The sequence below is a fragment of the Streptosporangium sp. LJ11 genome, from assembly GCF_051918945.1.
In the GTDB taxonomy this organism is placed as follows: domain Bacteria; phylum Actinomycetota; class Actinomycetes; order Streptosporangiales; family Streptosporangiaceae; genus Streptosporangium.
The window spans coordinates 171288-228194 of sequence record NZ_JBPXMB010000010.1 but is presented as its reverse complement, the minus strand read 5'-3'; the positions used below and the strand labels follow the sequence as shown (position 1 = coordinate 228194).

Genomic DNA, 56907 nt, shown 5'->3' with positions numbered 1-56907 from the left:
TCGGGCACGCGTACCTCACCGGGGCCGCCGGGGAGGCGCTGGCCGCCGAGCTGGCCGGGGCGCACGCGCTGGGAGCGACGCTCCGGCTCGGCCTGGAGGTCGCCGAGGAGCTGGCGGACCTGCCGTGGGAGACGCTGACGGTGCCGGGGATGGTCGAGCCGCTGGCGCTGCATCCCCGGGTGCGGCTCTACCGGCACGTTCCGGCCGATACGACTCCCTCCATCACGATCTCGGGCCCGCTGCGGATCCTGGTCGTGATGGCCGCCCCCGAGGGGCCCGGCGGCGGGGCGGTGCTGGACCTGGAGGCGGAGCTCGCCAAGATCCTCGACTCGGTGGAACGTGCCCGCAGGGGTGGCCGGGACCGTCCCGGGGCGTACGTGCGCATCCTCAACCGGGGAACGCTCGCGGGCATCAGGGAGGCGCTGCTCCAGGAGCGCTTCCACGTGCTGCACATCTCCTGCCACGCCGAACCCGGGGTGCTGCTGCTGGAGGACACGGCCGGACGCGCCGACCGGGTGTCCACGAACCGCTTCGTCCGGGACGGGCTGCCTGCGGATCGCGGGGTGCCGCTGCTGGTGCTGTCCGGCTGCTCCACCGCCCTGGATTCTCCGGAGGGCCGTACGCCCACGGTCACGACCACCGAGACGCCGGAGAAGACCGCGCTGGGCGGGCTGGCGCGCGGGCTGACGGCGGCAGGGGTGCCCAGCGTGCTGGCGATGACCGCCTCGGTCACCGACCCGTACGCCACGGCCCTGGCCGGGCAGCTCTACTACGAGCTGGCGGTCCGGGACGTCCCCGAGGTGCTGCCCGCGTTCTGTGACGCGCGGCGGCGGCTGGAGGAGGAACGCCGGCGGCTGCCTCCGGGCAGCCTGGGCGCGTCACTCGTGGAGTGGGCCACCCCGGCACTGTTCCTGCGCGGCCCCTCGATGTCGCTGTACGACGCAGCCGGAGGGTTCGAGGAGATCCCCACCCCGGCCGAGCCTCGATTCGCCGACGGGGTGCCATTGCGCAAGGTCGGCGAGTTCGTCGGCCGCCGCTCGGAGATCCGCACGGCCCTGGACGCCCTGCGCGGCGACGGTCCCGGCGTACTGCTGCACGGCATCGGCGGGGTCGGCAAGAGCAGCCTGGCCGCCGAGCTGCTGCGCGACCTGGGGCCAGACGCGGGCCCGGTGGTCTCGGCGGTCGGCCAGACCGGTCCCGACCAGCTCCTTGAGGAGATCGGCAGCACCCTGCCGGCAGCCTTCACCGACGAGCGGACCCGTCACCTCGCGGGCCTGGTACGGCAGCCGCAGCACGAATGGAGCGACCGGCTCCAGGCACTCGGGCAGCTCCTCGTCCAGGTGCCGATGACCCTGTTGCTGGACAACTTCGAGGACAACCTGGCACACGACGGCACCGGGTGGAAGGTCGTCAACGAGGAGCTGGCCGGATTCCTGGCCGCCTGGATCCGTCTGCGTGGCAGGCACAAGCTGCTGATCACCAGCCGCTACCCCTTCCCCCTCCCCAAACGCGCCGAACGCCGTCTGCACACCCACCATCTCGGCCCGCTGTCCTGGGCCGAGGCCCGCAAGCTGATGTGGCGCCTACCAGGACTGGACGCGCTGCCGGTCGCCGACCGGCAACGGGCCTGGGCCAGCGTGGGCGGTCACCCTCGGACACTGGAATATCTGGACGCTCTGCTCCGAGGCGGGGAAGCCCGCTTCGACGACGTCCGCGAACGCCTGGAGGACCTCCTCGACCGGCGCGGCATCTCCCATCCTGGGGTGTGGTTGCGTGCCGCCGGGTCAGGCGACTTGGATGCGGCGTTGGCGGAGGCGGTGACGCTGGCGGTGGATGACACGTTGCTGGGTGAGCTGGTGGGGCTGCTGGACGATTTCTCGCGCGAGGTCCTGGTGGGGGCGTCGGTGTTCCGGGTGGCGGTGGATCGGGTGGGGGTGGCCTGGCCGGTCTCGACCCCGGTTGCGGGGGACCCGGAGCAGCCGGATCGACCGGATGAGCTGGTGCGGCGGGCACGGGAGAGGAATCCGCGGGCGGGGTTGGAGGATCCGGGGTCGGCGGAGGAGGAGGCGCGGCAGGACGTGGCGCACTCCCGGGTTCCACCGGTGATCGAGCCCGAGGGGGTGGAGGAGGCGTTGGAGGTGTTGGCGGGGTTGGGGTTGCTGGCGCCGGGTGCGGGGTCCGGTGACTCCGACGGGGAGCGGTCGTTCGTGGTGCACCGGTGGACGGCGACCACGCTGGCCGGGTTGGTGGCCGAGGTAGGGCAGGCGCACGAGGCAGCGGCCCGGTTCTGGCACTGGCGAACCCGGACCCGGCCGCAGAGCCCGCAGCAGGACCTGACGGACATGCTGGAGGCGCGCTTCCATTGGTATGCCGCGGGTGATCTGAACAGTGCCGCGGTGGTGACGGATTGGGTGTGTAAGCGGTTGCATACCTTGGGAGCGTGGAGCTGGGAGGAGCAGCTCCATCACGAGACCCTGTCGTGGTTCGCGGCCGAGAGCCGGCAGCAGGCCGTCGGCTTGCACCAGCTCGGCATCATCGCCCACAGGCGAGGAGACTATGAGCGGGCGTTGCGGCACTACCGCCGCTCCCTGACCCTCAACGAGAAACTCGGCGACCGCGCGGGCATGGCCCGTGGCTATCACCAGCTCGGCATCGTCGCCCAGGAGCGAGGAGAGCATGAGCGGGCACTGGAGCACTACCGCCGCTCCCTGTCCATCGACGAAGAGCTCGGCGACCGCGCGGGCATGGCGAGCGGCTACCACCAGCTTGGCATGATCGCCCAGGAGCGGAGGGAGTACGAGCGGGCACTGGAGCACTACCATCGCTCCCTCACCATCAAAGAGGAACTCGGCGACGAGGCAGGCATGGCCAACGGCTACCACCACCTCGGGATGATCGCTCAGGAGCGAGGAGATCGCGAGCGGGCACTGGAGCACTACCGCCGCTCCCTCACCATCCACGAGAAACTCGGCAACCGGGCAGGCATGGCGGGCGGCTACCACCACCTCGGCATCATCGCCCAGGAGCGAGGAGAGCATGAGCGGGCACTGGAGTACTACCGCCGCTCCCTCACCATCCACGAGGAGCTCGGCAACCGGGCAGGCATGGCCGGCAACTACAGCCAGATCGGTGCGCTGTACACCGAAACGGGCAGAGCCTCCGAGGCAGTGGCCCTCACTGTGCATAGCCTGCTCATCCGTGCCGAACTTCAGATACCCGGAATCAACATCAGCCTGCTCTGGCTCAGACAGCAGCGCGAGGCCCTCGGCGAGATCGAGTTCCGGCGCCTCCTCGCCGAACACCTGAGCGCCGAGGACGTCGACACCGTCACCGGCTGGCTCGGCCAGAACATCGTCGTCGGCTGGTCCGGCCGGTCCGACGAGTGATCCCCCACCGGGCGGCACGCGAACCGGGGCCCTCGCGGACGCGACCTCTTCCCCCTCAAACGACCACGCCGACCGAGGCGTACCTCGATCGGCGTGCTCATCACGGTCGCGGAACCGGGGACGCGGATCGGCGCGCCGTCAGTGGTACGAGTAGATGTTGGGCTCTGGGCTGTTCTCCTGGAGTTCCCGGTGGTTGCCCTCCGGGCCCCACAGTGACCTGTAGGACTGGATGTTGTCCTGGTGCGCCTTCGCGTGCTGGTCGAAGACGACCCAGTTGACCGGCTGGAAGTAGGAGCCGGTCTCGTCCGGCGTGGTGAGGGAGCCGGTGTAGCGGTAGGTGGCGTGCCTCTCGGGCAGCATGGCCCTGAGGTCGACGCCGTGGACGCTCCTGGACTCGCCGATGGCGGGGGGCGACGCGATCAGGCGGTCGTGCTGGGACAGGCCCTGGAAGGACTTGGCGTCGACGAGGACCGAGAAGACCACGTAGCCCTTCGGACCGGTCGCCCGCTCGTGGACGAAGTGGGCCTCGAGGGGGGCGAAGGGCTGGCCGGCGAACTTGTGCTCGGCGTGGCCGTGGAAGTGCACGTTGTTCAGGTTGTAGCGCTGGCCGCCGTAGGTGATGTACGGCCGGGAACCTCCGGCGCCGACGACGAACCTGACGTCGTCGTGCTCGCTCGCCTCCTCCAGCGGGGGCTTGTCCTGGAACAGGAGCGTCCCGTCGACGCTGTGCGGGTAATGGACGGCGAGCGCGGGCCGGGTGCCCGGGCACGCCGTCGAACGGTCGATCTCGACAGGACTCTGGACCGCGCCGTCCGTGCCGTGACCGTGGCACGGCTTGACCTGAGCCTGTACGGGAGTGGAAAGGGAAATGAACGGGAGGGAAAAAACAGTGGCCACCGCAATGGGGGCAAGACGGTACCGCACCAGTCGCCTTTCGTACGAGGGGATGCCAGATACGCCGCCTACGAAGTGCCAAATAGGGCGATGTCCGCATTAAAGGCGACATAAGGGCATTGGTGAGGCTAGTCGAAGAAAGTGAATCTGCACCCTGTTTTTTCGCGTCCAAAACGACCATAAGTAAACAAGCGATTACTTGCCATCGAGACACCGCGCCCCACGAGGACACGATGCGGCGGCCGGATCGGCCCGGCGTCGCCGGGGTGACCACGCCCATCGGACGAACATCCGGGGACCCGCCCCCGGGACGAGTCGTGGACCTGCCACGGGAGCCATCTGTCTCACAGAGCGTGTCGAGACAACCACAAAGGGTACAAGGAGAGCGAAAGGTGACGCCGTAACCGTCATCCAGGGGGGAAGATGCCTGTACGGAGTGCCCGATCCGTTGTCGTCCCGGCAGCGGCACTACTGGCCGTGACACTGATCGGCGGCTGCGGTGGCGACAGGCCGGCCGCGGTGAGACCCGAGGCCGTCGTGGTCGCGACATCGCCGCCCGTAGCCGTTCCGCCCGCCGCCGACCTCCCCGCGACGGATACCGCCCAGGAGTACACCGAGGACGAGTGCCCGGTCGGCGCCAACACCAAGAGGTTCGCCAAGACCCGCTTCGCGCTGCACGCGGGTCTCGCACTGGGGGCCTTCTATCGCTACATCTACAAACCGTTGCGGAGCGGTGGGTTCAAGGCCGGAGCGGAGAAGCGGAAGCGGACCTTCGCGAAGGCCGCCCTGGCCGGGCTCTTCACCGTTCACGAACTGAAGGTCGCCAGGCGCTTCGCCCTGGCCAACCCGACAATGTGCAAGGGCGTCAAAGCGGTCACCGACAGCTTCAGCAACCTGACCGACAAGTTGAAGAACGGCACCGCCACCGAGGCCGACCTCGAGGCCGGCAGGAAATCCTTCGACAGCCTGCGGCAGAACGCCGCGAAGAACGGCTACGACTTCAAGGAGAAGACCGCCGTCGTCCCCGGCGCGGGCTGAGCGCACGTCCGACCGGCAGGTCCCGGAGCGCGGGGCCTGCCGCGACCGACCGGCAGCCCGGCACACCGCCGATCGAAAGCCCTGCCGAGATCGCCCGCCCGGCCGCCCAGCGGCCCGACCGCCCGGCACGGCGCCGAGCGTCCGGAGACGATCATCCGGAGAACGGCGCCACCATCGCGCGTACGGCCTTCTCGAACCTCAGCGCCTGGTCGCGGTCGACGGTGAACGCGATGGGCCTACCCCTGCGGTAGGCGGCGAGCGGCCCGGCCGGGGGCCGGTCGACGAGCGCGGCGATCGGCGGCACGGCCCTGGCCACCGGCTGGGCGAACAACGCCGACATCACCCGCACGAGACCGCGTACCGGCTGGCGGAAGGGTTCGAACAGCCCGGTCGCCACGAACAGCGGGTTGTAGAGCACGTAGCTCGTCCGCTCGCCGTCGTAGGTCGAGGCCAGCAGCTCTCCGGCCCTGGCGCCCTGCATCGTCGCGGTGAAGGGCCGGTAGTCCCTGGTGAACTGCAGGTCGTCCCAGTGGATCCGTCCCGCGCGGATGCCCCCGACGCCGCACAGGTTGACGATCACGGGTGCCGGTGCCCCCTCCAGGGGTTCGCGCAGGCCCTCGGCCATCATCCAGCGGCTGATCACGGACAGGGCGAAGGTGTGCTCGAACCCCTCCTCGGTCTCGACCCTCGCCAGGTTGTACCTGAAGGCGCCGAGCACCAGCGCGTCGATCACCGGGTGCTCGTCGCGGAGTCGCTCGATCAGGTCGCGGGTCTGCCGGAGGGAGCTGAGGTCGGCCCGGACGAAGCGCGCCGCGGGCACGTCCTCGAGCAGGCGCCGGCCGCCCGCCTCGCCGCTGCCCACGGCGACGACCAGGTCGCCCCGTTCGGCGTGGTGCCGGGCGAGGGCCTTGCCGATGCCGCTCGTGCCGCCGGTGATCACGATGGTCCGTCGCATAAGTTGAGACCTTCCTCAAGTTGAGATTGACCTCAACTTAAGCCAGGATTCCCGGTATGCGCAAGGACGCCCTCCACAACCGCGAGCGCCTCCTCCTGGCGGCCAGGCGGCTCTTCGCCGACCGGGGGCTCGACGTGCCGCTCGAGGAGATCGCGCGTGCGGCGGGGGTGAGCATCGGGACGCTGTACAACCGCTTCCCCACGCGTGCCGAGCTGGTGGCGGCGGTGTTCGAGGACCGGGTGGCGACGGTCGCCGACCTGGCCACGCGCTCGCTCGCGACGGACGACGCGTGGGAGGGGTTCGTCGCGTTCATCACCGGCGTGTGCGAGCTGCAGGCCGCCGACCTCGGCTACAACGATCTCGCCGTACGCGGCGCCACGGCCGACACCGGCACGGGGTACGCGCTGATGCGGCGGATCATCGAGCGCGCCCAGGAGTCCGGCGACCTGCGAGACGACGTCGCGCTCGACGACATGGCGTTCGTGATCTGGGGGGTCGCGGCGACCGTGCGCGCGACGTTCCGCGTCGCTCCCGGTGTCTGGCGGCGGCACCTGGCCCTCACCCTCGACGGCCTGCGCGCCGGCGCGGCCCATCCCCTGCCCGTCCCGCCCATGTCACCGTCGCAGACGCGTGCCGCGATGGGCGAGTGCTGAGGGAGGTCTCTCTCGCGACAGCCGGCGAGCAGGACCGCCCGGTGCGGAGATGAGCCGGATGTTGCCGCCGTGGCCTCCACGGTCGCCGTTTCCACGTTCGTCGCTACAAACGATCATGATCCCGGTGGCCGTTCCCGTGCCCACGAGGGCCTCGCGGGTCATGCCCCTCGGAAATCCTGACCTACAGCCGCCGTATCAAATCGTCATCTTCCGGATATTTCATACCTCCGGCCTGGAGAACGGCACTCAGCCGTCGGCAGTCGTATCCCTTCGTGACATCCGCCCTTCAACTTCGGATGCCTAAACTTTGCCGGTGATCAGTAACAGAAGAGGGACTCGTTGCGACACCGGACCGAAACAGATGTTGTTTATCTTCGCCTAGACCGATGATTCCTAGGCAAAGACGTGAGGCGGTCATCGCCCGAATACATTCAGGACACATCTCTTCGGATGAGATTCGAGGCTCGTAAAAGCCGGCGGCACCCAGCCACCGGTTTCCGGCCCGACCCACCCGAACCCCGTTGACCTGGGCCGGGGTTCGGCAGTCGGACCAGCGGTTACCGGCCTCGCTCACCCTGTCGTCACCGCCGCCCACAGAGCCGGTCGAACACGGGACGGGACCCGAACTCATACGAACTCCATTCCTGGCCGAGTTTCACGGCTCAGTGACAAGGATCACATTCAGAACCGGTGCGGCCAGTCAAATCATGCTCACCGGCATACCGCCGAAGATCACTCCTGAAGTGGTGCCCGGAATTCCAGGAAACCTGTCATGGGAATCCACGGGCTCACGGCACGGTAAAGTACTGGAGGAAAATCCTTTGTTAGCATGTCTCAAGAAATTGACGTCCGTGCTGGTCGCGGTGCTGTTTGTCCTCCTGATGACAGATACGGCACACGCCGACTTCAATCCCATCGGCACCGAACCCGATGTCCCCTACGTGCAACCGGCGGACGCGGGCATTCCCAAGCGAGGCTGCGCCACCACACTGTCCGACCCCAAGAACGCCGCGGGAAGTGTCCCGGCGGTCCAGGTGATCTATGCCTGGCACGAGGAGTCCGGGAACCGCTACGACGACTTCGTCGAGAAGATCGCCAAGATCGTCGACCGGGTGGACTGGTCGCTGGACATGTCCACGAACTACGACCAGCATGTCAACCTGAGCTGCCGGACCGGCTACGACACCGGCGGCTACGCGGGCTACGCACGCGCCCTCGTGGTACCGGAGAAGATCGAGAACGGGGTGATCGGCGGCGAGACCGCCGCGGACGTCGTCGAGGACGATCTGGAGGCGGCGGGTTACGACCACACCAACCGTACCTACATGGTGTTCGAGGACTTCGACGGGACGGCGCAGGCCTTCTGCGAAATCCTCTGCGTCGCGGCGACCGACGAGTGGGACAGCGCGACCATGCTGCACGAGTTCATCCACCTGTTCGACGTCGACCACGCCAAGGTCACCGAGACGGTCCTCCATGAGGACGCCGACGTCATGTCCACCCAGTGGCACACCTGGCAGGTGGACCAGGAGTTCAACAACTACTACGACCCTAGCGAGACCACGGCCACGTTCTACACGAGCGCCTATCCGCACCCTCGCAAGGCCAACCTCGCCACCTGGTCGATGCTCACCCCGCCGGTCTGCTGCGACGTGGGGTACAGCAACGACCTGCTGACCGCGCAGGAACGCACGATCGAGGCGGACGCGCCCTACGGGTACCCCACGGGCTTCACCGTCTCCGGCGGCGGATGGCTGCAGGTCACCCCGCCTGGAACGGACAACCAGGTGTCGGCCCGCTACTACGACGGCCGGCGGTCCCTGACCGTGAACGTCCAGCCGTGGGCCGAGGGGATCCTGTCGGTCACTCGCAGGCCCCAGGTGACGCCGGGGCAACGGTACAAGTTCTTCGTCCGGCTGACGACCGCCACCTTCGGCGACGTCAAGCTGCGGCTCTCCTGGTACAACGCGTCGAACGCGCTGATCTCGAACAGTGACGGCTCGCTCCACGCCCTGACCTCTGATTGGGCGGAGCACGACGTCTCGGCGATCGCACCGGCCGGCGCGGCCACCGTGCAGCTGTCGGTGGTGAGCCCGAACGGCCAGTCCTTCGTCTACGTGGCGGACAGTCTCCAGCTCAACCGTTGTGACAACACGCGGACCACCGACGGATGCCGGCTGGACAGCGGCCTGCCCACCCCCTGACAAGGGCCACGGCGTTGATTCGCTCTCCCGGCGCCGTGGCTGTTCTGCGCGATCTCCGGCCCGCCGGTCCCGCTGATCGGGTCCGGCGGGCCGGGTTCGCGCTCCGGGCGGCACCGCTCGTCGCCGTCCTCTCCTCCGCCGGCTCGACGGTGACCGGGTACGGGCGCCTCAGCCTCAGATCAGGCCGAGGGCGAGCATCGCGTCGGCGACGCGCTTGAAGCCGTCGATGTTGGCACCGGCCACGTAGTTGCCCGGCATGCCGTACTCGGCGGCGCTCTGCAGGCAGCGGCCGTGGATGTCCTTCATGATCTCCTGAAGGCGGTGCTCGGAGAACTCGAAGGTCCAGGAGTCGCGGCTGGCGTTCTGCTGCATCTCCAGCGCGCTGGTGGCCACGCCGCCCGCGTTGGCGGCCTTGCCCGGGCCGAAGGCGACACCCGCCTCCTGGAAGATCCGGATGCCCTCCGGCGTGGTGGGCATGTTGGCGCCCTCGCCGACCGCGACACACCCGCCGCGCACCAGGGATTCGGCGTCCCTGCCGGTGATCTCGTTCTGGGTGGCCGACGGCATCGCCACCTCGCACGGCACCTCCCAGATGCTCCGCCCCGGCACGAAGGACACGACGCCGCCGCGGCGCTCGGCGTAGACGTCCATCCGCAGGCGCTCGACCTGCTTGACCTGCTTGAGCAGGTCGAGGTCGATGCCCTTCTCGTCGACGACGTACCCCGAGGAGTCGGAACAGGCGACCACGGTGCCACCGAGCTGCTGCATCTTCTCGATCGCGTAGACGGCGACGTTGCCCGAGCCGGAGACGACGACGCGCTTGCCCTCGAAGGAGGTGCCGCGCGCCTTCAGCATCTCGTCGACGAAGAACGCGCAGCCGTACCCGGTCGCCTCGGTGCGGACCTGGGCGCCGCCGTAGCCGATCCCCTTGCCGGTGATCACCGCGGACTCGTACCGGTTGGTGATGCGCTTGTACTGGCCGAACAGGTAGCCGATCTCGCGCTGGCCGACGCCGATGTCCCCGGCGGGGACGTCGGTGTACTCGCCGATGTGCCGGTAGAGCTCGGTCATGAAGCTCTGGCAGAAGCGCATGATCTCGCGCTGGGAGCGGCCCTTGGGGTCGAAGTCCGAGCCGCCCTTGCCCCCGCCGATCGGCAGGCCGGTCAGTCCGTTCTTGAAGATCTGCTCGAAGCCGAGGAACTTGACGATGCCCAGGTAGACCGAGGGATGGAAACGCAGTCCGCCCTTGTAGGGCCCGAGGGCGCTGTTGAACTCGACCCGGAAGCCGCGGTTGATGTGCACCTCGCCCTGGTCGTCCTCCCACGGCACCCGGAAGATGATCTGCCGCTCCGGCTCGCAGATTCGCTCGATGATCTTGGATTCGGCGTACTCGGGGTGCTTGCCGAGGACCGGCCCGATGCTCTCCAGAACCTCGCGGACGGCCTGGTGGAACTCGGCCTCCCCCGGGTTGCGGCGCAGGACGCTGTCGTAGATCGAATTCAGTTTCTCGTGCAACATCACGCGTCTTTCCGGTCGTGGGTTCACGAACTGCGATCCGGGCCTTCGAGGCGCGCAACTCACATCCTTGATCGACCCATGATGAGACCTTCTTACCCCAGCAGGGGGATCCCAGATCAACCCCGCGGTTGACGACGCCGCGGGTGCCCCACCCCTACCTTCCTGGCTGACAGGCCGTCACAGTCCCGCACAGGCAGGGAGAACCATGTTCAAGGACTCAGCCGACTTCCGGCGCGTCGCCTCCGGCGTGTTGCTGATCGCCGCCCCGCTGCTCCAGCTCGTCGCCCTCCTCGTCGACCCCGGAACCTGGGGCGACGAGCGCGAGGCGGTCAGCTACGGCGCCGACCCCGTGCTGTCCCAGGTGCAGTCGGTGCTCTACCACTGGTCCTACCTGCTGGCGGGCCTGTCGGTCTTCGGCCTGCTGCACGTGATGCGCCGCCGCGCCGTGGTCTTCGGGCACCTCGCGGGCACCCTGACCATCCTCGGCTACGTCAACGGGTCGGCCCTGCTGATGACCGACCCGGTGGAGTGGTGGCTCGGGCGGCACCACACCCCCGCGGAGAGCCAGAGGATCCTCGGCGAGATGCTGGACCTGCCCGGCGTCGTCTTCGGCTTCCAGATGCCGTGGCTGTTCTTCGCGATCTTCGGCCTGCCGGTCCTGCTGATCGGGGTCTGGCGGGCCGGGTTCGCGCACTGGGCGGTGCCGCTCGTCGCCGTACTGTCCTCCGCAGGCTCGATGGTGACCGAGTACGGGCCCGTGACGGTGCCGTTCTGGGCCGCGACGGCGGGCGCGGTCGGCTGGGTCGGGGTGAGGATGCTCCGGATGAGCCGCGAGGAGTGGATCTCGTACTACCCGACGGCCGCTCCCGGCCGGACCACACCCGACTCGTACGCGAACACCACCGCCTGAGCCCGGTCGCGCAGGTGGAGCTTCATCAGCACCCGCGCCACGTGGGTCTTGACCGTGGCCTCACCGACGAAGAGCTTTCCGGCGATCTCGGCGTTGGTCAGGCCGCGCGCCAGGGAGCGCAGCACCTCCAGCTCGCGCGGGGTGAGGTCGGCCAGCTGCGGCGGGGGCGCGGGGTCGTGGCGTCCGGCGAAGGAGGCGATGACGCGGGTGGTGACGGCCGGGTCGAGCAGGGCGTCCCCGGCCACGACGACCCGGATGGCCTCCACGAGCTGCTCGGGCGGCGAGACCTTGAGCAGGAACCCGCTGGTCCCGGCGCGGAGCGCGGCGTAGAGGTTCTCGTCGGTGTCGAAGGTCGTCAGCATCACGACCTTCGGCGGGTCGGGCCGGCCCAGCAGCTGCCTGGCGGCGGTGAGGCCGTCCATCCGCGGCATCGAGATGTCCATCAGCACGACGTCGGGCCTGGTGCGGCGGACCACGGCGAGGGCCTCGACCCCGTCGGGGGCCTCACCGACCACCTCCAGCCCTGGCTCGCTCTCCACGACGAGTTTCAGCCCGGCGCGGACCATCGCCTGGTCGTCGGCGATCACGACGCGGATGTTCACTGCTCCTCCTTGTCAGGCGGCTGGACACCTCGTTCCGGGGTCGGGCGACCGGCGACCGGCACCCGCGGGGGCCGGGGAAGGGGGAAGGAGAACCGCCATGCGGGGAGACTAAAGCCCGGTGACCGTCTTGCCCATAGGACAAAACGCCCGGACAAGCCGCTCACAAGTGGGACACAAGTCAGCGGGTCAGGACGCCGGGAACGAGACACTCCGCACGAACCGGTTGGCGACCGCGTTGTCACACCTGCCGGAGGAGCAGAAGTAGATCAGGAGAGCGGGCTCGTCCTGCCGTTCGACGACCCAGCCGGTGAACTCGAGCTGGCCGCCGCGCTGCGGGTCGGCGATCGTCCCCTGCAGGCGCGAGGCGTTTCGCCCGCCCACGCTCACCTGGACGACCTGGGAGAAGACGCTGACCGTCCCGGGAAGCGAGGACTGCAGCGTCTCCTGCAGCTGCTTGGCGCCGCTGAGCGGGTCGAGGGTGTCGAGCGTCTGCGCGTAGAAGCCGGTGGCGTCCTGGGGGGCGTCCTTGATGATCTCGTTCGCCGCGGCCCAGTCGGCGGTGACGGGCGTGGCGAACAGCGCGCGGAACTGCTCCACCTTCGGCGAGACCGCCACGAACACGTCGGCGTGCGGCTCGAGGGTCCAGGTCCCGGGGTACTGGAAGGCGACCGGCACCGCGGACGAGCCCTCGTACGCCACCCAGGTGTCGTCGCCGCGCAGGAACGTCGCGAGCACCGCCACCAGCGCGACGATCGCCGTGATCGCCACGGCCGCGCCGATGAGGATGCCCTTCCCCCCGGCCGCGGACTTCTTCTTCGGCGCCTTCCGCGTGCCGGACGCCTCGGTCGTCTCGGACGTCCTGGACGCCGCCGGTGCCGTCGGGGCGTAGGGAGCCTGCACGAGCTGGTACGGCTGGCCGCCGCCGCTGATCGCGTCGCGCAGGTCGGCGATGAACTGGCCGCAGGTGTCGTAGCGCTGCTCGGGCGACTTGGCCAGGGCCCGCATCATGACGCCGTCGACCTCGAGCGGCAGCTCGGGACGGAGCGTGGTGAGCGGCGTGGGGGTCTCGGCGAGATGCGCCCAGAGCAGGGCGATCTCGTTGTCACGCTGGAAGGGCAGCCGCCCGGACAGCGCCTCGTAGACCACGCAGGCCAGGCCGTACTGGTCGCAGCGGCCGTCGATGTGCTCCTTGTTGATCTGCTCGGGCGACATGTATCGGGGGGTGCCGATGAACTGGTTGGTCTGGGTCAGCCCGGAGATCGAGGTGCGGTGCTTGGTGATGCCGAAGTCGGTGAGATAGGCGTGGTCGCCCTCGGTGTGGGCGGCGATCAGGATGTTGGCGGGCTTGACGTCGCGGTGGACCAGGTCGTGGGCGTGCGCGGTGTCGAGCGCGGCGGCCACCTGGGCGAAGATCCGGCTGACCTGGCTGACCGGCATCGGCCCCCGGTCGTAGAAGAGTTTGCGCAGGTCGGGGCCGTCGACGTAACGCATCGCGATGTAGAGGGTGCCGTCGTCGGCGCTGTCGGCCTCGTAGATGGGGATGATGTTGGGGTGGTCGATGCTCGCGACCGTGCGCGACTCCAGCACGAAGCGCTGGCGGAACCGGTCGTCCTCGCCGAGAAGCGGATTGAGGATCTTCAGTGCCACCCGGCGGTTGAGCCTGGGGTCGATCGCGAGATAGACGACGGCCATGCCGCCCTTGCCGATGATGTCCTCGATCTGGTAGCCGGCCACTTCCCGGCCGATCAGCGCCCTGTCGTTCACGGACATCACGTCTTGGTCGGCTGGCCGCAGTAGGCGCAGAAGCTGTGGGCGGGGCCCAGCCGCATCCCGCAGCCCGTGCAGTATCTCTGCACCACCGTGTCGCCGGGTTTCGTTCCCGGCCCCGTGGCGGCACCCGGCCCCGTGTTGTGGCCGGGAGCCGTGTTGTGGCCCGGATCGCGTGCCACCAGCACCGGCTGGCCGGGCGTGGAGGAGATCTTGGGCAGCGCCGGGAAGGAGCGGCCGACGACGACCGTGGAGTCGGCCTGCTCGTCGAAGGCCGGTCGCGGCGGTGTCGGTATCGGTATCGGTGGCGAGGTCGGGACCGGGGGCCGGGTCTCCGCGGTCGGACCCGGCTCGGGCTCGGGGTCGGGGTCCTGCGACCCGCGACGCCAGAGCAGGATCGCGGTGGTCAGCACGGCCAGCACCAGCAGGCCGCCGCCGACGAGGAACGGCCACAGGGGCGGGCCCCCCCGGGGCAGGTCGGTGGAGGCGGCCGCCCTCTTGGTGCCCTCGTCCTCGGCGGTGCCGCGCTTGGCCTGCGACGTCTTCAGGTGCGCGGCCGCCACGGTGTGGCCCGGGTAGAGCTCGAGCACGCGCTGGAAGGCGGGGACGGCGTCGCCGTAGTAGTGGGTGTGGAAGCGGGTCAGCGCCTGCTCGAAGGCGGCGTCGATCGGACCTCTGGCGGGCGCGACGTCCGCCTCGGCCAGGGCCTTGGTGACCTCGCGGACGCCGATCATCCGGGCGTCCTTGCCGCCGCCGAGCAGCAGGCCGACGACCTCACCCTTCTTGTCCTCGATCACCGGGCCGCCGAGCAGGCCCTTGTCGACCAGGGCGCCCAGCTTCTCCGGCTCGTTGACCTTGTTCTCCGGGTCCTTGAACTCCCGGCCGCCCTCTCCGGCGCCGCCCGCCCGCAGGTGGGCGATGTCGACGGTCTCCGGCAGGTTCGCGGCGGGCCGCCCGGTGAATCCCGCGACCGCCACCGGCGACCCCTCCTTGGCGGGCACCGCGCCGGCGAGCGGGGCGGTGGGCAGGCCCGCGCTCCCGTCGGCGCGGCCGACGGGCCTCAGCACCGCGGGGCTGTCGGGCCTGTCGCCGGTACGGACGATCTCGGCCTTGAACCCCTCCTTGTCGGCGGAGGAGATGTTGGGGAAGACCGTGATCTCGGTGGTGACGTCGATGATGCAGGTGGCGGTGGGCTGCTTGGGCGGGTAACACTCCTGCAGGTGGTGGTTGAGCCGGTCGTCCTTGAGCTTGTGCCGCTCGAAGTCCTCGGGGATCTTGACCTTGTGGTGCGCGGCGAAGATCTTGTTGGCGGCGTAGACCCGGACGTCGCGGTCGCTCTTGACCACCCGGGTGAGGGTGACCATGCCACCGTCGGGGTTGATCACGGTGCCGGTGCCGCTGCCGATCGGCACCTCGTAGGAACGCTCCACGTGAACCAGCTCGCCGATGTGGTCGAGCAACGTGATGTCGACCTTCGCCGTCGCCTCGATCCTGACCACCGCGGGGGTCACCAGGTCGGTGATTCCACTGGGGTGCTCGTGAGCCAGGGCGGGAGTCACCCCGGCGATCGCCAAGGAGAGCCCTCCGAACACCACCAGCGCCGAACCGAACCGCCGCATCGCCACTCCCTACAGGGGATAGGACCAGGGTCGCAAACGAGGGTGAATAAGTGAACCGTCCAGCCCCGAGGGCTTGACTTTCTTTTCCGCCATCACCAGTGAAAGGCCATGAGCAGGGCATCGCCACCCCGTCTTGACCATCCCGTTTTACGCCTATCGTCACGCCCACGCCCCGTCGCGGACAGTTACGCAAAGTCTAATCCTGAGCGGACCCCCGGCGCGACAACGTATACCGTACGAAGATCGGTCCGCTGGAAAAACCCGTCCCCTCGGCTGAGAGGTCAGGCGGTCGGCACATCACGGTTCGCCCATCGGTGGGCGCCCTGGAGGACGGCGGTGTGCACGGCGCGGGCGATGCGGGCGCCCCAGGTGGAGCGGGGGCCGCCGAAGAGTTCCTCGGGGCCTCCGGGAACACGCTCGGGGGCGGCCACGCAGACGGCGTCGGAGGCGGTGCCGGTGCAGGGGAAACCGGCCTCCAGCAGTGCCTGGGTCTTGGCCTCGGTCACCGTCATGACCGCGTTGACCAGGGCGGCGTCGCTCATGGCGACCGGTACGGCGACCGCGATGTTGACCGTTCCCGGCAGGAACATGGGGGCCAGCTCGGGGTCGGCGGCGCCTTCCGGGGCGGCGGCCCAGGTGGGGACGCGCAGGCCGACGGTCGCCACGGCCTCCGCTCCCCCGTCGCGGGCCCGGGTGAAGTGGTCGACCGACGCCGCGGTGAGCATGCCGACCCCCGGACCCTGCGGGGCCAGCTCCAGCAGGTGGTCCACCGGGTCCATCCGTGAGTATCCGGCGACCACCTGCGCGTTGAGCATCCAGGCGGCCGGGCCGATGCCGCCGCCGACCATGGCCGAGGAGATCGCCCGCCAGCCGGGGCCGAACTCCCACAGCAGCGCGGCCAGCCGGGCGCCGTCCTCGTCGCGGTGGCTCAGCCTCAGGGACGCTCCGTGTGGCCCCCGGTGTGGCCGGCTCCGCTCGTCGACGTCCGGGCGGACCTCGAACCCGCTCACGAACGCCTCCGGCGCGTCACGGTCCCGCTCAAGGGCGCTCCAGGTGGACCTCGGGCCTGCCGCCGGGACCGGCCGCGACGCGGACGCGGGCGTCGAAGTGCTCACCGATCAGCTCCCCGGTGAGCACCTCGGCCGGGGTGCCGGAGGCGGCCACCCGGCCGCCCGAGAGCAGCATCATCGAGTCGGCGTACTGACCCGCGAGGCTCAGGTCGTGCAGGGTCGTGACGACGGTCAGCCCGTCGGCCAGCCGGAGCCGGTCCACGAGTTCCAGCACCTGCTGCTGGTGGCCGAGGTCGAGGGCCGTGGTGGGCTCGTCGAGCAGGAGCACCGGGGCCTGCTGGGCCAGCGCCCTGGCGAGCACGACGCGCTGGCGCTCGCCGCCGGACAGGTGGGCGAGCGGCCGCGCGGCGAGGGAGGACAGGTCCAGCCGCTCCAGCACCGACCCGGTCACCTCGCGGTCGTGGCGGCTCTCGCGGCCCAGATAGGGGATGTACGGGGTGCGGCCGAGCAGGGCGTAGTCGAACACGGTCATGTCGGCCGGCAGCGCCGGGGACTGCGGGGCGCAGGCCAGCAGCCTGGCTCGCTCCCTGGGCTTGAGACTCCTGAGCGGCACGTCGTCGACGAGCACCTCGCCCTCGAAGGGCAGCACTCCCGCCAGGGCGCGCAGCAGCGTGGACTTGCCCGCGCCGTTGGCGCCGATGACGGCGAGCCAGTCGCCGTCCCGTACGTCGAGGCCGACGCCGGACAGCACCGCGCGCCGGTCCAGCACGACCGACAGGTCCCTCACCACGAGGTGGCTCACCGGTCTCCCCTCCCCTTCTCCACTTCACGCGGCTTCTCCTCGCGCGGCGCGCGGGTCCCGGTGGCGCGCGCACCGTACGGGCGGGCCGGCGCCCTCCCCGCGCCGCTCGCGCGCGGCGTCACGTCTCCACCCGGCGGGTCACCCGCAGCACGGCCACGAAGAACGGCGCGCCGACGAAGGCGGTCACCACCCCGATGGGCAGCTCGGCGGGGGCGAGCACGGTCCTGGCGACCAGGTCGGCGAGGATCAGGAAGGCGGCCCCGCCGATCAGCGAGATCGGCAGCACGATCCGGTACGACGCCCCGGCCAGGCGGCGGACCACGTGCGGCACGACGAGGCCGACGAAGCCGATCAGCCCGCTGACCGCGACGGCCGCCGCGGTGGCCAGCGAGGCGGCGAGCAGGACGACGAGGCGGACGCGGGCGGCGTTCAGGCCGAGGGTGACCGCCTCGTCGTCGCCGACCGAGAGCACGTCGAGGAGCCTGCCGTGCAGCAGCATGACCACCACCGAGACGGCGGCGTACGGGGCGACGAGCGTGACCTGGGCCCAGCCTCCGCCGACGTCGCCGAGGATCCAGGCGTAGATGCGCTGGAGTTCCTCCACCCTGAGCTGCTGCAGGAACGTCTGGATCGCGGTGAGGAAGGACGTGACCGCGACGCCCGCGAGGACCAGCGTGGCGGTGCCGCCGCCCCGGCCCGCCGCGCTGCCCAGCGCGTAGGCGAGCAGCACGCCGCCGACGGCCCCGGCGAAGGCCGCGGCGGGAATGCCGATCGCCTCGATGTCGCCGCCGGTGAAGACGATCGCCGCCGTGGTCGTCAGACCCGCGCCCGCGGCGGCTCCCAGGAGGTAGGGATCCGCGAGCGGGTTGCGGAAGACGCCCTGGTAACCGGCTCCGGCGACGGCCAGCAGACCGCCGACGATCGCGGCGAGCAGGACCCGGGGCAGCCGCAGCTCGGTCAGCAGGCCCAGCTCGACCGGGGCCAGCCCCGAGTCCACCGAGACGAACGGCAGCCAGTCGAGCAACTGGAGCGCCACGCCGCGCGGCGCGATGCCCGCCGCGCCGACCAGCAGCCCGGCGAACATGCTCGCCAGGAGCACGACCACGGCCGAGAGCGTCACCAGCGGGCTCAGCCGTGCCGCCTGCCTGCCCTGGCCACCGGCCTCCCAGACCGCACCGGTACCGGTGTCCGTGCCGGTGCCGGTGCCGGTGTCCGTGCCGGTGCCGGTGTCCGTGCCGGGGGACGACGACCCGGAGGCCGCGTCGCCGGGACCCACCGGGTGCCCGGGACGGATGTCTCGTCCTTCGGGGCGGGGAGAGAGCATTTCTCGTTTCTTCTTGTCTTCTTGACGCCGGTCAGCCTGCCGCCACCTTCTGGACGGAGTCGCCGATCTGCCTGGCGAGGTCGATGACGCGCGGCCCCCAGCGGGAGGCGACGTCGTCGTCGAGGAGGACGACCCGGTCGTTCTTGACGGCGGAGAGCTTGGACCAGCCGGGACGCTTGGCGAGGGTGTCCCTGGACTGGCCGCAGCACTTGGTGTCGGCCAGGAAGACGAGGTCGGGGTCGGCCTTGGCGACGAACTCGGCGGAGAGCTTGGGGTAGCCGCCGGCCGCGTCGGGAGCCTCGTCGGCGATGTTGGTCATGCCGAACAGCCCGTAGATCTGTCCGATGAAGGTGGTGGAGGTGGCCGAATAGGGAGTGGTGTCCAGCTCGTGATAGTAGGTGAGCTTCGCGTCCTTCGGCGCGGCGGCGGTGATCTCGTCGAGCTGTTTCCTCATCCCGGCGACGAGCTCCGCGGCCCTGTCGCCGTTGCCGGTGGCGGCGCCGAGGTCGGTGATCTGGTCGTAGGCCTCGTCGAGCTTGGTGGCGGTGGGCTCCAGCAGCACGGGGACGCCGACCTTGCCCAGCGCGGCCACGACGCTGTCGGCGTCGTTGGCGACCACGACCAGGTCGGGCTTCCTGGCGATGATCGCCTCCACGTTCGGCTTGAAACCGGACAGGTCGCTCTTCGGCGCCTCCGCGGGATGGTTGGACTGGTCGTCCACCGCCACGACCTGCGGTCCGGCGCCGATCGCGAACAGGCTCTCGGTGGCGGTGGGCGAGAGCGAGACGATCCGCTCCGGCCTCCTGGCGACGGCGACGGGGCCGTTACCCGCCTCGACGGTGACGGGGAATCCCGCCGCCGAGGGGGTGGCCGCCGCGCTCGCGGAGGTGGCGGGGGGCGAGGCGGAGGTGCTCTGGCCGCATCCGGCGAGGGTCAGCGCGGCGAGCAGGGCACCGGCGAGGGCGGCGGGGGCAGCGGGGGCAGTAAGGGCAGCGAGGGCGCTGCGTACGGGCCTCACACGAGGTCCTTTCAGTTGCCGGAACCGAGGGACCCAAAGGAGACGGGTCACCCTTTTCCACGAGGGTCGTCGTCGACGCGGCGGAGGCGACCTGGCTCGACCCCCGAGGGGCCATGACAGTTGCGGGACAGCGCCGGGCTCACACCGGACTTCGCTCACGCTGCGCGTCAGACGAACGGTATCAATCCCCTCGGAGGTCCCCCCAGGGTCCCCGGGGTCAGGGGGTTCTCGGCCCGGGTCCTGCGGCGAACCGTCCTCGGCCCGAGCCGCTCCTCAACCGAGCCGCTCCTCAGCCGAGCTGTTCCTCGGCGGCGGCGATGATCTCCTGCAGGCGCAGGCCGTGCGCGGCGTCCAGCGGATGGCCGCCACCGCGCCGTACGGTCAGCGCGAACTCGGCGAGCATGAGGGAGAAGACGTCGGAGCCCAGCCGGGTGCCGTCCAGGGACTCCCTGCCGAGACGCCCGTAGATCTCGACGTCGGAGGGCGGGTTCTCCCCCGGCACGCTCATGCACAGCGACGCCTCGCTGACCGCGCCGGTCTCGTGCTCCAGCAGCAGGCCGACCCAGCCCAGCGGGTTGCCGTGCGCCCGGACCCCGACGACCCTGCCGAGCGCCACGTCCAGCATGTCGATCATGTGCGGGCCGACGTCGAGGATCGCGCCGCGCTCCAGCCGCCAGGAGGTGGCGAAGGCTCCGCCGAGCATCGCCCCTGAGATGTTGGCCGCCCTCCCGCCGAACGGCTCGATGGCCGAGACCCTGGCCAGGAAGGCACGGGTGGCGGGCGAGTAACGCCAGGTGAGGACCATCTGCGAGGCCACGCCCGCCTCGGCGACCGCCTCGGCCAGCCGCCGGGCTCCGTCCAGGTCGGCGGCGAGCGGCTTCTCCAGCAGCAGCGCCTTGCCCGCCTTGGCGGCACGCACCCCCAGCTCGGCCTGGACCGCGGGCGGCACCGAGAACGCGACCGCCTCGCAGTTGTCGAAGAGTTCCTCGATCCGCTCGAAGACCGGGGCGCCGAACCTGGCCGCGGCCTCGGGACGACGGGCCCACACGCCCGCCAGACGCGTGTTCGGACCAGCCGCCAGCATCGGCGCGTGCACCATCTCGGCCCACGGTCCGGCGCCTACCAGACCCACAGATAACGTCACCGATCCAGTTTCGCACGCTCTCCCACCGTGATCGTGTGCCCCGGAGGGTGTTCCGCACCCAGCCGCCGGCGCGCCACCGACACGCCACCGCCAGGCCACCGATATGCCACCGGCGGGTCACCGGCGAGCCATTCGTACCGGCATGATGGGAACCACGATGAACCAGATGACTCTGTTGCGGCACGGCGAGACCGAGTGGAGCCGGGACGGCCGGCACACCGGGCTCACCGACCTGCCGCTGACCGCCAAGGGCGAGGACCAGGCGCGGGCGCTGGCCCCGCTGATCGCGGGCCGGACGTTCGACCTGGCCCTGGTGAGCCCGGCCAGGCGCGCGAGGGACACCGCCGAACTGGCCGGGATCGGCAACCCCGAGACCGAGCCCGACCTGTGGGAATGGGACTACGGCGGCTACGAGGGCGTCACCACCGCCACGATCCGCGAGAGCCGTCCCGGCTGGTACCTGTGGCGCGACGGTGTCGTCCCCGGCGACTCCGGCCATCCCGGCGAGAGCGCGGAGCAGGTCGGCGCCCGCGCCGACCGGGTGATCGCCCGCGCCAGGGCGGTGGAGGGGGACGTGGTCGTGGTCGCCCACGGGCACTACCTGCGGGTGCTGTGCGCCCGCTGGCTCGGACTGCCCCCGCGGGACGGGCGTCTCTTCCGTCTGGACACGGGGACCTACTCCCGGCTCGGCTTCGAGCACGGCGAGCCGGTGGTCCTCGCCTGGAACGCCCCCGTCTGACCCAGGAGGGGCCGGGGAACGACCGGAGCCGGGCAGGGCGCCGAGAGGAGAGCCCCGCGCCCCGGGCCCGTGGGAAGCCTCCCGGCCCTCGCGTCCCGGCCGGGCGCGATCACGCCGTACGGAGGGAAGATCTCGTTCAGGCGGCGAGCTCGACGGGCTGGGGGCCCCGGCCGGTCAGCCATTCGAGGACCTTGCGATGCCCGTGGCAGGCGTCCTCGAAGTGACCCCAACGCCAGTAACGCGGCTGGTCGCGCACTCCGGTGACCCATGTGCGGTAGGACACCGGAGTGGGCGTACCCTCCCCGGTCGCCGCCGAGGCGACGCCGTAAGTGCGGATCACGACGCGCCCGCCTGGTGCGAACAACACGTCGTCGGCAACCGGATACAAGGTCATCTGGTCGAGCACGGTTTGAGCCCCCAATCACTGTGATCTCAAACTCTTCCGTGCCGATCCACTCCCCCGGTTACGTCACAGGCGCGCCACGGTTAACCTGGCGGCCCTGATGTAAAAACGGTGTTACACCGTTAAACCGTCGAACTCCCCATCCTTCACCCCGAGCACCAGGGCGCGAATCTCATCTCGCGTGTAGATCAGGGCAGGCCCCTCGGGGAAACGCGAATTACGGACCGCGATGCTGCCATCCGACAGTTCGGCCAGTTCGACGCAGTTACCCGTCGAGTTGCTGTAGCGGCTCTTGCGCCAGCTGGCCCCGGCAAGGTCAGTGGCGGGCATGCCGTTGTAGGTCTGCTTCATTTACATCTCTCTGAGAAGGTCGCCGAGGATCTCGGCGGTGCCCCCGGGCGTGGTGCTTTCCACGCACAACTGCTCCATGGCCGTGAGATATGGATCGATATCCTCACGTTTATCCAGGTAGAGGGCACCCCAGAGCTGCTCGACATAGACGACGTCCGACAGGTCGGACTCGGGAAACCGCAAGATGCTGAACGCACCACCCTCGGCCGCGTGCATGCCGAATCGGAAGGGCATCACCTGAAGGGTGATGTTGGGGAGCGAGGACACTTCCAGCAGGTGCTGGAGTTGTTCACGCATGATCTCCTTGCCTCCGATGGGACGCCTCAGGGCCGCCTCGTCGATAACCGCCCACAACCGGGGGCCGTCTTTCTTCGTCAGGCGATCCTGCCGCTGCATGCGCATATGCACACGACGCTCGATCTCCGCCTCCGGCACGTCCGGGTAGCCCAGCCGGATCACGGTGTGCGCGTAGGCGGACGTCTGCAGCAGGCCGGGAATGAACTGCACCTCGTAGGTGCGGATCATGTTCGTCGCCTCCTCCAGCCCCACGTAGGTGGTGAACCAGTGCGGCAACAGGTCGCCGTACTTGTGCCACCAGCCCGGGGTGTTCGCCTCGCGGACCATCTCCAGCAGGCCGCGCCGTTCTGCGTCGTCGAGCACGCCGTACAGGGTGAGCAGGTCTTCCACGTCACGTGTCTTGAAACCGACGCGGCCGAGTTCCATGCGGCTGATCTTGGACTCGGAGGCGCGGATGTGAAATCCCGCGGCCTCACGGGAGAGTCCCTTCTCCTCACGCAGCCGGCGCAGGCTCGCTCCGAGCATGATGCGCCGGACAGTGGAACCGGTACCGGGCGGATCCATGGACACGTAGTGCTCCTCGCTCGCTTTCCTGATCGACAGTCTGTCACTTCGTGACCTAAGAATCCTCGGCCACGACCAAGATCCCCTTTCGTCCGTAATCACCTAATCATGGGTAACGGTAGCGGTTGCACAGACCTTATGCACGTGCATTCGCTCTTGCACCTGCACGGGAGTTTGCAGCATGATGACGGCTGTGCAGTCCGCCCAAACCGCGCCCCCCCGAGCGTCAACGTCATGGACGGCGCTCGACTGGTGGCCCCCCGCCGGCTGGTGGCCCGATTCCGCGCGCGATCTCCTCTCCGGATCCCCGGCAGCCATGGCCAGCGCCACCTTCGTGCTCCCGCCCCACGCCGAGTCCGTCCACTCCGCCCGCAGCTTCGCGACGGGCACCCTCACCGGATGGAGCCTCGGTGAGCTGAGCGAGAACATGGAGCTGGTGGTCTCGGAGCTCGCCACCAACGCCTTCAGACACGGCCTGAGACTGGCCGAGTCACGCGCCAGGGAGCCGATCCGACTCTCCCTGCTCCGGCGCGGCGGGCTGGTCGCCTGCACGCTCAACGACCCGGGAGCCGGCTTCCCCGCGCTCCGCGACCCCTCCCCCCTCGACATCGGCGGTCTCGGGCTGCACATCGTCGAGTCGCTGAGCCTCCGCTGGGGCTGGGCACCGCTGGCCCCGTACGGCAAGATCGTGTGGGCCGTCCTCAGAACGGGCCTTCCCGAGGAGCCCGGCCCCCTCGACCGCCCGTAGTCCCCGTCCGTAGTTCCCTCACCGCCCGCGGTCCCCTCCCCGGGCGATCCGCCGAACCGGCCCCCTTCCCCCGGCCGGCCCGCGGAACGCCCTCCGGCCCGCCCGTACCCCCGGGTCCCCGGGTCTTCCCAGGGCCCGGCGACCTCTCCCGCTTTTCCAGGACCTCCACCGAACCCCTTCCGGACGGCGCCGCCCCTTCCCCTTCAGAGGCGCCGATCGGTCCCGGGGCCGCCATCCCTCCCGCCTCGCGGCCCCGGGACCGATCAGAACCGGACGTAGAGCTCTATAACGCATCGCATTCTGCGCGGTAGATGCCGTCAGAGATGCCCTCTGCATTACCGTGGATGTTTATGGCTCACGGAGAGTCCCCGCGCGAGATTCCTGAGAGAGCTGCGAGATGGACGATCACCTGCTCGGCTGGTTGAAAACCCTCGACGAAGAACGGCTCGCCCGAGTTCTGGCCAACCGGCTGGACGCCATCGCCCCACCGTGGCCGCGCCGCCTGGACACCCTGGCGCAGCGGCTGGGCAACGGGTTCGCGGTGATGGAGGTCATGCGCGGGTTGCCGCTGCCCTCGCTGGAGGTGGCGCAGGCGTCACTCGCCCTCGGCGAGCAGGCCGGGCCGGAGACGGTCGCCCGGTTCATGGGCGTGCCCGAGGCCGAGGTGTCGCCCTGGCTCGACCTGCTGTTCGACCACGCGCTGGCGTGGCCGGACGGCGAGGGCCGCATCCGGGTGGCGGAGGGGGTCGCCCGGTGGTGGGCGGCGCCCTGCGGGCTCGGTGAGCCGCTCCCCCACTATCTGAACTCCTGGACGGTCAGCGCCGACGCGCTGCGCGGGCTGGCCAGGACACTCGGCCTTCCGCACGGCCCCAAGCGGCGCACGGTCACCAGGGTCACCGAGATCCTCTCCGACCCGGCGCGGGTGACCGCGCTGCTGGAGAGGGCCCCGGAGGGCGCGCGGCGGCTGCTGGACGAGTTCGCCTGGGACGGCCCGGTCCGCGACGTCGACGGCGGCAGGTTCGTGGTGCCCGGCGCCCCCGAGAAGTGGGCGGCCGACCACGGGCTGCTCTTCCGTCCCAGCTGGAACGTGGCCGAGATGCCCCGCGAGGTGGCGCTCGCGCTGCGCGGCCCCGACTACCACCCGTCCTTCACCCCCGTCCCGCCCGACCTCGCCACCATGCCCGTCGACCCCGAGGCCGTCGACCACCTGATGACGCTGGCCGCCCCGCACGTGGTGGAGCGCTGCGCCGCCATGCTGGAGAACACCGCGAAGTTCCCGCTGCCGCTGCTCAAGGCGGGCGGGGTCGGGGTGCGCGAGGTCCGGCGGGTGGCCAAGGACACCGGCTGCGACGAGGACGAGACCCGGCTGCTGCTCGAGGTCTGCGCGGTGGCCCGGCTGCTGGCCTGGGACGAGTCCGCCGGCGGGCTGGTGCCCACCGAGAAGTTCGACCGCTGGCGGCTGGACGACGCCGCCGCCAGGCTCAGGGTGCTGCTGTCGGCGTGGTGGCGGATGGAGCGCTCGTCGCTGCGGAAGGTCGACGGCAAGTACGGCACGGTGCTCGGCGACGATCCGGCCGGAGCCATGGTCGCCCGCGCCCGGCGGGCGCTGCTCGGCGTGCTGGCCCGGCTGCCCGCCAGCACGGCGTGCACCGACCGGGCGGGGCTGGTCAGGTCCGCGCACTGGCACGCCCCGCTGCTGGACCAGTCGCTGCTGGCCGAGTGCGCCCCCGCGGTACTGGAGGAGGCCCGCATGCTCGGGCTGGTCGCCCTCGACACGATCACCGACCTCGGCCGGGCGATGGCCGGACTGGACGCCTTCCCGGGCGACGAGATCGACGACTCGTCGCCCATCGTGGAGAACGACCCCGTGCTGGTCGAGTGCTCCACCAGGGCGCTGGCCAGCGTGCGGCGGAGCGCGCTCTTCGGTGCCGACCTCACCGCCGTGGTGACCGGCCCGCCCGCCGGGGAGCTCGCCGAGCTGCTCGACCGGGCCGCGGAACGCGAGTCACGGGGCGCGGCCTCGGTGTGGCGGTTCACCCCGGCCAGCGTGCGCCGGGCCATGGACTCCGGCTACACCGCCGAGGGCCTGCTGGCCGACCTCGCGGAGGTGGGCACGGTGCCGCAGCCCCTCGACTACCTGATACACGACGTGGCCAGGCGGCACGGCGAGGTCACGGTGACCACGGTCGCCTGCATCGTGCAGGCCTCCGACCCGGCACTGCTCGCCGAGATCGCCGGGCACCGGCGGCTGGGCAGGCTGGGCCTGCGGCTGCTCGCCCCGACCGTGCTGGCCAGCTCGGTGCCCGCCGACAAGACCCTGGCGGCGCTGCGGGAGAACGGCTACGCGCCGGTGCCGATCGAGGACACCGGTGAGATCACCATCCGCAGGGCCCGCGTCGAGGAACCGCAGAACGGGCGGCTGATCCTGCTTCCCGGGGGCCGGGTGGCCGAGTTCGAGCAGCCTTCGTACCCGCTGGTGGAACCACCTCCCGACCCGCACGAGCACGCCCAGCGCCTGCTCGTCGCCGAGGGCGAGGCCTCCCAGTCCGCCGGCAGGACGTGGGCGGTCATCGGCCGGATGGCCTCCCGACTGCCGACCGCCCAGCAGTCGCTGCTCGGCTTCGTCGTCGACCGCGGCGTACGGGCGGCGATCACGCTGACCGACGGTCTGACCGCCACCATCAGCCACGGCGAGCTGCGCAGCGGCGTGCTCGACGCGTGGTGCGAGGAGGCGGGCGACTACCTGGAGTTCCCGCTGGCCGACATCGTCGAGGTCCGCGGCACCTACGCCTGATCCGGCTAGAGCTTCTTGGCCTTGGCGAGGTCGGCGTGGAGCTGCTCCAGCACGTCGGCGTAGCCCTGGTAGCTGTAGCGCTCCTCGGCGTGCCACTGGTAGACCTGCCCCGCCTTGACCGCGGGCAGCGCGGCGAAGGTCGGCTTCTTCTTCATCTCCTCGGGCCGCATCGACTGGGTGCGGGCGTCCACCAGGATCACGTCCGCGTCGTAGGTGTCCGCGTTCTCCCAGCTCAGGGTCTGCCAGAAGCCACCGTCGTCGACCTTCTCCGGCACCACCGGGTCCAGGCCGAGTTCCTTGAAGTAGCGCACGTCCGCGTGGTCGTCGGGGTTGGCCACCCACATCGCCTCCGGCCCGCCCGCCATGACCAGGATCTTCAGGCCCTTGGCCTCGGGGGTGGCGAGCGCGGCGGAGGCGGCGTCGAACCTGGCCTTGGCCGCGGTCACCTCGGGGGCGTCGAGGTCGGCGCCGAGAGCGGCCGCGACCTGCCCGTACCTCTCGATGAGCTTGGGCACCGACACCCCGATCAGGCTGACGCCGAGGGTGGGCGCGACCTGCTCGATGGTGGAGGTGGACTTCTGCGGCACGTACCAGAGGACGTCCTTGGTGTACATGCCGCTGACCAGCAGGTCCGGCTGGAGCGAGATGTACTTCTCGACGTTGAACTCGTCCCACGCGTTGCCGATGGACTCGACCTTGGTGATGTCGACGTCGCCGACCTGGGGGTCCTTCGTGCCGTCCTTGAGCTTGTGCGGCCCGAAGACGGCGACGGGGCGGATCCCGAAGTCCCAGAGGGCCGCGGCGGCGCCGACCTGGGCGACGACCCGGGCCGGGCGCCTGGGCGTGTCGATCTTCTTTCCACGGTCGTCGGTGAAAGTCCACGGGCCCGCCGCGGGGGAGGCGGCGGCCGGGGAGCCGCCCGGCGCCGCGGCCGTCTCCGCACCGCTGCCGCACGCGGCCAGGACGAACACGAGGCCGAGGCCCGCGGCCATGAATCCCCGCCGCGGCAGGACAGGTAGGGACATTTCCGACTCCAAAGGATAGGCTTACCTAAATGACTCATGCGTTAGATTAGCCTTGCCTAATCATTACCGACGAAGAGGGGTACCCGGTGAGCAGGGCCGCTGTGGCCACGGCCGCGTCCGACACGGTCGCGAAACCGGACGTGACGCGTCCGGAGCGAGCGGGAGGGACGAGACGCCGCTCGGTGGCGCTGGCGGCCGGGCTGGCGGCCGGGCTGGCCGCGCTGGTGCTGCTGGCGATGGTCAGCGTCGCGGTGGGCTCCCGCTCGGTCCCGCTGTCCACGGTGCTGGACGCGCTGCTCGCGCCCGACGGGTCCGCGGACCACACGGTCATCAGGGACCTGCGCGTACCGCGGACCCTGATCGGCATCGGCGTGGGCGCGGCGCTCGGACTGGCCGGCGCGCTGATGCAGAGCCTCACCCGCAACCCGCTCGCCGACCCCGGGCTGCTGGGCGTCAACCAGGGCGCCATGTTCGGCGTGACGGTCGCGATCGGGCTGCTCGGGGTGGGTGACCCCTCCCTCTACGTCTGGTTCGCGTTCGCCGGTGCGGCCGCCGCCGCCGCGCTGGCCTACGCGCTCGGCTCCGCCGGGCGGTCGGGCGGCGGGCCGGTGCGGCTCACGCTCGCCGGCGTCGCGCTGGGCATGGTCTTCAACGCCGCGGCCTCGGCGATCCTGCGGACCGACAACGCGACCTTCGACCGGATGCGGTTCTGGCTCACCGGCTCGCTCGCCGGGATCGGCGCCGACGTCGCGGTACGGCTCGCCCCGTTCCTCGCGGCTGGGCTGGTGCTCGGGCTGCTGCTCGCCAAGCCGCTCAACGCCCTCGCGCTCGGCGACGAGGCGGGGCGCGCGCTCGGCGTGAGCGTGGCCCGCACGCGCGGGCTGACCGCGATCGCCGTCACCCTGCTGTGCGGGGCCGCCACCGCCGCCGCCGGGCCCCTGTGGTTCATGGGGCTGGCCGTGCCGCACGCGGTTCGTGCCTTCACGGGGCCCGACCAGCGCTGGGTCCTGCCCTACACCGTCGTGCTCGCCCCCGTGGTGCTGCTCGGCTCGGACATCCTCGGCCGGGTGATCGCCGCCCCCGCCGAGGTGCAGGTGGGCATCATGTGCGCCGTCGTCGGCGCCCCGGTGTTCATCCTGCTCGCCCGCCGCCGGAGGCTCGCCGCCCTATGAGAACCATCCCGTCACCGGCGACCGCCCCGAAGGCCGCTCCCAAGGCCCTTCCCACCGCGCTGCGCCTGGGTTCCTGGTCGCTGCGGCTCTCGCCGCGCGGCCTCGCCGCCGGGACCGCCGTCACCGCCCTGGGAGTGCTCGTCAGCCTGGTCGCGCTGTCCGTCGGCGAGTTCACCGTTCCCATCCCCGACATCGTGGCCGCGCTGTTCGGCCAGGGGCCTCCGGCCGCCGAGCTCATCGTGGGCCGCCTGCGAGCGCCGCGTGTCGTGACCGGACTGCTGGTCGGCGCCGCGTTCGGGCTGAGCGGGGCCATCTTCCAGAGCCTGACCCGCAACCCGCTCGGCAGCCCCGACTTCATCGGCTTCACCGCCGGGGCCTCCACCGGGGGCATCGCCGCCGTCGTGCTGGGCGGCACCGCCTGGCAGATCGCCGGAGCCTCGCTCGCCGGGTGCGTCGCCTCCGCGCTGGTGGTGTACGCCCTGGCCTTCCGGCGCGGGGTGCAGGGCTACCGGCTGATCCTGGTCGGCATCGGGATCAGCGCGCTGCTGGTCTCCGCCGACTGGTACATGCTGACCCGCGCCAACATCAACGACGCCGCCACCGCCGGGGCGTGGATCACCGGCAGCCTCAGCGGGCGCGGCTGGGAGCACGCGATCCCGGTCGCGTACGCGCTGGTCCTGCTCCTGCCCGTCTGCGCCTGGCTGTCGCGCCCGCTGCGGATGATGGAGATGGGCGACGACGCGGCCAAGGCCGCGGGCATCCGCGTCGAACCGGTGCGCGCGATGGCCATCGTCGTCGGCGTGCTGCTGTGCGGAGTCGCCACCGCCGCCGCCGGACCCGTGATCTTCGTGGCGATGGCCGCGCCCCAGCTGGCCCGCCGGATCGCCCGCTCCCCCGGCGTCACCCTGGTCACCTCGGCGCTGACGGGCGCCACATTACTGGTGGGCGCCGACCTGGCCGCCCAGCGTGTCTTCGCGCCGGTGCAACTGCCGGTGGGAATCATGACCGCCGCGATCGGCGGCATATACCTGGTGTTTCTACTGCGAAGGGAACGACGTTGAGACTCTACGGCACCGGACTGACGCTCTCCTACGACAAGCGCGTGGTGGCGAGCGACCTGAACGTCACGATCCCCGACGGATCGTTCACCGTGATCATCGGCCCCAACGCCTGCGGCAAGTCCACCATGCTGCGCGCCCTGGCCCGCATGCTCAAACCCCGCACGGGGGCCGTCCACCTGGACGACGCCGTGATCACCTCACTGCCGTCCAAGGAGGTGGCGCGCAGGCTGGGCCTGCTGCCGCAGAGCTCGATCGTGCCCGACGGCATCACGGTCGCCGACCTGGTGGGCCGGGGCCGCTACCCGCACCAGCGGCTGATGCGGCAGTGGTCCCGCGAGGACGAGGTCGCGGTGGCGGCGGCCATGAGGTCGACCGACGTGACCGATCTGGCGGACCGCTGCGTGGACGAGCTCTCCGGCGGCCAGCGCCAGCGTGTCTGGCTGGCCATGGCGCTGGCCCAGGAGACCCCGATCCTGCTGCTCGACGAGCCGACGACCTTCCTGGACATCGCCCACCAGATCGAGGTGCTCGACCTCTGCGCCGACCTGCACGAGCGGGGCAGGACCCTGGTCGCCGTGCTGCACGACCTGAACCAGGCCTGCCGCTACGCCACCCACCTGATCGTGATGCGCGACGGCCGGATCGTCGCCGAGGGCGATCCCGCCTCGATCATCACGGCCGCGCTGGTGGAGGAGGTCTTCGAGCTGCGCTGCGAGATCATCGATGACCCGCAGAGCGGCACCCCGCTGATCGTCCCCGAGACCCGCCGCCGCACCCCCGTCCATACGTAGGCGCGACCGCGGGTCAGCCCTCCAGCGCGACCCGGCGGGCCAGTCCCAGGGGGAGCCCGCCGGAGCCGGCCAGCGTGTCGTGGAAGGCCCGCAGGTCGCCGCGGCCCGCGGCCAGGTAGTCGTCGCGGATGCGGTCGATCTCCAGAGCCCCGGTCAGGTAGGAGGGCGCCTGGGTGGGCCACGCGCAGTAGCGGTCGACCTCGCCCCTGGCCGTGCCGGGGGTGAGCGACGATTTCGTGGTCATGTACTCCTCGGCCTGCTCGATCGTCATGTCGCCGCAGTGCAGCGAGGTGTCGACGACGATGCGGGCCGCCCGGAAGAGCCGGAAGTCGAGGTGGGCGAGCTCCTGGGCCGGGGTGGTGAAGTAGCCCTGCTCGTGCATGAGCTTCTCGACGTACAGGCCCCAGCCCTCGGTGAGGTACGGGGTGCGGAACAGCTTGCGGGCGGGCCGGGGGTTGTCCGCCATCCACGACAGGTGCCAGTGGTGGCCGGGGTAGGCCTCGTGGACGGCGATGGAGGGCATCTGCGCCCTGGCGTTGGTACGCAGCCGCTGGCGGACCTGCTCCCCGGTGAACGAGGACGGGGTGAACGGGACGAAGAAGTGCCCGATCCTGGAGGTCGACAGGGGCGGGGGCGACATGTAGGAGGCGACGGCGACGATGGGCCGCTGGAACTCCGGCGACGGGACGACCCGGCACTCCTCTCCCCGCGCGAAGGTCACCAGGTCGCGCTCGCGGACGAACCTCCTGGCCCGCTCCGTCTCGGCCTCGTACTCGGCCCGCATGTCCTCCAGCGTCGGCGCGTGGTCGTCCTGGAGCTCGGTGACGGCCGCGTGCCAGTCGCCGGAGCCGCCGTCCAGCCTGGCGGCGACCTCGCGCATCCGCGCGTCCAGCTCGTCGTAGGCGGCCTGCCCCCGCTTGAGCAGCTCGTCGGCACCGTAGCCGAGCATCTCCCTCTCGCGCAGCAGGGTGGAGTAGAGCTCCTCCCCCATCCGCCAGGTGCCGGTCGCCCGGAACCCCTCGAGGAATCCCACCAGCTCGTCGAAGGCCGCCGCCGCGGGCTCGGCCGCTGCGGCCAGCCGGGCGCGCAGGGCCTCGTCGGCGACCTGGCCGGGGACCGTCTCGGTGAGGAAGCGCCGGGCGGTCCGCGACTGGCCCAGCCCTCGCGCGACCAGGAGCGGGGCCGCCAGGGCGGGATCGAGGTTGGCCCGGCAGGCGGCGATGACGTCCGGTACCTCGGCCAGCCGCGCGACGGCCGCGTCCACCAGCTCGACCTCGGTGGACAGCCGCTGCAGGAACGGCCCGAACATCGAGGAGAAGATCGGCCCCACGTAGGCGGCCGGGTCACGCCGCCAGACGGGCCACGCCTCGTACGCGAGCCCGCCGCGCAGCGTGGAGATGACCAGCTCCCGGTCGATCTCGTCCTCGAAGCTCTCGGACTCCTCGGAACCTCCGGGGGCCCCGGCGCTCTCGGGACTCTCGGGACTCTCGGTGCCCCCGGGTCTCCCGGGCGCCCGAACCTCCTGGAGCCGCTCCAGCCAGCGGCGCGCCTCCCGCTCCCTGGCGAGGATGCCGGACTCGGTGAAGTCGCCGAGAGTCCTGTCGTACCCCTGTGCGCCCGCGAGGTTGGCGTAGGCGGGATTCGCCGCCAGATACCAGTCGAGGAATCCGCTTACGAGCTCGGGAGACGTCATAACGCCGGATCCTACTCGGCGGGCGAATCCCCATCACCGGTGTTGTCGCCCGCCGATCTCCCGGTCCCCGGGTCCGCCCGGACCCCCCCTGGAGTCCCGCCGAAGACCCCCGCGCGGACCCGCTCGGTACCCCCGGACATATCCGAGTCCGCGGACGAGCGGGCTCGGCTCCGCGGTTCCCATAAACTTCATGCTGTGGGTGACCCGAAGTTCGAGATCCAGATGCTCCACGACCGTGTCATGGTCAAGATCGAGCAGGAGTCCGAGGAACGGCGCAGCACGGCGGGCATCGTCATCCCGGCGACGGTGAAGATGGCCAACCGCCTCGTCTGGGGTGAGGTCTGCGGCGCGGGCCAGAACGCCCGCGCGGTCAAGGTCGGCGACAAGGTCCTGTTCAACCCCGAGGAGCAGTACGAGGTCGAGGTCCACGGCCAGCTCTACCTGGTCATGCGCGAGCGTGACCTGCACGCCATCGCCACCCCGCAGACCGACAACGGCACCGGCCTGTATCTGTGAGGCCGGTGAGATCCGTGGGCCGCGCGGGTCATTTCCGGGTGTAGCCGAGATAGAGCTTGTTGGACCAGTCGGCGGCGGAGAAGGCGGCCAGGACCCGGGTGGTCTTGCCCTTGAGGGTGGACAGGACCACCTGGTAGTGGCCGGAGGCCGGGATGACGGCGATGAAGTGCTTCTCGTCCCACCAGCCCCACAGGGCCTTCGGCTTGATGCCGGGCACCTTGGCCGCGAGCTTGCCCGAGGTGCGGTCCCAGACGCAGACGTGCTCGGTGTGGCTGGACGGGCACCAGGTCATCAGGCCCCGCCCCGAGGGGGTGAAGGCGTCCTCCCCGCCGGCGGGCCTGCCGGTCTTGGCCAGGGTGCGGCGGATCGCGCCGTCCTGCCCGTAGAAGCGGGTGCCACCCGAGTGTTCGGCCACGACGTCGACGCCGTCGGAGCTCCACCGGAACCTCGCGGCCTTGTCGACATCGGCCACGGTCACCGTCCTGGCGGTCTTCGCGACCGCGTCGACGATCACGAACCCGGAGGTCACCCACGCGGATCCGCTCTTCCTCTCGACGGTCAGCACCGCCTTGCCGCCGTTGCGGTTCCAGTGAGCGTAGTGCGCGACGAGCGGCTTCCTCACCGTACGGATCCTGGTGCCCTTGGAGGTCGCCAGGTCGAGCAGGACGACCGAGTCGTAGCCGCTCTGGTAGGAGGTGGGCACCGCGAGGGCCTTCTTCCCCTTCGGCGCGACCGTGATCTCCTGGTAGGCGGTCTGCCGGGTGAACCCGGCCCCCCTGCGCAGGTAGGTCATCTTGCCGAAGGAGTAAGAGGTCACCCTGAGCGCGTCCTTGGAATCCTCCCGGACGGTGACCCGGGTGCCGGGCAGCACGATGTCGACGGGCGCGGCGGCGAACGCGACGGCTGCCGGCTCGGCGGCGTGCGCGGCGGCCGGAACCGGCACGATCACCGAGGCCAGGACGGCGAGGCAACCGAACAGCCGGTAGATCCCAGGAGTCACAGGCACGGCGGAATCCTAAGCCGGAAAGCCCTCAAGATCTTGATCTAGAACGAATCGGTTAGAACAGGTGTGAGAGAGACCGGCCGGGGTGAGGGGACACCGGAAGACGAGCGTTACGGGAGAACGGCGACACCGGGACGCGGAACCCGGAGTTCCCTTCGAGCCGGGGCCGACGCGGCGGGCAGACCGAAAACGAACGGCGATTTTACGGCGTCGGGCTCCAGCCCGTCCCCCGCCGTTTTCGCGGAGGGTCCGCGGCGCGCAAGGCAAAGTCACCGGCACCGGGCGGGGTGGATTGAGCCTCGGTGAGCCGTGTGGTCACGTTACGGCCCCTATCACCGATTAATGTCCTCCCATGAGGGATCGGTCAGGGGCACCCCGTTCCCGGGTGTCCACCGCGGCCGGTTACGCGGCGATGACGATCGGCATCCTGGACATCGTCAGGGCCGTGCTGCCCGCGTTCAGGAGGAGCCGGGTCGGCGAGATCGCCGGGTTCCTGCCCGGGACGTTCACCTCGCTCGCCCAGGCGGTCTCGCTCGTCCTGGGCGTCCTGACCGTCATGCTCGCCCACGGCCTGCGGCGCAGGAAGAAACGGGCCTGGCGGGCGGTGGTGGTGCTCCTGCCGCTGAGCGTCCTGGTGGAGCTCCTGCACGCGCACCGCCCCTTCACCGCCATCCTCAGCACGCTGGTCTTCGTCCTGCTTGTGATCAACCGGCACGAGTTCGACGCCCTCTCCGATCCCCGGACCCGCTGGCGGGCGCTGTGGAACCTCCTCGTCCTGGGCGTCCTGGACGTCGTCATCGGCTGGGCCGTGGTCAACGCCCACCCCCTGATGATCGTCGGCGACCCCGGTGCCGGAGAACGGCTCCAGCACGTGCTGCTCGGCCTCGTCGGGATGGAGGGCCCGGTCAGCTACTCCTTGGAGCGAACCGCCGACCTGGTCTACTACTCCCTCCTCGGTCTCGGCGCGCTCACCGCGGTGACGACCCTCTACCTCGTCCTGCGTCCGGAGCGGCCCGTCGCCGAACTGGACCCCGAGCAGGAGGAGGCGGTCCGCGAGCTGCTCGCCCGGCACGGCGCCCGTGACTCGCTCGGCTACTTCGCGCTGCGCCGCGACAAGAGCGTGGTGTTCTCCCCGACGGGCAAGGCGGTGATCGCCTACCGCGTGGTCTCGGGGGTCATGCTCGCCAGCGGCGACCCCATAGGGGACGTCGAGGCGTGGCCGGGCGCGATCAGGCGGTTCATGGAGGAGGCGGGGCGGCACGCCTGGGTGCCCGCCGTGATCGGCTGCAGCGAGACGGGCGGCGAGGTGTGGACCAGGGAGGGCCGCCTGTCCGCCCTGGAGATCGGCGACGAGGCCGTCATCGACGTCGCCGCCTTCACCCTCGAGGGAAGAAGCATGCGCAACGTCCGGCAGATGGTGAACCGGGTGGATCGCGCGGGCTACACCTGTCTCGTACGGCGGGTCGGGGACCTCACCGAGGCGGAGAAGGACCGGATCCGGCACGCCGCCGACTCCTGGCGCGGCACGGACACCGAGCGGGGCTTCTCCATGGCGCTCGGCCGTTTCGGCGACCCCGCCGACGCCGGATGCGTCGCCGTCACGGCGCACGGTCCCGCCGGGAGCACCTCGGAGGCCGAGACATCCGAGGGCGCGGTGGGTGGCGAGGACGGCGGGACCGGGCCGGGCGGGGACATCCGCGCCATCCTGCACTTCGTCCCCTGGGGAACGGACGGCATGTCCCTCGACCTGATGCGTCGCGACCACGCGGCCGACCCGGGCCTCAACGACCTGCTGATCGTCAAGGCCCTGCAGGCGGCCCCGGCCCTCGGTGTGAGCACGGTCTCGCTCAATTTCGCCTTGTTCCGCGCCGCGCTCGCCAGGGGCGAGCGGCTGGGCGCCGGCCCGATCCTCCGCCTCTGGTACGGCGTCCTGGTCTTCCTGTCCAGGTGGTTCCAGATCGAGTCGCTGTACCGGTTCAACGCGAAGTTCCAGCCGCTGTGGAAGCCCCGCTTCCTGGTCTATCCCGCGGCGCGGGACCTTCCGCGAATCGGCATGTCGGCACTCCAGGCGGAGGCCTTCATCTCCCTCCGCCTTCCCGCGACCGTCTCGCGCCGCGTCAGGAGCCTCCTCCCGGCATGCTTCCGCACCTCACGCATTCCATGATCATGGTGACGCGGTGCCGCCGGTGCTCGTAGAACCGGTGACCGAGCGCCGTCACGACGAGCACCCCGCCGAGCAGCAGAAGCATGAACGGCCCGTACTTCTCGTGTCCTATCAGGCCCATGACCAGATGGGCTATACCGGCGGCGACGATGATCGCGCCGACGTTGAGCAATTCCCTGTTGAGCGTCCACCCCGAGGCGGATCGTTCCCGTTCCGTCTCACTCATGCGTCCAGGCTCACCACCGTCGGTTACGGTCCGCCTCGGATCCCGTCACCACGATGTAAAACACCGGGCGTCCTCCCGCGCCGGCGAACGTGTGAACCCTGTGATCCAGCGGGAAACACGCTCCAGCCGGGACAGGCGACCGGCGAGGGCGCCCGTCAGCCACCGAGCCTGCGGAACGTACGCGTCGACAGGGGCAGGAAGACGGCGATCAGCAGCAGCGGCCAGACCACGGCCATGAGCGTGGCGTTCTGCGTGACCCAGGACCCACCGCCCCAGCCGGGGTTGTCGAAGAGCTGCCTGGCGGCCGTGGCGGTGGCCGAGAGCGGGTTCCACTCCGCGATCGCGCCGAGCCAGCCGGGCATGGTGCTGGGGTCGACGAACACGCTGGACAGGAAGCCGACGGGCCAGACCAGGATCTGCACGGACGTCACCACCTCCGGCCCTCCCGCGACGAGGCCGATGAAGATGCCCACCCAGATCAGGGCGAAGCGCAACAGCAGGAGCAGGCCCACGGCGGTCAGCGCCGCGGACGGTCCTCCTCCGGCGCGCCACCCGAGCAGCAGCCCGGTCACGATCATCACGGTCAGCCCGACGGCCGAGTTGAGCATGTCGGCGATCCCCCGGCCCATGACGACCGCGGAGGCGCTCATCGGCATCGACCGGAACCGGTCGGTCACCCCCTTGGCCGCGTCGGTGGTGACCGCCATCATCGTGCTCTCCAGGCCGAAGAGCATCGTCATGGCGAACATGCCGGGGATCAGGAAGTCGAAGTAGTCTCCGCCGGGGACGCCGATGGCGCCGCCGAACAGCCCCCCGAACATCAGCACCATCATGATCGGGAAGAACCATCCGAGGATGACCGGTCCCGGCCGGCGGACCCAGTGGTTCAGGTCGCGCAGGGTGATGGTCCAGGAGTCGGCCAGCGCCCAGCCGAACCGGGACATCGGGGATCCGGCGGGCAGGGTCGAGGTCGTCGTGCTCACGGGGATGCCTCCGTACCGGGGATCGGGGTCGTCGCGCTCACGGGAATGCCTCCCGTACCGGGGATCGGGGTCGTCGTGCCCGCGCGGGCGCCCGCGCGGAAGAGGGCGGCGCTCAAGCGGACGCCTCCGTACGGGTGGCCGGGAGCCGCCGGGCCCCTTCTCCGCCGCCCGTCAGGTGGAGGAACACCTCGTCGAGCGTGGGGCGGCGCAGCGTGACGTCGAGCGGTTCGATCCCGGCGTCACCGAGCGCGGTGGCCATCGTGACGAGGGCCCGGGTGCGCTCGGCGACCGGGACGCTGACCCGGCGCGCCTCGGCGTCCACGTGGACCTCGCCGGACGCGACCCGTGCCGCGAGCGCCTCCGTCGCGGCCACGTCCGCCTGGTCGGCGAGGACGAGGTCGAGCCAGTCGCCGCCGATGGCGGCCTTCAGCTCCTCGGGGGTGCCCTCGGTGACGACCCGGCCCGCCCCCAGCATGGTGATCCGGTCGGCCAGCCGATCCGCCTCCTCCAGGTACTGGGTGGTGAGCAGCACGGTCGTGCCGGAGCCGACCAGGTCGCGGACGGCCGCCCACACCTCCTGGCGGGCGGCCGGGTCGAGGCCGGTCGTGGGCTCGTCCACGAAGAGCACCGGGGGCGCCACGATGAGGCTCGCCGCCAGGTCGAGCCGCCTGCGCATGCCGCCGGAGTACTTGCCGACCGGCCTGCCCCCGGTGCCGGCCAGCGAGAAGCGCTCCAGCAGCTCGTCGGCCCGCCTGCGCGCCCTGGCGGCGGAGAAGTGGTTCAGCCTGCCGAACATCACCAGGTTCTGCCGCCCGCTGAGGACCTCGTCGACCGCGGCGTACTGGCCGACCAGCCCGATCCGCTCGCGTACCTGCCGCGCCTGCGTCCGGACGTCGAACCCCGCGACACTCGCCCGGCCCGAGTCGGGGCGCAGGAGCGTGGACAGGATCCGGATCGCCGTCGTCTTGCCCGCGCCGTTGGGCCCGAGCAGGCCGCAGACCGTTCCGGCCGCCACCCGCAGGTCGAACCCGTTGAGACCCGTCCCCTCGACGGCACCGGCGTAGTTCTTGCGCACCTCGTGCGCGGCGATCGCGAACTCCGTCGCTCTCACAGCCACCCGTTTCACCCCTGCTTTCGCCTGTCTTCCCGCCCGGCGCCGTCGCGCCTCCATCGCGTATAGCGTACCGTACATCGTACGGCTCAGTTACGGTGGTCCCAACGACGAAAATCTGGAGACCGTTCCTGTGAGTGCGAAGAAAGCTTCCGACGCCGACCCGGCACGCAGCCTGGCGCTCCTGTGGGGATCACACAGCAAGCCGGGGCGTTCCGGGCTGACGGTGCGCTCGATCGTCCTGGCGGCCATCGAACTGGCCAACGACGAAGGGCTCGACGCGGTCTCCATGCGGCACGTCGCCGAGCGGCTGGAGGTCGGGACCATGTCCCTCTACACCCACGTCCCCGGCAAGGGGGAGCTGGTGGACCTCATGATCGACACCGCGTACGGGGAGCTCTACGACGACGTGGACGCCCCGTCCCGGCAGCCCGGCGGGTGGCGGGGCGGGCTGGAGTTCATCGCGGCCCGCAACTGGGACCTCTACCGGCGCAACCCGTGGTTGCTGCAGATCATCGACGTCCGCTCCACCCTGGGGCCGAACGCGTCACTCAAGTACGAGGCCGAGCTGCGCCCGCTGGAGGGCACCGGCCTGTCGGACGTCGAGATGGACTCCGTCCTGGCCCTGGTGCTCAGCCACGTGGAGAGCACCGCCAGGGCCAAGGCCAACCAGGCCCGCATCCAGGAGGAGAGCGGGATCACCGACGTCGAGTGGTGGCTGTCCAACGCCCCGATCCTCGACAAGATCATGGACACCGCCCGGTTCCCCCTCGCCTCCCGCGTGGGCCGGGCGGCCGGAGAGGCCTACCAGTCCGTCGCCGACCCCGTCCACGCCCTCACCTTCGGCCTGGAACGCATCCTGGACGGAATCGCCGGTCTGATCGCGGGCCGGGATCGCCCGTGACACCGAAGGGTCTCCGGCCGGAGACGCGGTCATCGGAGACAAGTGGCCGGAAACAGAAAAACCGGGGTGCGCGGGACGGGAACGCCCTCGGTAGCCGTTCCCGTCCCGCACACCCCGGCGGGCCGGTCTAGTAGTAACCGGTGCCCGTGATGGCGGCGGTCTGGTTGCCCATGTTCTTCACCCGGTAACGGATGCACGGGGCGGGCGGGGAGGTGCTGGCGGCGACGTACGCGGCGTGGTCGTTTGCGGCGATCGGCACCGTCCCGATGTACCTGCCACGGCAGTTAGCGATCTTGACCTTGACGGGCACGCTGTTGGTGTCGAGCTTGACCAGCACGTTTCCGTTGTACTGGGCCGCGGGAACGAGCTCGGGCGTGAGGAACACCTCCTCGCCGGGCTGGACCCTCGCGGCCAGGTTGACGTCGTCGGCGTGGGCGGGGGTGCCGGTCAGTGCGACGGCTCCGGCGGCCGCCAGGACCAACATCGAGGACAGGGCGCGCATAGAACGTCACTCTCCTTATTCGTCTCTGCCGATCCGTCCCTGCGGATCGGACGTGGAGACACTACGGAGAGTCACATCCGGGAAAGATAACGAGGTGGGCGGACCTGGGTAAAACTCCGGGGAGCGCCGGTTTCCCTCCCGGACACACGGCGACATCGGCGGCCGAAGTATCGCCATCGCCATCGCCGATGGGCAATCACCCTGAATCAGGTACGAGGCGAAGCCGCCGGGACCGGAACCGGCCTACCGGGTGAGGAGCTTCTGGGCCTCGACGACCAGGTCGAGGTCGAAGCTGAGTTTGAGGCCGTAGTAGACGATGGCGGTGGCGGTCGCCGCGGCGGCGAGGACGACCAGGATCTTGACCGTCCAGCCCCGGCGGCCCAGCCAGGCCGTCCAGGCCGACAGGGTCCGCTTGCCGAACTCCAGCAGCCGGTGGGCCCAGTGGAACTCGGTGGCCAGCACCGCCAGTCCCGCGAAGACGACGAGCCAGCCGGGACCGGGGAAGGGCACCATGATCAGACCGCCGATGACCAGCACGGCGCCGATGGCACCGATGACGATCTTCAGGGTGAGGCGGCCCGCGCGGGTGGACCTGATCCCGTCGAGCCGGCCGTGGATGCCGGACCGCTCGGCCGCGACGTCTTTCAGCGCGTCGGCGTCGCCCGTCTCGATCCCGCCGTCACCTCGGCCGCCCGTCTCGCCCCGCACGCCGGCGGTGCCGTCCTCGCCCCGCACGCCGGCGGTGCCGTCCTCGCCCCGCACGCCGGTGGTGCCGGTCTCAGACAGCCGCCCGGCTGAGCCGTGAGGCTCGCGCACCCCATCTGAGATCGTCATGTTCTCCCCAGGACAGTCGTTTCTTCCACAATAGGCTCTGCTGGGCGGACCGGACCCGCTGACGTACTCAGATCATCCTCAAGGGGGAGGGCAGGGGGTCCTCCGGGCGGAGAAACCACGAGATCATCGCGACGGCCCCGCCACGCCCGTTCGGGGCGCGGCGGGGCCGTGCGGGCCGTCGAGGCCGGGGTACCCGGCCGCTGTCAGGCCACTGTTCAGGTAGCGGTGCAGGTGACGGTGGACGGAACGCCGTTGGTGCCGGTCCAGGAGGCGTTGAAGCCGAACACCGTGGAGGCACTGGCGGCCAGGTTGCCGTTCCAGTTCACGTTCCGCACGGTGACGTCGGCACCGGTCTGGGTGTGGACGCCGCTCCAGAGCTGGCTGATCGTCTGGCCGTTCGGGAACGACCACCTGACCGTCCAGCCGGTGATCGCCGAGGTTCCGGTGTTCCGCACCGTCACCTCACCCTGGAAGCCGGTCGGCCAGGAGTTGGCCACCCGATAGGTCGCGGTGCAACCGCCGGTGACGGGTCCGGTGAGGGTCTTGAAGGTCACCGGGACCGAGGCGGTGGAGCTGTTGCCCGCCGCGTCGCGGGCGATCACATAGAAGGTGTACGAGGTGTCGGCGGCCAGCCCGGTCAGCGCGAACGACGCCGAGGTCGGCGAACCGACCTTCACATCCGTCGCCCCCGCCTCACGGTAGACGTCGTAGCCGCTCACCCCGACGACGTCCGTCGAAGCCGTCCAGGTCAGCGTCGCCCCCGACGAGGTGATCGCCGAGGCCACCGGAGTGCCGGGCCTGGTCGGCGGAACGGTGTCGACGGGCGGGACGGTCCCGCCGGTGTCGGCGTACACGATGCCGCGGCCGTTGGTGCCGAGGTAGACGCGGCCGTAGACGCGCGGGTCGCCGGTGAGAGCCTCCCCCGCGTTGCCGTACTGGTGCTCGTCGTCGTTGATCCTCACCCAGCTCGCGCCGGTGTCGTCGGAGCGGAAGACGCCGGTCACGCCGCCGATCGTGGCGACGGCGTACAGCGCCTGGTAGCCCCCGGCGGAGGCGGACTTGCCGAAGCCGATGTTGACGGCGCTCGTGACGCCGGACAGCTTGGTGAACGACGCGCCGCCGTTGGTGGAGTGCCACAGGCCCGAGGCGGCGCCGGTCTCACTGGGGGGGCCGGCCAGCCAGATGTCACCCTCGCGGCCGGGTACGGCCTTGAACTTGACGTTGCCCTCGGCGGGCAGCCCGGTGGCGGCGGTGGCCGTGAAGGAGGCGCCGCCGTTGGTGCTGGCGTAGAACCTTCCGCCGCTGAAACCGTAGAACTTACTGGAGTTCACCCGGTCGGACTCGACGACGGCTCCCGTCGGCAGTCCGGTGGAGGCGGTCCAGGTGTTGCCGAAGCCGACCGAGTGGTGCACGCCCACGCCCTTGGGCGCCCAGACGAACCGGGAGCCGTCGGCCGCCGCGGCGATCGTGCCGCCCTCGTTGATCCCGCCGGGTTCCGTGCCCTGGAACCAGGTGGCGCCGCCGTCGGTGGAGAACGCGGCGTGGCTGTCGTTCGGCCGGTCGGCGTCGGTGAAGTTGCCCGCCCTGACCATGACGGCCGGGTTGGTCTCGGCGTAGTCGAGGCTGGTCGTCGAGGTGAAGACCGGCGAGGTGAACAGCATGGGCGGCACGGCGTCGAGGTCGGTGTGCCGGAAGCCGCCGAGGTCGCCCAGGGCGCTGACCAGCGGCGCGCCGGACGGCGGGCTGATCAGGTCGAGGACGGCGGTCTCCTCGAGCCCCTTGACCATGGGCTTGATGGTGAGCTTGCCACCGGTGTCCCACTTCTTGAGATCCTCGGTCCCGTAGATGGTGGCGCCGGTGCCGTACATCATCCGGTTGCCGTCGAACGGGTCGATCTCCAGCGACTCCGTCATCCAGCCGAGCTTGGGCGTCGTCTCCGGTGGCTGCGGGTTGGTCCCGAAGGTCAGCCACGGCGAGGAGGAGATGTCCATCGTGTAGCGGAAACTGCGTTCCGGGTAGGAGGTGAAGTCCCAGATGCGGGTCCAGGTCACGCCGGAGTCGGTGGACCTGAAGAAGATCACGTCCGGCCACCAGGAGATCTGGGTGGCGACCATGATCGTGCCGGGGTTCTGCCGGTCGATCGTGAGGCCGCTGTAGCCGAAGTAGTCGTCGGCCGAACTGGACGGGACCGGGCTGATCCGGGTCCAGGCCCCGGTGACGGTGTCGAGCTTCCACACGTCGCCCTTGGCGCCGTCATAGGGGCCCGCGGTGTCGCTGGTCGCGATGTAGAGGGTGTGGTTGACGTGGTCGAGCACGCCTTTGTGCGCGATGTAGCCGGTGGGCTGCCCGGCCACCCTGCTCCAGGTGGTCCCGCCGTCGGAGGAGCTGTAGACGGTGTTCTGCTTGTCGGCGACGCCGACGTAGATCTTCTGCGTGGTGTTGCCGGCGGTTGCCGAGCTGGGGTCGAAGGTCACCCAGACCACGCCCGGACGGTGGCTGGTATAGCCGTTGGGGTCGGAGGGGTTGTCGGCGTAGTTCCCCGGGTTGGGGAAGCTCGCGACCTTGGCCCAGGTCACGCCCTTGTCGGTGCTGCGCCACAGGCCGTTGCCCTCGGGCGCGCCGAGGTAGACGACGCTGTTCCTGTTGGGGTCGACGGCCAGCCGCTCGCCCATCCCCCGGCCGGGCATGTTGCCGCCGAGCTTGAACGGCAGCGGCGTGGCCTGCCAGGTCGCGCCCCTGTCCGCGGAGCGCAGGATGGCCCCGTTGTTGGGGTCCCAGCTGTTGGTGTACATCCCGGCGGCGACGTAGACCCGGTTGGTCTCCACCGGGTCGGTGGCCAGGCTGACCACGCCGTTGTATCCCCACTTGTCCCAGCCCACCCAGTCGAGCAGCGGGGTCCAGCTCTTGCTCGACTGCTCCCATCGATACGCGCCGCCGATGTCGGTGCGGGCGTAGATCAGGTCCTTCTCCTTCTGGTTGAAGATGATCCCCGGCACGAACCCGCCGCCGTCGATCCTGACGTTCTTCCACTCGTACGGTTCGGCGGCGGCCGCCGAACCGGCCCCGGTCACCACGGTTCCCGTCCCGGTCACGGCACCGGACGCGGCACCGGACGCGGACGCCTGGGCGCTCCCGCCCCCGACGGCCGCGCCGACCGACGCGCACGCCACCGCCACGGCGGCGAGCATGCTGAACAGCCTTCTTCGCATGTACGGCTTCCCTTCGCAATGCAACAGACAAACCGCCATGCACGATCAGGTGACGGGACCCTGACCTTCGACCGCCCACGATGTGCGTGCATGAACGCCCAGAGGTTCACATGCCGGACCCCGGGTCGTCAATAGTTTGAACAGACAACTAACAAACCTGTCGCGGGCCACGGTGAAACCCTCGGCCACCGGCACGGAAGGCCCGGAGTTCCGGCCCCTCCCGCGTCCCGCGGCCCGGCCTACTGCGCCCCGCAGGAAGCGCCGCCTTCCCGGGGAGGGAGCATCAACCGCGAGCCGGGCCCCCGCGCGGCGGCCACGTCGCCGGGGTTGGCCAGCGCGCAGCGGTCCAGCGAGAGGCAGCCGCAGGCGATGCAGTCGGTCAGGCCGTGCCGGAGCCGTTCGAGCTGCTTGATGCGGTCGTCGAGCTCGTACTGCCACATCGTCGAGAGTCTCGCCCAGTCATCCCTGGTGGGGGTGCGCTCGTCAGGGAGGGCGGACAGCGCCTCCTGGATCGTCTTGAGGGGGATCCCGACCCGCTGGGAGACCCTGATGAAGGCGATCCTGCGGAGCGTGTCGCGAGGGAAACGACGCTGGTTGCCCGCGGTGCGGCGGCTGCGGATCAAGCCCTTGGCCTCGTAGAAGTGGAGGGCGGAGACCGCGACCCCGCTGCGAGAGGAGAGCTGGCCGACGGTCATCTCCGGATTGTTGGGCATGCGCCAGTCTAACTTGACCTCAATCAATATTGAGGTTGCAGGGTGGGGGCATGACATTCGCGGAGACGGAAAGAGGGGGAGCATGACATTCACGAAGGCGGAACTCGCCTATCTCGCGGAGCAGCGCCTGGGCCGCCTGGCCACGACGGGCCCCGGCGGCTCCCTGCAGAACAGCCCGACCGGGTTCCGCGTCGACATCGAGACCGGCGTCGTCGACATCTACGGCCGCGCGATGGGCACCACCAGGAAGTTCCACAACGTCCGGACGAACCCGCAGGTGGCCTTCGTGGTGGACGACGTCGCCTCCACCGACCCCTGGCGGGTCAGGGGCGTGGAGATCCGCGGCGAGGCCGAGGCCGTCGAGGACCACGATCCGCCCTCCCCGTACTTCAGCCGGGAGATCATCCGCATCCACCCCAGGCGGATCATCTCCTGGGGCGTCGACCCCGCCCAGGAGGGCATGAAGGGCCGCGACGTCTGAATCCCCGCACCCGGGGGCGCTTCCCCTGCGGGGCGGGCGAATCAGGTAAGAATGGCGCATGACGAGAGCACTGGTGCTGGGTGGCGGAGGCGTGGCGGGCATCGCCTGGGAGGCCGGGATCATCACCGGTCTGCGCCGGGCGGGCATAGAGCTGGGAGGGGCGGACCTGGTCGTCGGCACCTCCGCCGGATCGGTGGTCGGGACGCTCGTCGCCACCGAGGCCGACCTGGAGAGCTCGGTCGGCGTCCAGGCGGACACGGAGGTCGCGACCGTCTCCGCCGTCGACATGGAGGCGGTCATGACCGCCTTCAGCCTGCTCTACGACCCGTCCCTGGACCCCCAGGAGGCCCGGCGCCGGGTCGGCGAGATGGCCCTCGCGGTGAAGGACACCGGCGCCAGGATCGAGACGATCGGTAACCGGCTGCCCGTCAAGGAGTGGCCGGAGCGCCGACTGCTGATCACCGCCGTCGACGCGGGGACCGGCGAGTTCGTGGTCTGGGAGCGCGGCTCGGGGGCGCCGCTGGTGTCGGCGGTCGCGTCCAGCTGCGCGGTCCCGTGCGTGTTCCCGCCGGTGGAGATCGGCGGGCGCCGCTACATGGACGGCGGGGTCCGCTCGGCCACGAACGCCGATCTGGCGGCGGGCAGTTCCGCCGTGGTCCTCCTGGAACCGCTGGCGCACGCCTCGCCGAGGGCGCGGCTCAAGGCCGAGCTCGCCGAACTGGGTGACGCCGCGATCGCCCACGTCGTCCCCGACGAGGCGTCGGTCACCGTGTTCGGCGCCAACGTCCTCGACCCGGGCCTGTGGCGCCCCGCCTTCGAGGCCGGTCTCGCCCAGGCGCCCGCCGTCGAGGAGAGCGTGGCCAGGGTCTGGAAGGACTGAGATCGGCGTGAGCGGGGTGGCACCACTGTGGGTGGTGAGCGGGCCGCCGGGAGGTGGGAAGTCGACCGTCGCGGCGGCGCTGCTGGCGCTGCTCGACCCGGTTCCCGCGCTGCTCGACAAGGACACCGTCTACGGCGGCTTCGTCGCCGCCACCCTTCGCGCCCACGGCCGCGACGACGGGGAACGCGAGGGCCCCTGGTACGACGAGCACGTCAAGCGTCACGAGTACGAGGGGCTGACCGAGGTCGCCCGGCAGATCCGTTCGCACGGCTGCCCGGTGATGCTGGAAGGTCCCTTCACCACCCAGGTGCACGACGCGGCGGCGTGGGAACGCTGGGCCGGACGGCTGGGCGGGCCGCCCATACGTCTCCTCTGGATCCGCTCGGACGGTCCGACGCTGCGTTCCCGGCTGGAGGCCAGAGGTCTCGCCAGGGACGCGGGCAAGCTCGACCGCTTCGAGGACTACCTGCGGGCCATCAGGGTCGACGAACCACCCGTCGTGCCCCACGACGAGATCGACAACCGGCCCGGCGCCCCCGCGCTCACGTCACAGCTGGACAGGCTCGTCACCTCCTGGGAGACCGCCCGCCCCTAGCCTCGTGCCCCGGACCTCACGTCCCGGACCCGGCACGTCTCCCGCGCGTGACCTCACGGCCGGTCGCCGCGCGGGTACGCCCCGCCGAGCCGAGCCGAGCCGAGCCGAGGCGTCCGGCTCCGCGCACGGCGTCACGGACGGCCGCGCGACGACGGGAGACGGGCTTCGGGGAGCGGGATCACGGAACCTGGAAGCGGTCGTCCCTGGCGTCGGTGATCGCCATGTGGCCGGGCAGGTGACCGATGGCGAAGGACACCCCGCTCGCCATGACGGCCGCCTGCGGCGTCACCCCGCAGGCCCAGAAGACCGGCGTCTCCCCCGCCCGCACCTCGACGGGGTCGCCGAAGTCGGGCACGCCCAGATCGGCGATCCCGATCTCGCCCGGGTCGCCGACGTGGATCGGCGCCCCGTGCACGGCCGGATACCTCGCGGTCACCCGTACGGCGGCCGAGACCAGGGAGGCGGGGACCGGGCGCATCGAGACGACCAGCGGGCCGCTCAACGATCCCGCGGGACGGCAGGCGATCGAAGTGAGGTACATGGGCACGTTCGTCCCCGCCTCGATGTGCCGCACCGGCACCCCGGCCCTCAGCAGGGCGTCCTCGAAGGTGAAGCTGCAGCCCAGCAGGAAGGCGACCAGGTCGTCCCGCCAGACGTCGCGAGCGTCGTCGACGTCGGCCACGGCCCTGCCGTCCTCGTAGACGCGGTAGGCGGGCAGGTCGGTGCGGAGGTCGCCGCCGAACAGGCCGGTGCTCACCGCGCCGGGGTCGCCGACGTCCAGGACGGGGCAGGCGACGGGGTTGCGCTGGGCGAACAGGAGCAGGTCGTAGGCGAGCTCGCGGGGCACGGCGAGCAGGTTGGCCTGGGTCCAGCCCCGGCACCACCCCGCGGTGGGTGCCCGCAGCCCCTCCCTGAAGTGCTTACGGGCCTGCGCGGGGGTGAGCGCCGCTACGTCCATCAGCGGATCATAGCCTCGGCCCCGCCCCCCGGCCAGAGTCCCTCACCCGCGCGGGAAACGCGCGACCGGCCTCCGCCGGTACGCGACCGGGCGACGCGTCCCTCACCCGCGCGGGGAGTGCGCGAGCGACCTCCGCCGGTACATGATCAGGCGACGGCGTCCCCGCCCGCACGGGGAACACGGGTGCCGGACACCGGCGGCTCCGGCGGCTCCGGCGGCTCCGGCGGCTCCGGCGGCTCCGGCGGCTCCGGCGGCCGGAATATCGGCGAAGCCCGAATCCCAGGAATCTCGGATATCGGACACCACCGTCAGACCGAGGCCAGGTGCAGTGGGAGTTCTCTAGACGAGACGGCCGGGAAAGCGCTAAAGGATGTCCATAAACATCCCGATCAAAGAGCCAAAATCCCTTTTGGAACGATTCGACAAAATTGAGTTACATTTCATGACATGTTTGCATTGCAGCTATAACGTCCCGGCCTTACGTTCCCGGTATGGATCTCGAGCTCCGACACCTCAAGATCGTGCGCGCGGTGGCACAGGCCGGTAGCGTCACCAAGGCCGCCACCCACCTCGGATTGGCCCAACCCGCTCTGACGGCGCAGCTCAAACGGATAGAGCGGGTTCTCGGGGGAGCTCTTTTCGAACGCGACCACAACGGCGCCAGGCCCACGCCTCTGGGGCAGCTGGTCCTGTCACGCGCGATGGTGCTGCTGCCCGCGGCCCGCGAGCTCCAGGAGGAGGCACTTCGATTCGCCAACGCGAACGCCGACATCCCCAGCTACCGGCTGGGCGCCACCCACGGACCGATACTCGGCGGTCTGATGGACCGCCTCGCCACCGCCTGGCCGTCCACCCCGGTGAGCACCCACACCTCCTGGTCCGCGAGAGAGCTCACCGCCATGGTGATGCTGGGCCGGATCGACTTCGCGTTCATCGGCGCCTGCGGGGAGAGCCCTCCGCCGGTGGAGGGGCCGGTGGTGTGGTCGACCGTGGGCACCGACCCGGTCTTCGTACTGCTCAACGAGGACCATCCGCTGGTGGACAGGGAGGAGGTGGAGCTCGCGGAGCTGGCCGACGAGCAGTGGACGGTCACCCCCGGCGACAGCTGCTTCGGCGACTGCTTCGCCACGGCCTGCGCGCGCGCCGGCTTCACTCCCAAGACCATCTACGAGACCGACGTGGCCACCTGCATGCACCTGGCCAAGGTCGGCCGTGCCGCCGCGCTGTGCCAGGCGACCTTCCAGCCCGCCGAAGGGCTGAAGCTGGTACCGCTCGCGGGAGCTCCGCTGCGCTGGCGGCAGCTGCTCGGCTGGCACCCGGAGGCGTCCAGCGCCGCGATCGCGACGTCCATCCTCGAACACGCGAAGGCCGCGCATTCCGACGCGATCGGGCGGAGCAGACGATACGCCGCGTGGCTGGCCGGGAACCCCGGGCTGGGCACCTCTCCATAACGTGACGATAGGAGACATCTGGTAGAGGCGCGCCTCATGTGTACGCCGTTACTTTGGCGGCACCCCCCCACATGAGGAGAGAACCCATGCTCCGCAGAAGTGCCGTGACAGCGGGCTTCGCGCTCGCTGTCGCGATGGTGGCCACCCCCGCCACCGCCACTCACCAGGGACCCGGCGAGCCCGCCGCCCCGTACACCCTCGCCGAGGCCCGGACACTGGTGCAGGCCACCGCCAAGCCGTCACCGGGCCTGGTCGACGCCGTCCGGCGCGACCTCGGAGGCACCGCCGAGCAGGCCGCGGCCAGGCTGATCAACGAGGCGGCCGCCGCCAAGATCGAGCCCGCCCTCCGCGGGCGGCTCGGCGCCTCCTTCGCCGGATCCTGGGTGACCGGTCCCACCTCCGACCTGGTGATCGCCACCAGCGACTCCACCAAGGTCGCCTCGCTCGCGAAGTCGGGCGCGGAGGTCAAACTCGTCAAGAACTCCCTGGCCACGCTCGACACGGCCAAGGAGCGGCTCGACCAGCTCGTGGCCACCGCGCCGAAGTCGATCCCGTCCTGGTACGTCGACCTGCCGAGCAACAGCGTCGTCGTGCTGGCCGGTGACGTCGCCGAGGCGCAGGCGTTCGTGGACGGCAGCGGCGTGGACAGGGCGCTGGTCCGCGTCGAGGCCTCGCAGGAGAGGCCCAGGCCCCTCTACGACGTCCGCGGCGGCGACGCCTTCTACATGGGCGGCCGCTGCTCGGTCGGCTTCTCGGTCACCCGCGGCAGCCAGGGCGGTTTCGCCACCGCCGGCCACTGCGGCACGCCGGGCACCGCCACCCAGGGCTACAACCGGGTCGCCCAGGGCACCTTCCAGGGCTCGTCCTTCCCCGGCAACGACTACGCGTGGGTCGCGGTCAACACCAACTGGACCCCGACCGGCGTGGTGAACGGCTACAGCGCGGGCATCCTTCCGGTGACCGGCTCCACCCAGCAGGTCGTGGGCAGCTCCATCTGCCGCTCCGGCTCCACCACCCAGTACCGCTGCGGCACCATCAGCCAGCACAACACGAGCGTCACCTACCCCGAGGGCACCATCACCGGCCTGACCCGCACCACCGTGTGCGCCGAGCCCGGCGACTCCGGCGGCTCCTACATCTCCGGCAGCCAGGCCCAGGGCGTCACCTCCGGCGGCTCGGGCAACTGCACCTCCGGCGGCACCACCTACCACCAGCCGATCAACGAGATCCTCTCGGTGTACGGGCTCACCCTGGTGACCAACGGGACCCCGCCGCCCACCGGCTGCAGCGGCTACCAGAACTCCTACACCGGCTCGCTGACGTCCAACGCCAACGCCTACCAGCCCGGCACCTCCGGCTACAGCGCCGGCGCGGGCGTCCACCGCGTCTGCCTGGACGGCCCCAACGGCACCGACTACGACGCCTACCTGCAGAAGCTGAGCGGCTCCACCTGGACGACCGTGGCCAGCGGGACCACCCCCAACCCGGATGAGGCCTTCACCTACAGCGGCACCGCGGGCACCTACCGCGTACGGGTGCACGCCTACAGCGGCTCCGGCTCCTACACCCTCGGCCTGACCAGGCCGTAAGGTTCTCCCCTCCCGGCCCGACCAGGCCGCAGGACTCCTTGGCCGGACTCGACCGGGTCCGGCCGAGGACGCTCCGTGCGGCCCGGGACACGCCGGAAGGGCGAGCCCCGGACGGCCGCCCGTCCCCGGCGGCCCCGGGAGAGCGGTCCGAGACCTGGCCGGTCCGCCGCCCCCGCGGACCGGCCGTTCCCGCCGCCCTCCCCCGCGAGCCCGTGCGACCTCGTGGGGGAGGGCGGCATCGCCATGCCCGGACGTCGAGAACAATGGGACGATGAGCGACCTTCTGATGCTGAGCGAGGGCGCGGTGCTGACGCATCTCGCCACCCGGGCCGAGCTGGCGAGCGGGGTGCTGCCCGCCTCCGACGACCTGCGGCTGTGGGCCCGGCTGGCCGACGGCGAGGGGGTGCCGCTGGCGGGCGGTGGCCGGATACGCACCTCGCTCGACACCGGCGAGCCCGTCCTGACCGGACCCGACGGCTGGCTCGACGGGGTGGAGCCCGAGCAGGTGGTCGCGCTGCGCCTGCGCGGCGGCACCCTGGAGCTGTCGGTCACCGAGCTGGACGACGTCCCCGCCGAGCGGGCGGTGCGGGTCGTCCAGGAGTTCGGGGAGCAGGCGCTCGACGCGCTGCGCGCCTTCGCCGAGGGGCTGGAGCCCAGTCCCGGCGTGCCGGTCGACGTCGTGGTCCTGGAGCTGCTGATGAAGGCCCCCGAGACCTTCGCCGATCCGCTGCCCCCGCTGTCGCCGCTGCTGCGCAACGCCTCGCTGGAGCTGCGCGAGGGCCGGGTGGGCATCGTGGGCGCGCCGTGGGACACCGCGTCGGTCGCCGACCTGGCGCCGCTGGACATCATCAGGCTGGCCCTGGTGCGCAGCGCGCTGCGGACGTACGGCGAGGGCGCCGACCTCTCCAAGGCCGTCACCTACCTGTCGCGGTCGGAGGTGGTGCTCGAGAGGATCGCCGACGAGGTGGAACGCGAGCCGCTCGGCCCGGCGCTGGTCGAGGCCCTGCCCCGCACCGAGCCGGCCGCGCTGCTGCTGATCGCGAGGTCGGCCGAGGGTGAGGGCCGCTCGTTCGAGGCGTCGGGGCTGATCTCCGAGGTGCTCTCCCTCTCCCCCGGCATGGCACCGGCCGTGCGCGACGCCGCCGAGTACGCCGCATGCCGCACCGACCCCGGCGCTCCGCTGCCCGAACGGGCCGCGCACCTGTTCCGGCAGCTGCTCGCGTACGCCTACCGCCCGGCCCGTCACCGGCTGATCGAGGATCTGATCGCGCTGAGCGTCCGGGTGGCCGAGCCCGCCCTGGCCGACCTGGCGCTGTTCGAGAACGACGTCGTCGGCGAGTTCCTGGACGCGCGGGCCGAGTGGCTGCGCGACGACGAGGTGGAGCTGCTGGAGTCCTGGCGGCGGACGCCGCTGCGGCTGTGGGAGGTCCTCGGCGTGTCCGGGGAGGAGATCACCGTGGCCGCCGCCGGTGACGGGGGCGAGGGCGGGGAGCGGGTGACGCTGACCGACGAGCTGCTGTCCGGGCAGGCGCTGCCCGGGGACCTGATGCTGACCAGGGTGCTGAGCGACGGGACGGGGCCGCACGTGTTCGGCCACCCGTTCAAGGTCGATCCTGAGCGCGGGGAGGAGATGCTCGCCCTGCTCGCCGACCCGGTCGACCCCTACGCGGTGGCCGCCTTCTTCAGGCGCCCCCGGCGGGTGCCCGGCGCTCCTGGCACACCCGGCGGGGACGCCGGCCGCTGAACGGCTCCGGCGACGACGGGGCCCGAGCCCGTCAGAGGGTGCGCAGGAAGGCCAGGCCCTCCGTGGCGAGCGCGTCCTGGGTGTCGGCGAGGGGACGCCAGATCGAGGCGGCGGTGGCGATCGTCCGGTTGTGCGCGGTGAACGACTCGATGCAGAGCGGGCCCCGGTAGTCCACGGCGCGCAGGGCGTCGGCGAGGGCGGGCCAGTCCATGTGGTCGGCGCCGGGCGCGCCCCGGTCATTGGCGCAGACCTGCACGTGCGCGACCAGGTCACCGGCCCGCCGCACGGCCGCCGCCGGGTCCCGCTCCTCGATGTTCATGTGGTAGACGTCCAGCGCGAGGCCGACGCCCGGGATCCCGCCGACCGCCTCGACGGCCTGCTCGACGGTGTTGATCAGACTGGTCTCGTAGCGGTTGAGCGGTTCGACGGCGACCGTCACCCCGCGCTCGGCCGCGTACTCGCCGACCGGGGTCAGGTTCTCCCGCAGCTCGGCGTAGCAGGTCTTGCGCTCCTCGTCCGACATCCGCCAGGTCCGCCCCACCGAGGCGTAGGCGGGTCCCCCGATCACCGGGCTGCCCACCGCCACCGCGGCGTCCACGCACCCGCGCAGGTAGTGCTGGGTGGCGGCGACCGTTCCCGCGTCGGTGCCGACCAGCTCCCTGCCCGGCGGCATGACGAGGACCACCGAGGCCTTCAGCCCGAGGTTCCCCAGCAGTTCGGCCGCCCGCGCGGGATCCCAGTCGTCGGCCTGCTCCACCGGCAGCTCGATCGTGTCGAACCCCCAGGCGGACACCTTCGGCGCCAGCCGGGCGAGATCCTCGTCCGTCAGCGGCGAGACCCACACCCACGTGTTGACCCCGATGGGGAACATCGGCAACCCCTTCCCTGAGTTCGGCGCGGGCTCGTCGTGAGCCCGCGCACATGGCGGGTTCCGGGCACCGCCGCCCGGTGGTGCCCGGAACCCGGTGGATCTGTCTTACTTACCGCCCCAGTTGGCGGGGAAGTCGGGCAGCTTCTCGCAGCCGCAGAGCGCGTAGTGCAGCGGCGGCATGTTGGGCTGCAGGTAGCTGTCCAGGTTCTCGGAAGTGATCTTGGGCTGGGGCAGCTTCCAGGTCTTGGGCACCTCCTCGCCCTTGAGGATCTTCAGTGCGGCGATGATCGGGGTGCGCCACTGGTAGGTGGGGTAGGTCGGCGCGATGGCCGTGAGGCCGCCGCTCTTCCACTTCTGCAGGAAGTCCTGCTGGTCCTCGCCGACGATCGCCGGCACCGGGACCCCGGCGTCCTCGAACGCCTCGACGGCCGCCACAGCGGTGGCGCCCGCGTCCATCCACACCCCGTCGATCTTGCCGTGCCGCTGGATGTAGTCGCTCACGATGCTCTTGGTCTTGGCGGCGTCGCCGTCGGTGAACTCCACCCCGACCACGTCGAGCTGGCTCTTGTCGAAGGTGACCTTCGCCGCCGACCAGCGGGTCTCCAGCACGTCGACACCCGGCAGGATCCGCAGCGCGAGGACCTTGCCCCCGGCGGGCACCTTCTCCACCAGGAACTCGGCGCCGTCGGCGCCGAAGGCGTAGCCGCCGATGGGGTTGATGAACGTCACCGGGCAGTCGGTGTCCACGCCGCGGTCGAACACGATCACCGGGACCTTGGGACAGGCGCCTTCGACGGCCGGGGTCAAGGTGGCGGTGGTGTTGGGCGAGACGATCAGCGCGTCACAGCCCTTGCCGACCAGCTCGGCGATGTCGGAGATCTGCTTGTCGTCCTTGCCCTCCGCGTCGAGGGCGGTGAACTTCTTGATCTCCTTGTGCAGCGCCACCTCGGCCTGCATGGTCTTCCAGCCCACCTGCCGCCACGGGTTGTTCACGGCGGCGTTGGAGAAGCACAGGTTGTAGGGCCCGTCCTTCTTGTACTTGGCCGTGTCCACCATCTCCGGGGCGATGGCCTGCTCCCACGGCTTGTCCGCGGGCCCCTCCGCGGTCTGGGTCCGCATGGCCAGCTGGGCGTCGTAGTCGGCCTGGACGAAGAACTTCGACTGCTCGCCGGTGTTGGGGGACGCGGCCGTCCCGGCGGACGAGGCCGCCGCGGACGTCTCGGGGGCGGCACTGGAAGTCACCGGCTTGTCACTGGCACATCCCGCGGCGAGCAGCATCGCGGAGACACCCGCGACGAGCACCGATATAGGCCTGTTCAATGAAGGTCTCCTTCTTTTCTCTGGGGTGCGTTCAGACGCGTACTGCGCGCCTGAACGGAAGCCGTACGGCGCTCGCCGCGACCGCGGCGATGATGATCACGCCCTGGACGGCGAATTCCAGGGCCCCCGAGATCCCGTACAGGTTGAGCAGGGTGAACAGCGCCTCAAGGGTGAAGGCGCCGGCCATCGCGGCGACCACGGAGCCGCGTCCGCCGCCGAGCGCCACGCCGCCGAGGACGACGGCCGTGATGGCCTGGAACTCCAGGCCCTGCCCGACCTGGGCCGAGACTCCCGCGAAGCCGCCGAGCAGGATGCCCGCGACGGCCGCGGCCAGGCCGGAGAGGACGAAGGCGGCGATCCGGGTCCGGTTGACCCGGACCCCGGACAGTCCGGCCGCGCGCTCGTTGTCGCCGGTGGCGATGAGCCGCTTGCCGAAGTCGGAGCGCATGAGGAGGATCGCTGCGGCGCCCGCGGCCAGGAGGATGAGCACCGACCAGGGCACCGGGCCGAGGTCCTTGCGGCCGAACATCCTGAACGTCTCCGACAGCGCGCCGCGCGGGGCGCCGCCGGTCCACAGGAACACCGCGCCGGACAGGATGAGCATCATGCCGAGCGTGGTGATGAACGACGGCACCCGCAGCCCGGTGGTGATGACCCCGTTGGCGAGCCCGACCAGCAGCCCGATCACGATCAGCAGGGCCAGTACCGGCCAGGTCGCCTGCTCCTGGCCGTCGATCAGCCGGGCGGCCACCACGACCTGCACGGTGACCAGCGACCCGACCGACAGGTCGAACTCCCCGGAGACGATCACGAAGTACTGCCCGGCCGCCAGGATGACCAGCGGCGCGGCCCTTTTGAGGAAGGCGAGGAACCCTGCGGGCTCCAGGAAGAACGGGTTGACCAGCGCGATCAGCACCAGCAGCACCGCGAGCACGGCCAGGATCGGCCCCATGGACCTGAGGGCTCTCATCGGGATCGCCTCCGGGTGGTACGGCGGGCGTAGACGGCCACGGCGGCGACGATGACCACGCCGCGGACCACGTCCTTGAAGAACGCGTTGACCTCCAGCTGGTTGAAGACGCTGTCGAGCACGGCGAGCAGCAGCACCCCGCCGACCGTCCCCACGACCCCGCCCCTGCCTCCGGCCAGGGCCGTGCCGCCGAGGACCACCGCGGCGATCGACTCCAGGTCGTAGCCGCCGTCGGTGCCGACCGTGGGCGCGCCCGCGCCGAGCCTGCTCGCCAGCAGCAGCCCGGCGACGCCCGCGCAGACCGAGCACAGGACGTGCGCGGCGACGACGATCCTGCCGGTCCGCACCCCGGACAGCCGGGCCACCTCCTCGTCCCCGCCGACCGCGTAGATCCGGTACCCGAGCCTCGTGCGGCGCAGCAGGAACCAGACGGCGACCGCGACGGCGGCCCAGAGCAGCGCCGAGACCGGGACCGGCCCGATCCTGTCGTAGCCGAGCCGCTGGAAGGACTCGGGCACGCTGCCCGCGGGCCCGTCGTAGAGGTGGTCCACGATCCCCTTGACGATCAGTGCCGTGCCGAGGGTCGCGATGAAGGCGTGGACGTGCAGCCGGGTGATGACCAGGCCGTTGACCAGCCCGATCAGCGCGCTCACCGCGAGCACCGCCGCGACGCCGGGGACGATCCCGCCGTCCTGCCCGGCCATGATCTCGGCCGCGACGAGCGAGGTGAGGCTGATCAGGTACGCGACCGACAGGTCCAGCGACCCGACCAGGATCGCCAGAGTCTGCCCCACCGCGACGATGCCCAGCGCGGCCGAGCGCTGCTGGATGCCGACGACGGTCTCCAGCGTGAGGAAGTTCCCCCCGTCGAAGGCCACCAGCACCCATCCGACGAGCATGACCCCGACCAGGGCCAGGTAGATGACCTGGGTCGAGCCGATGCGGCCCGCCAGGGGGCGCCGTCCGCCTCCTTCCGGCGGGGCGGGGGCGGCGGAGCCGGCGGTGCCGGTCGCCGCCGCGGGCCGGACCTGGCCGGTCATGCCGTCACCTCGCCGGCGGCCAGGCGCATCACGGCCTCCTCGGAGGAGCCCGCCGGGAGCGCCCCGGCGACCCGGCCGTCGCGCATCACCATGACGCGGTCGCTCATGCCGATCAGCTCGGGAAGCTCGGACGAGATCATCATGATCGCCATACCGTCCTCCGCCAGGCCGCGCATCAGGTCGTGGATGGCGGCCTTGGCTCCTACGTCGACTCCGCGCGTGGGCTCATCGAAGATCAGGACCCTCGGTGCCACGGTCATCCACTTGGCCAGCACGACCTTCTGCTGGTTGCCGCCGGACAGGTAGCGGACCTCCTGGTCGGGGCGGGGCGGATGGAGCCGTACCGCCTTCAGGAGTTCGA

At 70.8% G+C, this 56907-nt stretch carries 50 protein-coding genes (2 of these 50 running past the window's edge); 20 read left to right on the top strand and 30 right to left on the bottom strand.

Going from position 1 to position 56907, the window contains the following annotated elements:
- A protein-coding gene (locus tag ACTOQ3_RS17250; protein ID WP_440084392.1) for a tetratricopeptide repeat protein crosses the window boundary here: on the top strand, positions 1-3386 show its 3' portion. Its footprint begins 733 nt before the window's first position; the window shows 3386 of its 4119 coding nt (coding positions 734-4119); its start codon lies off the left edge, out of view; it ends in the stop codon at positions 3384-3386.
- A gap of 138 nt (positions 3387-3524) precedes the next feature.
- Here ACTOQ3_RS17250 and ACTOQ3_RS17245 read toward each other — a convergent pair whose 3' ends face one another.
- On the bottom strand, positions 3525-4283 hold the full coding sequence (locus ACTOQ3_RS17245; RefSeq protein ID WP_440084391.1) for a carbonic anhydrase family protein: 759 nt from the start codon (positions 4281-4283) through the stop codon (positions 3525-3527).
- Positions 4284-4757: 474 nt separating this feature from the next.
- Between ACTOQ3_RS17245 and ACTOQ3_RS17240 the strand changes: the two genes are divergently transcribed.
- Entirely contained in the window at positions 4758-5318 is a 561-nt protein-coding gene (locus tag ACTOQ3_RS17240; protein WP_440084390.1) for a hypothetical protein, read from the top strand.
- Positions 5319-5469: 151 nt separating this feature from the next.
- Here ACTOQ3_RS17240 and ACTOQ3_RS17235 read toward each other — a convergent pair whose 3' ends face one another.
- Positions 5470-6273, bottom strand: coding sequence for an SDR family NAD(P)-dependent oxidoreductase (locus tag ACTOQ3_RS17235; RefSeq protein ID WP_440084389.1), 804 nt, complete (start codon positions 6271-6273; stop codon positions 5470-5472).
- A gap of 56 nt (positions 6274-6329) precedes the next feature.
- Between ACTOQ3_RS17235 and ACTOQ3_RS17230 the strand changes: the two genes are divergently transcribed.
- Both ACTOQ3_RS17230 and ACTOQ3_RS17225 read left to right on the top strand, forming a co-directional pair.
- Positions 6330-6926, top strand: a complete 597-nt coding sequence (locus ACTOQ3_RS17230) for a TetR/AcrR family transcriptional regulator (protein WP_440084388.1) — start codon at positions 6330-6332, stop codon at positions 6924-6926.
- Positions 6927-7807: 881 nt separating this feature from the next.
- Positions 7808-9130 carry a hypothetical protein gene (locus ACTOQ3_RS17225; protein ID WP_440084387.1) on the top strand — a complete coding sequence of 441 codons (1323 nt, stop codon included), beginning with the start codon at positions 7808-7810 and terminating at the stop codon, positions 9128-9130.
- A gap of 174 nt (positions 9131-9304) precedes the next feature.
- Here ACTOQ3_RS17225 and gdhA read toward each other — a convergent pair whose 3' ends face one another.
- Positions 9305-10648, bottom strand: a complete 1344-nt coding sequence (gene gdhA / locus ACTOQ3_RS17220) for an NADP-specific glutamate dehydrogenase (RefSeq protein ID WP_440084386.1) — start codon at positions 10646-10648, stop codon at positions 9305-9307.
- A gap of 205 nt (positions 10649-10853) precedes the next feature.
- Here gdhA and ACTOQ3_RS17215 point away from each other — a divergent pair, with 205 nt between their 5' ends.
- Positions 10854-11558 carry a hypothetical protein gene (locus ACTOQ3_RS17215; protein WP_440084385.1) on the top strand — a complete coding sequence of 235 codons (705 nt, stop codon included), beginning with the start codon at positions 10854-10856 and terminating at the stop codon, positions 11556-11558.
- Here ACTOQ3_RS17215 and ACTOQ3_RS17210 read toward each other — a convergent pair.
- The 8 genes from ACTOQ3_RS17210 to ACTOQ3_RS17175 all read right to left on the bottom strand — a co-directional run bounded on the left by ACTOQ3_RS17210 (position 11498) and on the right by ACTOQ3_RS17175 (position 20844).
- Positions 11498-12160 carry a response regulator gene (locus ACTOQ3_RS17210; protein WP_440084384.1) on the bottom strand — a complete coding sequence of 221 codons (663 nt, stop codon included), beginning with the start codon at positions 12158-12160 and terminating at the stop codon, positions 11498-11500. The genes ACTOQ3_RS17215 and ACTOQ3_RS17210 overlap by 61 nt on opposite strands.
- A gap of 186 nt (positions 12161-12346) precedes the next feature.
- A complete protein-coding gene (locus ACTOQ3_RS17205; RefSeq protein ID WP_440084383.1) occupies positions 12347-13930 on the bottom strand; it encodes a serine/threonine-protein kinase in 1584 nt (527 codons plus the stop codon).
- Positions 13930-15546: a hypothetical protein gene (locus ACTOQ3_RS17200; RefSeq protein ID WP_440084382.1), complete on the bottom strand. Its 1617-nt coding sequence runs from the start codon at positions 15544-15546 to the stop codon at positions 13930-13932. Before ACTOQ3_RS17200 ends, ACTOQ3_RS17205 begins: the two co-directional genes overlap by 1 nt.
- Before the next feature lie 281 nt (positions 15547-15827).
- Complete coding sequence (locus tag ACTOQ3_RS17195; RefSeq protein WP_440084441.1) at positions 15828-16484, bottom strand: adenosylcobinamide amidohydrolase; 657 nt, start codon at positions 16482-16484, stop codon at positions 15828-15830.
- A 100-nt stretch (positions 16485-16584) separates the two neighbouring features.
- Entirely contained in the window at positions 16585-17358 is a 774-nt protein-coding gene (locus ACTOQ3_RS17190) for an ABC transporter ATP-binding protein (RefSeq protein ID WP_440084381.1), read from the bottom strand.
- Between the two features lie 118 nt (positions 17359-17476).
- The gene (locus tag ACTOQ3_RS17185) at positions 17477-18682 is read right to left on the bottom strand and encodes a FecCD family ABC transporter permease (protein WP_440084380.1); all 1206 of its coding nucleotides are present in this window, start codon (positions 18680-18682) and stop codon (positions 17477-17479) included.
- A 31-nt stretch (positions 18683-18713) separates the two neighbouring features.
- The gene (locus ACTOQ3_RS17180) at positions 18714-19700 is read right to left on the bottom strand and encodes an ABC transporter substrate-binding protein (protein WP_440084379.1); all 987 of its coding nucleotides are present in this window, start codon (positions 19698-19700) and stop codon (positions 18714-18716) included.
- A 289-nt stretch (positions 19701-19989) separates the two neighbouring features.
- The gene (locus tag ACTOQ3_RS17175; RefSeq protein WP_362676871.1) at positions 19990-20844 is read right to left on the bottom strand and encodes a Gfo/Idh/MocA family protein; all 855 of its coding nucleotides are present in this window, start codon (positions 20842-20844) and stop codon (positions 19990-19992) included.
- A 157-nt stretch (positions 20845-21001) separates the two neighbouring features.
- On the opposite strand from ACTOQ3_RS17175, the gene ACTOQ3_RS17170 reads away from it, so the two are divergent.
- Positions 21002-21583, top strand: coding sequence for a histidine phosphatase family protein (locus tag ACTOQ3_RS17170; RefSeq protein WP_440084378.1), 582 nt, complete (start codon positions 21002-21004; stop codon positions 21581-21583).
- Positions 21584-21719: 136 nt separating this feature from the next.
- Here ACTOQ3_RS17170 and ACTOQ3_RS17165 read toward each other — a convergent pair whose 3' ends face one another.
- The 3 genes from ACTOQ3_RS17165 to ACTOQ3_RS17155 all read right to left on the bottom strand — a co-directional run bounded on the left by ACTOQ3_RS17165 (position 21720) and on the right by ACTOQ3_RS17155 (position 23198).
- Positions 21720-21923: a hypothetical protein gene (locus tag ACTOQ3_RS17165; protein ID WP_350970701.1), complete on the bottom strand. Its 204-nt coding sequence runs from the start codon at positions 21921-21923 to the stop codon at positions 21720-21722.
- A gap of 177 nt (positions 21924-22100) precedes the next feature.
- Complete coding sequence (locus ACTOQ3_RS17160; RefSeq protein ID WP_344749145.1) at positions 22101-22337, bottom strand: DUF397 domain-containing protein; 237 nt, start codon at positions 22335-22337, stop codon at positions 22101-22103.
- Positions 22338-23198 carry a helix-turn-helix domain-containing protein gene (locus ACTOQ3_RS17155; RefSeq protein WP_440084440.1) on the bottom strand — a complete coding sequence of 287 codons (861 nt, stop codon included), beginning with the start codon at positions 23196-23198 and terminating at the stop codon, positions 22338-22340.
- 316 nt (positions 23199-23514) lie between these two features.
- On the opposite strand from ACTOQ3_RS17155, the gene ACTOQ3_RS17150 reads away from it, so the two are divergent.
- Positions 23515-23946, top strand: coding sequence for an ATP-binding protein (locus ACTOQ3_RS17150; RefSeq protein ID WP_362836125.1), 432 nt, complete (start codon positions 23515-23517; stop codon positions 23944-23946).
- A 397-nt stretch (positions 23947-24343) separates the two neighbouring features.
- A complete protein-coding gene (locus tag ACTOQ3_RS17145) occupies positions 24344-26740 on the top strand; it encodes a helicase-associated domain-containing protein (protein ID WP_440084377.1) in 2397 nt (798 codons plus the stop codon).
- A gap of 5 nt (positions 26741-26745) precedes the next feature.
- Here the strand turns inward: ACTOQ3_RS17145 and ACTOQ3_RS17140 are convergent, their stop codons facing one another.
- Positions 26746-27765 (bottom strand): ABC transporter substrate-binding protein, encoded by a 1020-nt coding sequence (locus ACTOQ3_RS17140; RefSeq protein ID WP_440084376.1) that lies wholly within the window; start codon positions 27763-27765, stop codon positions 26746-26748.
- Between the two features lie 86 nt (positions 27766-27851).
- On the opposite strand from ACTOQ3_RS17140, the gene ACTOQ3_RS17135 reads away from it, so the two are divergent.
- Genes ACTOQ3_RS17135 through ACTOQ3_RS17125 form a run of 3 tightly spaced genes read left to right on the top strand, consistent with a single transcriptional unit; the run spans position 27852 to position 30789 of the window.
- Positions 27852-28937 (top strand): FecCD family ABC transporter permease, encoded by a 1086-nt coding sequence (locus tag ACTOQ3_RS17135; RefSeq protein ID WP_440084375.1) that lies wholly within the window; start codon positions 27852-27854, stop codon positions 28935-28937.
- The gene (locus tag ACTOQ3_RS17130) at positions 28934-29998 is read left to right on the top strand and encodes a FecCD family ABC transporter permease (RefSeq protein WP_440084374.1); all 1065 of its coding nucleotides are present in this window, start codon (positions 28934-28936) and stop codon (positions 29996-29998) included. The genes ACTOQ3_RS17135 and ACTOQ3_RS17130 overlap by 4 nt, the downstream gene beginning before the upstream one ends.
- Positions 29995-30789, top strand: a complete 795-nt coding sequence (locus ACTOQ3_RS17125; protein ID WP_440084373.1) for an ABC transporter ATP-binding protein — start codon at positions 29995-29997, stop codon at positions 30787-30789. Before ACTOQ3_RS17130 ends, ACTOQ3_RS17125 begins: the two co-directional genes overlap by 4 nt.
- Before the next feature lie 13 nt (positions 30790-30802).
- Here the strand turns inward: ACTOQ3_RS17125 and ACTOQ3_RS17120 are convergent, their stop codons facing one another.
- Positions 30803-32482, bottom strand: coding sequence for a DUF885 domain-containing protein (locus ACTOQ3_RS17120; RefSeq protein ID WP_440084372.1), 1680 nt, complete (start codon positions 32480-32482; stop codon positions 30803-30805).
- A gap of 195 nt (positions 32483-32677) precedes the next feature.
- Here ACTOQ3_RS17120 and ACTOQ3_RS17115 point away from each other — a divergent pair, with 195 nt between their 5' ends.
- Positions 32678-32998: a GroES family chaperonin gene (locus tag ACTOQ3_RS17115; RefSeq protein WP_329092552.1), complete on the top strand. Its 321-nt coding sequence runs from the start codon at positions 32678-32680 to the stop codon at positions 32996-32998.
- Between the two features lie 28 nt (positions 32999-33026).
- Here ACTOQ3_RS17115 and ACTOQ3_RS17110 read toward each other — a convergent pair whose 3' ends face one another.
- Positions 33027-34004 carry a hypothetical protein gene (locus tag ACTOQ3_RS17110; RefSeq protein WP_440084371.1) on the bottom strand — a complete coding sequence of 326 codons (978 nt, stop codon included), beginning with the start codon at positions 34002-34004 and terminating at the stop codon, positions 33027-33029.
- A gap of 349 nt (positions 34005-34353) precedes the next feature.
- Between ACTOQ3_RS17110 and ACTOQ3_RS17105 the strand changes: the two genes are divergently transcribed.
- Positions 34354-36165, top strand: coding sequence for a phosphatidylglycerol lysyltransferase domain-containing protein (locus ACTOQ3_RS17105; RefSeq protein ID WP_440084370.1), 1812 nt, complete (start codon positions 34354-34356; stop codon positions 36163-36165).
- Here ACTOQ3_RS17105 and ACTOQ3_RS17100 read toward each other — a convergent pair.
- The 3 genes from ACTOQ3_RS17100 to ACTOQ3_RS17090 all read right to left on the bottom strand — a co-directional run bounded on the left by ACTOQ3_RS17100 (position 36119) and on the right by ACTOQ3_RS17090 (position 38491).
- Complete coding sequence (locus ACTOQ3_RS17100; RefSeq protein WP_440065405.1) at positions 36119-36391, bottom strand: hypothetical protein; 273 nt, start codon at positions 36389-36391, stop codon at positions 36119-36121. The two genes, ACTOQ3_RS17105 and ACTOQ3_RS17100, sit on opposite strands and share 47 nt — an antisense overlap.
- Positions 36392-36546: 155 nt before the next feature.
- Positions 36547-37335: an ABC transporter permease gene (locus tag ACTOQ3_RS17095; RefSeq protein ID WP_440084439.1), complete on the bottom strand. Its 789-nt coding sequence runs from the start codon at positions 37333-37335 to the stop codon at positions 36547-36549.
- A gap of 151 nt (positions 37336-37486) precedes the next feature.
- Complete coding sequence (locus ACTOQ3_RS17090; RefSeq protein ID WP_440084369.1) at positions 37487-38491, bottom strand: ATP-binding cassette domain-containing protein; 1005 nt, start codon at positions 38489-38491, stop codon at positions 37487-37489.
- 127 nt (positions 38492-38618) lie between these two features.
- Between ACTOQ3_RS17090 and ACTOQ3_RS17085 the strand changes: the two genes are divergently transcribed.
- The gene (locus tag ACTOQ3_RS17085; RefSeq protein ID WP_440084368.1) at positions 38619-39389 is read left to right on the top strand and encodes a TetR/AcrR family transcriptional regulator; all 771 of its coding nucleotides are present in this window, start codon (positions 38619-38621) and stop codon (positions 39387-39389) included.
- A gap of 127 nt (positions 39390-39516) precedes the next feature.
- Here ACTOQ3_RS17085 and ACTOQ3_RS17080 read toward each other — a convergent pair whose 3' ends face one another.
- The 4 genes from ACTOQ3_RS17080 to soxR all read right to left on the bottom strand — a co-directional run bounded on the left by ACTOQ3_RS17080 (position 39517) and on the right by soxR (position 44647).
- Positions 39517-39891 (bottom strand): hypothetical protein, encoded by a 375-nt coding sequence (locus ACTOQ3_RS17080; RefSeq protein ID WP_440065412.1) that lies wholly within the window; start codon positions 39889-39891, stop codon positions 39517-39519.
- 243 nt (positions 39892-40134) lie between these two features.
- The gene (locus ACTOQ3_RS17075; protein ID WP_440084367.1) at positions 40135-40725 is read right to left on the bottom strand and encodes a TIGR02611 family protein; all 591 of its coding nucleotides are present in this window, start codon (positions 40723-40725) and stop codon (positions 40135-40137) included.
- A gap of 215 nt (positions 40726-40940) precedes the next feature.
- Positions 40941-43934 (bottom strand): cellulose binding domain-containing protein, encoded by a 2994-nt coding sequence (locus tag ACTOQ3_RS17070; RefSeq protein ID WP_440084366.1) that lies wholly within the window; start codon positions 43932-43934, stop codon positions 40941-40943.
- 239 nt (positions 43935-44173) lie between these two features.
- Entirely contained in the window at positions 44174-44647 is a 474-nt protein-coding gene (gene soxR, locus ACTOQ3_RS17065) for a redox-sensitive transcriptional activator SoxR (protein ID WP_440084365.1), read from the bottom strand.
- An 82-nt stretch (positions 44648-44729) separates the two neighbouring features.
- Here soxR and ACTOQ3_RS17060 point away from each other — a divergent pair, with 82 nt between their 5' ends.
- The 3 genes from ACTOQ3_RS17060 to ACTOQ3_RS17050 are packed head-to-tail and all read left to right on the top strand — an operon-like array spanning position 44730 to position 46603.
- On the top strand, positions 44730-45128 hold the full coding sequence (locus tag ACTOQ3_RS17060) for a PPOX class F420-dependent oxidoreductase (protein ID WP_362676909.1): 399 nt from the start codon (positions 44730-44732) through the stop codon (positions 45126-45128).
- Between the two features lie 58 nt (positions 45129-45186).
- The gene (locus ACTOQ3_RS17055; RefSeq protein WP_440084364.1) at positions 45187-46008 is read left to right on the top strand and encodes a patatin-like phospholipase family protein; all 822 of its coding nucleotides are present in this window, start codon (positions 45187-45189) and stop codon (positions 46006-46008) included.
- Positions 46009-46015: 7 nt separating this feature from the next.
- Entirely contained in the window at positions 46016-46603 is a 588-nt protein-coding gene (locus ACTOQ3_RS17050) for an AAA family ATPase (protein WP_440084363.1), read from the top strand.
- Positions 46604-46781: 178 nt separating this feature from the next.
- On the opposite strand, the gene ACTOQ3_RS17045 is transcribed toward ACTOQ3_RS17050, so the two are convergent.
- Complete coding sequence (locus ACTOQ3_RS17045) at positions 46782-47561, bottom strand: putative hydro-lyase (protein ID WP_440084362.1); 780 nt, start codon at positions 47559-47561, stop codon at positions 46782-46784.
- 491 nt (positions 47562-48052) lie between these two features.
- On the opposite strand from ACTOQ3_RS17045, the gene ACTOQ3_RS17040 reads away from it, so the two are divergent.
- The 3 genes from ACTOQ3_RS17040 to ACTOQ3_RS17030 all read left to right on the top strand — a co-directional run bounded on the left by ACTOQ3_RS17040 (position 48053) and on the right by ACTOQ3_RS17030 (position 52345).
- Positions 48053-49012: a LysR substrate-binding domain-containing protein gene (locus ACTOQ3_RS17040; RefSeq protein WP_440084361.1), complete on the top strand. Its 960-nt coding sequence runs from the start codon at positions 48053-48055 to the stop codon at positions 49010-49012.
- Between the two features lie 86 nt (positions 49013-49098).
- Positions 49099-50601, top strand: a complete 1503-nt coding sequence (locus tag ACTOQ3_RS17035; protein ID WP_440084360.1) for a S1 family peptidase — start codon at positions 49099-49101, stop codon at positions 50599-50601.
- Between the two features lie 271 nt (positions 50602-50872).
- Entirely contained in the window at positions 50873-52345 is a 1473-nt protein-coding gene (locus ACTOQ3_RS17030) for a hypothetical protein (protein WP_440084359.1), read from the top strand.
- Positions 52346-52376: 31 nt separating this feature from the next.
- On the opposite strand, the gene ACTOQ3_RS17025 is transcribed toward ACTOQ3_RS17030, so the two are convergent.
- The 5 genes from ACTOQ3_RS17025 to ACTOQ3_RS17005 form a co-directional block, all read right to left on the bottom strand.
- Positions 52377-53216, bottom strand: a complete 840-nt coding sequence (locus ACTOQ3_RS17025; protein ID WP_440084358.1) for a sugar phosphate isomerase/epimerase family protein — start codon at positions 53214-53216, stop codon at positions 52377-52379.
- A 105-nt stretch (positions 53217-53321) separates the two neighbouring features.
- Positions 53322-54536 (bottom strand): substrate-binding domain-containing protein, encoded by a 1215-nt coding sequence (locus tag ACTOQ3_RS17020; protein WP_440084357.1) that lies wholly within the window; start codon positions 54534-54536, stop codon positions 53322-53324.
- Positions 54537-54567: 31 nt separating this feature from the next.
- The gene (locus tag ACTOQ3_RS17015) at positions 54568-55506 is read right to left on the bottom strand and encodes an ABC transporter permease (RefSeq protein ID WP_440084356.1); all 939 of its coding nucleotides are present in this window, start codon (positions 55504-55506) and stop codon (positions 54568-54570) included.
- Complete coding sequence (locus ACTOQ3_RS17010) at positions 55503-56546, bottom strand: ABC transporter permease (RefSeq protein ID WP_440084355.1); 1044 nt, start codon at positions 56544-56546, stop codon at positions 55503-55505. The genes ACTOQ3_RS17015 and ACTOQ3_RS17010 overlap by 4 nt, the downstream gene beginning before the upstream one ends.
- Positions 56543-56907: the end of a sugar ABC transporter ATP-binding protein gene (locus ACTOQ3_RS17005; RefSeq protein WP_440084354.1), read on the bottom strand. Its footprint extends 1096 nt past the window's final position; only the last 365 of its 1461 coding nucleotides appear in the window; the start codon falls outside the window, past its right edge — the gene reads right to left on this strand; it ends in the stop codon at positions 56543-56545. Before ACTOQ3_RS17005 ends, ACTOQ3_RS17010 begins: the two co-directional genes overlap by 4 nt.

Bases quoted from the DNA above. Each gene is read 5' to 3' on its own strand.
- ACTOQ3_RS17225 (WP_440084387.1), top strand. From the start codon at position 7,808: ATGACAGATACGGCACACGCCGACTTCAATCCCATCGGCACCGAACCC.
- ACTOQ3_RS17055 (WP_440084364.1), top strand. From the start codon at position 45,187: ATGACGAGAGCACTGGTGCTGGGTGGCGGAGGCGTGGCGGGCATCGCC.
- ACTOQ3_RS17185 (WP_440084380.1), bottom strand. From the start codon at position 18,682: ATGCTCTCTCCCCGCCCCGAAGGACGAGACATCCGTCCCGGGCACCCG.
- ACTOQ3_RS17075 (WP_440084367.1), bottom strand. From the start codon at position 40,725: ATGACGATCTCAGATGGGGTGCGCGAGCCTCACGGCTCAGCCGGGCGG.
- ACTOQ3_RS17235 (WP_440084389.1), bottom strand. From the start codon at position 6,273: ATGCGACGGACCATCGTGATCACCGGCGGCACGAGCGGCATCGGCAAG.
- ACTOQ3_RS17095 (WP_440084439.1), bottom strand. From the start codon at position 37,335: ATGTCCCGGTTCGGCTGGGCGCTGGCCGACTCCTGGACCATCACCCTG.
- ACTOQ3_RS17215 (WP_440084385.1), top strand. From the start codon at position 10,854: ATGTTCAAGGACTCAGCCGACTTCCGGCGCGTCGCCTCCGGCGTGTTG.
- ACTOQ3_RS17100 (WP_440065405.1), bottom strand. From the start codon at position 36,391: ATGAGTGAGACGGAACGGGAACGATCCGCCTCGGGGTGGACGCTCAAC.
- ACTOQ3_RS17060 (WP_362676909.1), top strand. From the start codon at position 44,730: ATGACATTCACGAAGGCGGAACTCGCCTATCTCGCGGAGCAGCGCCTG.
- ACTOQ3_RS17230 (WP_440084388.1), top strand. From the start codon at position 6,330: ATGCGCAAGGACGCCCTCCACAACCGCGAGCGCCTCCTCCTGGCGGCC.
- ACTOQ3_RS17040 (WP_440084361.1), top strand. From the start codon at position 48,053: ATGGATCTCGAGCTCCGACACCTCAAGATCGTGCGCGCGGTGGCACAG.
- gdhA (WP_440084386.1), bottom strand. From the start codon at position 10,648: ATGTTGCACGAGAAACTGAATTCGATCTACGACAGCGTCCTGCGCCGC.
- ACTOQ3_RS17080 (WP_440065412.1), bottom strand. From the start codon at position 39,891: ATGCGCGCCCTGTCCTCGATGTTGGTCCTGGCGGCCGCCGGAGCCGTC.
- ACTOQ3_RS17010 (WP_440084355.1), bottom strand. From the start codon at position 56,546: ATGACCGGCCAGGTCCGGCCCGCGGCGGCGACCGGCACCGCCGGCTCC.
- soxR (WP_440084365.1), bottom strand. From the start codon at position 44,647: ATGCCCAACAATCCGGAGATGACCGTCGGCCAGCTCTCCTCTCGCAGC.
- ACTOQ3_RS17025 (WP_440084358.1), bottom strand. From the start codon at position 53,216: ATGTTCCCCATCGGGGTCAACACGTGGGTGTGGGTCTCGCCGCTGACG.
- ACTOQ3_RS17035 (WP_440084360.1), top strand. From the start codon at position 49,099: ATGCTCCGCAGAAGTGCCGTGACAGCGGGCTTCGCGCTCGCTGTCGCG.
- ACTOQ3_RS17130 (WP_440084374.1), top strand. From the start codon at position 28,934: ATGAGAACCATCCCGTCACCGGCGACCGCCCCGAAGGCCGCTCCCAAG.
- ACTOQ3_RS17160 (WP_344749145.1), bottom strand. From the start codon at position 22,337: ATGAAGCAGACCTACAACGGCATGCCCGCCACTGACCTTGCCGGGGCC.
- ACTOQ3_RS17140 (WP_440084376.1), bottom strand. From the start codon at position 27,765: ATGTCCCTACCTGTCCTGCCGCGGCGGGGATTCATGGCCGCGGGCCTC.
- ACTOQ3_RS17200 (WP_440084382.1), bottom strand. From the start codon at position 15,546: ATGCGGCGGTTCGGTTCGGCGCTGGTGGTGTTCGGAGGGCTCTCCTTG.
- ACTOQ3_RS17070 (WP_440084366.1), bottom strand. From the start codon at position 43,934: ATGCGAAGAAGGCTGTTCAGCATGCTCGCCGCCGTGGCGGTGGCGTGC.
- ACTOQ3_RS17145 (WP_440084377.1), top strand. From the start codon at position 24,344: ATGGACGATCACCTGCTCGGCTGGTTGAAAACCCTCGACGAAGAACGG.
- ACTOQ3_RS17205 (WP_440084383.1), bottom strand. From the start codon at position 13,930: ATGTCCGTGAACGACAGGGCGCTGATCGGCCGGGAAGTGGCCGGCTAC.
- ACTOQ3_RS17015 (WP_440084356.1), bottom strand. From the start codon at position 55,506: ATGAGAGCCCTCAGGTCCATGGGGCCGATCCTGGCCGTGCTCGCGGTG.
- ACTOQ3_RS17170 (WP_440084378.1), top strand. From the start codon at position 21,002: ATGAACCAGATGACTCTGTTGCGGCACGGCGAGACCGAGTGGAGCCGG.
- ACTOQ3_RS17150 (WP_362836125.1), top strand. From the start codon at position 23,515: ATGGCCAGCGCCACCTTCGTGCTCCCGCCCCACGCCGAGTCCGTCCAC.
- ACTOQ3_RS17030 (WP_440084359.1), top strand. From the start codon at position 50,873: ATGAGCGACCTTCTGATGCTGAGCGAGGGCGCGGTGCTGACGCATCTC.
- ACTOQ3_RS17045 (WP_440084362.1), bottom strand. From the start codon at position 47,561: ATGGACGTAGCGGCGCTCACCCCCGCGCAGGCCCGTAAGCACTTCAGG.
- ACTOQ3_RS17120 (WP_440084372.1), bottom strand. From the start codon at position 32,482: ATGACGTCTCCCGAGCTCGTAAGCGGATTCCTCGACTGGTATCTGGCG.
- ACTOQ3_RS17155 (WP_440084440.1), bottom strand. From the start codon at position 23,198: ATGGATCCGCCCGGTACCGGTTCCACTGTCCGGCGCATCATGCTCGGA.
- ACTOQ3_RS17105 (WP_440084370.1), top strand. From the start codon at position 34,354: ATGAGGGATCGGTCAGGGGCACCCCGTTCCCGGGTGTCCACCGCGGCC.